We start from the raw sequence: 57671 nt of genomic DNA on the forward strand, positions 1-57671 counted from the left end.
GTTCAGGTGCCGATCGCGGTCATTTTACTGGTGGCGGTATTCTTTATTTCCTATTTTGTCATACGCCTGATTCTTCGGTCCCGGGTGTCCTATTTCAGCATCCTCAGAATGCTGGGACTGGCGAAAAAGAATATCCGCAGAATTCTGGATATCGAACTTTTTGCTATCGTCAACATTGCCTTCGTCCTGTTTTTGATCGTCGTGCTTTTGGTCAATTACAACGTTATTCAAGTTGAATATCTGAAAACCCTGATCGAATATTTGAAAGTCACTGACTACGTGATCCTTTACGCGGTCCTCTTTGTCATGTCCTACTTGATTTCCGGCAAATTTGCCCGAAGCTTATTCAAAAAGACGGCAATGGGTTCATTTAGAGAGGAGGCGTAGTCATGATAAAACTGGAACAGGTAAATAAATATTTTAATAAACGGAAAAAGAATGAAATCCACGTTATCAATAACACATCTCTGGAAATGGAGCAGACGGGTCTTGTGGCGCTGCTGGGTCCCAGCGGCTGCGGAAAAACCACGCTGCTCAACGCCATTGGCGGCCTTGATAAGGTAAACGGCGGACGGATCTTTATCAACGGTCAAAGAATCACCCGCAGACGGTCGGGGAAGGTGGATCAGATCCGAAACCTCAATGTGGGCTATATCTTCCAGAATTACAACCTGGTGGACAACATGACGGTTTTCGATAATGTAGCTATCGCCCTGAAGATGGTGGGCGTTAAGGATAAAAAGGAGATTGAAGAAAAAGTAAACTATGTTCTGGAAAAGGTGGATATGTACCGGTACCGTAACCGTTACGCGGATATGCTCTCCGGCGGTGAACGACAGAGAGTGGGCATTGCCAGAGCGATCGTCAAAAATCCGGCGATCATCATTGCTGACGAGCCTACCGGTAATCTGGACAGCAAGAACACCATCGAGGTTATGAACATCATCCGCTCCATTTCCCAGGACCGACTGGTTATTCTGGTGACCCACGAGGAAAAGCTGGCGGATTTCTACGCTTCGAGGATCATTCGTATCCGCGACGGTGAAGTGGTATCCGATGAAGAAAACCAGCACGCCAACAATTTGGATTACCGGCTGGAGCATAAAATCTATCTCAAAGATATCCCCGATCACAAGCGGCTGAACACCGATTTGTACAAGATTGATTTTTATAATGACAGCAAAAATCCGGTCAAACTGGATATTGTGGTGAGAAACGGAAATATCTATATTCGTACCGAAGAAGGAAAGGACCGGCTGGAGGTTATCGACGATAATTCCAGCATTGAACTGGTAGATGAACATTATAAGGAAATGACCAAGGAAGAGTCCCTGGAAAACAACTTCGATCTGGAGAAACTGGCGCCCAGGGGAAGACGCAGATACACGTCCATACTCAATCCATTCACCATGATTAAACGCGGTTTTCAAACGGTATTCAACTACCCGGTATTGAAAAAAATTCTGCTTTTGGGCTTTTTAATCGCAGCCATGTTCATTACCTATGGGGTCAGCCATATTTTCGGCGTGCTCCACGTCACTGATGATGAATTCGTTACTGCCGATAAATCTTACCTGACGATTGTGGGTAAGAACGTCAGTGTGAAAAGTTATCGAAGCTACGAAAAGGATGATCGATTCCAATATATCATGCCCGGGGATTCCAAAATATCCCTCACCATGCCCTACGATCAATACTTCCAGCTTCAGGACAACTCAGCTTTCATAAGCGGTTCTCTTTCCGATTCCGGGAAGCTGACAGAGAAAAATCTGGCTTACGGACGTTTGCCAGAAAACAAAAAAGAAATTGCAGTGGATAAAATGATCCTCAAGACCGTAATCGATGAGCAACAGACCCAAATGGCCGGTTTCGGCAAAGCAAAGGATTTTTTGAATCAGAAGGTGACCGTTCCTCAGATGGCCGACATGACCATCGTTGGCATCATCGATCTTAAGAGTCCGTGCGTTTATGCGGATCAGGCGATTTTTGTCAATCTGCTGGCCAATGCAGAATCAGAAGAAGGCATGGAAGGCGGCGATATGGGGATGGCAGATACAGAAGAGGGCGGCGACACCAGCCTGCTGGATTACAAGCTGAAGAATAAATCAGTGGAGCTGAAAAAAGGCAGCTGGCCGACGAAGGACTATGAGGTGGTCGTAAACGAAAACAATAAAGAAGAAATGCCCCTTAACAAAGAAATCGCGCAGAAAGTCAACGACCAGAAGCTGAAAGTGGTAGGCTATTATAAGGACAAAGAAAACAGCGACCTTCTGCTCGTCAATAACAATACCATCAAGTACAACTTGATTAAAACGAAATCCAATATTACGGTTTGCCCCAAGGATAAAAAAGAGGCCATGACCGCTCTCCAGGAAGAACAGGTCAATGTGAAAGATATCTACGCGGACAGCAAGAAGGCCTATGAGAAAGAAAACTGGTCGTCCGTTCGTTCTGCGCTGATTATGGCGGGCGTGGTGCTGGCGATTTCCTTTATTGAAATATTCCTCATTATCCGTGCGTCCTTCCTTTCCAGGGTCAAAGAGGTAGGCGTATATCGGGCAATCGGTGTGAAAAAAGGCGATATTTACAAGATGTTTTTGGGAGAAATATTGGCAATCACCACCATGGCCAGTGTACCTGGATTCCTGTTTATGGCGTATATATTGAAAAAGCTCACCGGTTTTGCCATATTTGCCAACCTGTTTCAGGTGACGCCGGCCGTTTTGGGACTGTGTTTGATTCTTCTGTACGGATTTAATCTCATTTTCGGATTGCTGCCGGTATTCCGAACCATGAGAAAGCGGCCTGCGGCAATTCTCAGCAGAACGGATATCAACTGATCTTAACAGAGATCGAAAAGATGCAAAAGCAAGCCTTGCGCTTGCTTTTGTTTTTTCAAAATGGTATACTATTCTGATCAGATTGGTGCGGCTTCGTCGAGAGGTACAGAATAAGTGAAAGATACTCGACGTGGTCAAAAATGTATTATTTTTGCTTGTTGTTGAGACTTTTCCAACGCCTACAGGCTGCAATACCTGACAAAGGCTTTGATATACAAGGGTATTTCCATTTTGGCAGCCTACAAGCCTGTGTTTTAGTTCAACAAATGAGTTGTTTTCCTCGATTGTTGAACCAGCCTCTTAAAAACTGCAGGGAGATCAGACCTATGGATCAGGAAAAAAAGAAATACCGGACCGGACTTGTATGTGCCTTGTCCTGCTCCGTTTTATGGGGCGTTTTGCCTGTTTACTGGCAGGCGCTGCGGCCCATCGAATCGTCTGTGATCATATTCTACCGGATTTTTCTGGTAGGGGTGGTCTGTTTTTTTGCTGCCTTAAAACTGTTCGGCATGGAAGCGATCAAAAAGCCGCTGAGAGTCAAGGGTGCAAAGCTGAAATATTTCATTGCCGGCGTTTTGATCACAGCCAACTGGAGCCTGTATATCTGGGCCGTAAACGCGGACCACGTGATCCAGACCTGCATCGGATATTACATAGAACCGCTGATGGTTTGCGTATTCGGCATCCTTTTTTTCAAGGAAAAGCTGACTAAACACAAGCTGGCCGCCTTTCTTCTGGCCTGCACCGGAGTGGTGATTGTACTTCTTCATTTTATGGAAGTTCCCTTCATTGCGCTGGGACTGGCAACAACCTTCGCGGTTTACGCGGCCATTAAAAAGAGCGTGGAAGTACCTGCGCTGCTGTCGCTGCTTTATGAAACCATGTTTTTATCGCCGGCAGCTCTGGCCGTTGTCATATATTTGGAAGTGACCGGACGGGGAGCCCTGGGAGTTGGACAGCCCTATCAATATGTCATGCTGCTTTTTGTGGGATGTGTTACGGCTGTTCCCTTGGGGTTGTTCGCTGCCGCAGCCAATAAGATTCCCCTTGTGACCTTGGGAATTTTAGAGTATATTTCTCCGTCCATTTCGCTTGTGATCGGTATTTTTCTGCTCAAAGAACCCTTTGATTTGATCCAGTTTTTGGCCTTTGCCGTGATCTGGGTCGGTCTGATTGTTTTTACACTGGGGGAATATCGGGAGAATAAAAACGCAGAGATCCAGCAATGATGAGAATAAATTTGTGAGGATGATAAATTGATGAAAAAACAAGAAGCAGAATTTGGAGATGTCTTTGGAAATGGTCATGACCGATTTGGATTTCCCGATGGAATCCACCGCGTGACAGCGGGGCATGGCGGAGAAGCGATCTTGATTTGCGGCAGTGAAAAAACAGTGCTGCTGGACTGCGGCATGGCTTATTGCGGCGATGCTCTGGTGGAAAATCTGCGGCAGACTCTGGATGGCCGGCCGCTGGATTTGATTTTGCTGAGCCACAGCCACTACGACCATATCGGCGCTCTGCCCTATGTGAAACAGGCTTACCCTGACGCTGTCGTATACGGAGCAGCGAAAGCCCAATCGATCCTGATCCGGCCGGGAGCCAGGCAGCTGATGAAAGATCTGGGGCAGACGGCCCGTGATCAATATAAACCGGGATCAACAAAAGAAATCATCACCGACGGCCTGACAGTCGATGTGGTGATCGGGGAGGGCGATGAGATTTCTTTGGGCGATGAGACCTTGATCGTGATGGAAACCAAAGGGCATACGGACTGCTCCCTGACCTTTGTGCTGGAGCCCCTGAGCATGATGTTTGCCAGTGAAAGCACCGGAATATTGGAAAAGATCGATTATGTACATACACCGATTCTGAAAAGCTATGAGGATGCGATGGAATCCTATGAAAAGTGCAAAGCTTATGGAGCCAGATTCCTCGTTCTGCCTCATTTTGGTCTGCTGCCGGAAGATTTTAACGAAACCTATTGGGACTTTTTTGAAAAGGAAGTGGAAAACAAGCGGACCTATTTGCGCGGTCTGGTTGGGGAAGGGCTAACAGAGACGGAAATCTTTGAGCTTTACGCAGCCAAATATTGGGACCCCATCAAAGAGCAGGAGCAGCCCTATGAGGCCTTCATGATTAATTCAAAAAGCATTGTTAAAACATTGCTCAAAAGTCTTTAAAAAAACCAACCTTCCGCCGGGCTGTCTCTGCCGGAACAAATCCGGGAATGGACAGGCGCAGGCGAAATGTTGGCTTTGATTACGAACGGAACGGCAGTTTCATATGATGGTATTTCCGATAGGGCGAAATCAGCTTGGAAAGGCCGCGGTTATAGATTTTGTAACCCCAGACTCCGGTCCAATGGTCCTTGTATTTGGCTTTGGCCGTATACTCGCGAATAATGCCGCCGGCATAAAAGGGATGGGCTGCTTTCACTGCATGGATCAGATCGTTGTTGCAGGTGATTTCATCATGGGTCACGGTCTCAGCCATTCCTACATAGCGTTCCTCATGGGCATCCGAACCTCCGAAAGTGGGCAGATCATATTTTTCCGCCAGTTGGAGGGCCAGTTCGTTGGACCTGGGAGATTCACATGTATTAAAGGTTTCAACGAAGTCAAAGCGCTCGAAGAGATCCATCTTCATGTTTTTAAAATACATAGCGCTGGAGCTTCTGACTCCAAAGGGGTGGGCGGGGCCCAATATTCCGCCGAAGCGATGGACGATTTTTAAGAGCCGCCGCAGTGTCATACCGCGGATATTTAAAATTGGCAAATAGAGGTTATCGGGCATGATAACCAGCACATGCCCGGCATCCTTGGTGTCGTATTCAACGCCCCGGAGAACCACGAAATCTGCGAATTCCGGCCGATGCTTTATTCTGTCCCAGGCTCTGCAGCCTTTGTAGGAATTGTGGTCTGTAATCATAAATCCGTCGAAATCCTGTTCTTTCAGCAATTCGACATAGCGCTCCAACGTAACCTTGGAATCGATGGAGCCTTCTTTTGTGTGGCAATGTAAATCGAATTTCAATGTGCAACACCAGCTTTCTTTTCTAACTAATTTAACTATAAACCTATTTTTTGCGAATTTCAATTAAGTTTGCATTATTTTTTTCTTGCGAAGCAAGAAATATTCGTGTATCATGGAATAAAATGGAAATTGACAAGGGGACTATATGGACATAAAAAACGAAGCAGTGATTTTGTTGAAAAAATATTTTGGCTACGACTCCTTCCGCGAGGGGCAGGAGACCTTGATCAGCAGCATTCTGGATGGAAAGGACACCTTTGGCATCATGCCCACCGGAGCGGGCAAATCGATTTGCTATCAGCTGCCGGGAATTATGATGGAGGGGATTACTCTGGTCATAACTCCGTTGATCTCGCTGATGAAGGATCAAGTGGCGGCTTTGAAAGAAGCAGGCATCAGGGGCGCCTATTTCAACAGCTCTCTGACACCGGGCCAATACCGCAAAGCGCTGGCTCTGGCGAAGCAGGGTACCTATAAAATCGTTTATGTTGCGCCGGAGCGGCTGATGAACCGGGAATTTTTGGATTTTGCCCAATCGGTGAAAATCGCCATGGTAACGGTGGATGAGGCCCACTGCGTTTCACAATGGGGCCAGGATTTCCGCCCCAGTTATCTGAAGATCCTGGAATTTGTGGAGCACCTTTCTCAGCGGCCCATTATCAGCGCTTTTACCGCGACTGCAACTAAGCAAGTGCGGGAAGATGTGGTTCGGATTCTAAGGCTGGAGGAGCCGACTGTGCTGACCACTGGTTTTGATCGGAAAAATCTCTTTTTCTCTGTGCAAAAACCTGGCAATAAGTACAGTGTTCTTAAAAACTATCTGGATACCCATCCTGGGAAAAGCGGCATTATCTACTGCCTGACCCGTAAATTGGTGGAAGAGGTTTGCCAGCGCCTTGCGGCCGAAGGCGCGGCGGTTACACGTTACCATGCGGGCCTGAGCGATGAGGAACGGCGTCAGAACCAGGATGATTTTATTTATGATGTAAAGCCGATCATGGTTGCCACCAATGCTTTCGGCATGGGCATCGATAAGTCCAATGTCAATTTCGTCATTCATTATAATATGCCGAAAAACATTGAAAGTTACTATCAGGAAGCGGGCCGGGCAGGCCGTGACGGTGAAAGGGCAGACTGCATCCTTCTTTACGGGGGAAAGGATGTCATAACCAATCAGTTTTTTATCGAAAAGGACAATGAAAATGAGGAGATCGATGAGGAGGAAAGGGCGCTGATCCGGGAAAGGGATCGGATGCGTTTGAAAAAGATGACCTTTTATTGTCATACCAACGATTGTCTCCGAGGCTACATTCTCAGCTATTTCGGAGAAAAGGCCCCCGGCTACTGCGGCAATTGCGGAAACTGTCTGACTCAGTTCGAAGAGCAGGATGTGACCAGGACCGCAAGGCGTTTGATTGGATGTGTGGATAGCTGCGGCCAAAGGTATGGCCTCAATGTGATTATCGATGCGGTTCATGGAAATAACACAGAGAAGATCCGCCGCTATTTTCTGGATGAAAACGATTACTACGGCTTGGAATCGGATAAATCCGTCCATTATCTGCGGCAAGTGGCGGATCACCTGCTGCTGAACGATTATTTGGTGCAGACGGACGACCGCTACAGCGTTTTGCGCCTGGGTCCGAAAGCCGGATCCATTTTGGCCCGGGAAGAAACGGTCACGATGAAAGTGGCCAAGGACAGAGAACCTGCGCAGAAGCAGGCCAAGTCCAAGAAAATCGATTATGATGTGAAAAATCCAGAGCTGTTTCAAGCCCTGCGGGAGCTGCGCATGAAATTCGCCAGAACCCAGAGCGTACCGCCATATGTGGTATTCACCGATAAATCGCTGAAGGAGATGTGCGCCGTAATGCCAGAGAACAAGGAGCAGATGCTCCAAGTCTCAGGTGTGGGCGAGTCCAAGTATAAGAAGTACGGCGAGGCGTTTTTGGAAGTGATCCGGGCATATCGATAAGAAACTTATCTTCGTTTCTTTTTGGCAAAATCGCGCGCCTTTTTCATGCCGCCGACTTCTTCGAACATTATATTGAGCTTTTTGGTTTCAATCTCTTTGCTGGAAAGTCCGTCATAAGCGGATTCCCGTTTCAGCTTGCAATAATTTTCAAAGTGACGTCTGTCCAGACTGCCTTCTGCCAGGGCCTGCCGGACCGCACAGCCCGGCTCCCTGGTATGGGAACAGTCCCGGAAACGGCAATGCCTGCTCAGAGCTTCAATATCAGCAAAGGGCAGGGAGAGGCTGGCCGTATCAATTCCCAGTTCACGCATGCCCGGGGTATCGATAACCATACCGCCCTGGGGCAATAACAGCAGCTCTCTGCGAGTACTGGTGTGGCGGCCTTTGCCGTCGCCGGAACGGATTTCTGAGGTTGTCAGAAGTTCTTGTCCGGCCAATCTGTTGATTAAGGTAGATTTACCCACACCGGATGAACCGATAAAGGCCGTGGTAATGCCCGGGCGCAGATAGGCGCTTAGCTGCTGCCAGGAATCCGGATCCTGACTGGAAACGGCCAGAATGTCAGCATCAAAGGCAGCCGCCTTTACTTCTCTGAGGATGGTTTTCTGATCCGCGCACAGGTCGGCTTTTGTCAGGAGAATGACCGATGAAGCCCCGCTGCCGGATGCAATGGATAAATATCGTTCCAGACGATTGAGGTTATAGTCTTGATTGAGGGACATGCAGATGAATACCGTATCAATGTTGGCGGCGATGATCTGGCTCTGTCCGCTGCTGCCGGCGGCGCTGCGGGTAAGGACGCTTTTTCGGCTCAGGATGTGATGAATGATTCCATAACCCTGATGATCGTCCCTGCGGTCAACCATGACAAAATCTCCTACAGCGGGAAAGTCTGCGGTACAGCTTCTATCATATCGAAATTTCCCGGAGGTTTGAGCCAGCATTTCACCACAGGGACCTATGAGCCCGTACAGCTCTCGATACTGGGAAATGACGCGGGCCAGAGTTAATTCCGGGTAGAGAGCCGCTTGATCCAGGAAGCGCGGAGCAGCTCCATATTCGGCCAGCGGGTTTTCCGGTTTGTGAGTATCTTCCTGTGTCTGGGGGAAGAACTCCGGCGCGTACTGGACCACAGCGTTGATGAAAGCGGGGACCTGTTTTTGTGTTTCGTCCAGAGGTACTGCCATAAAATTTTCCGGCGGAACCGCAATGGGAGAATGAATTCCCCATTGGGCCGCCGGCCTGTAGCCAAATTTGGGGTAATAGGTTTCATGGCCGACTAAAAGGCAGATTTGATACCCCATCTCTCTGGCAATCCGGTGACCTTCTTCAATAAGAGCCGTGCCGATCCCCTGGCGCTGACAGCCCGGCAGGACCGATAGAGGGGCAAGGACTAGGGCTGGTATGTCGCTGAGGCCCGCTTTTGTAAAGAGGATATGGCCTACGATCTGCTTGTTTTCTTCTGCTACCAGAGAAAGCTGGGGAATGAAAGCCTCACTTCGGCGCAGCCGTTCCACCAGGTTTTGCTCGTCGCCGCTGCTATGTGAGGCGGTTTTAAAGGCTTTTTTAATGAGCTTATATACATTCAGGTAATCTTTTGGTTCTTCTTTTCGAATTAGAAGCATGTTCGTTTCTCCTTTTCTTCATTTATAAAATAACTGCGGGAGTGAAAAGGCGGAACACGGATTTCGGAAAAAGAAAAAGACATAGCTCAAGACTATGTCCAAATCATTCAAAACCTTAATTTTCAAGGTGTGAATATGGTCATAGCTCTGTCCGAAACTCTGCACGACAACTAAACGGATCAAAAGACCGCTTCCCTAAAATCGTCTGCAATTCGTGTTCCTTACAGAACAATAGCCACAAAGACACCACCTTTCATTTGCATTACTTTTCTTTATCATAGCATCGCCAGGCAGCCGGGTCAACTGGAAAAAACTGATTTCCTTCGGCTCCGGCTTAGTCTAAAGTTCTTCGCACATCTCAGCGACCTTCAGCATAATGGCGCATTCGATGCGCTTTTTATGGAGCTGGCAGCCCATTTCATAGATGCCGGTGATTTTTCCCGTTGTATGATAGGCATTGGCCGCACAGCCTCCGCTGCAATATAACTTGGCGAAGCAATCGCTGCATTCTTCATGGGAATAAACATTGCAGCCCTGGAATTCATCACAAACGGTATGATTCGTGATCCCATCGTAAATGTTCCCCAACAGAAACTTCTCGTCGCCGACAAATTGATGACATGGATAGAAGTCGCCGGAAGGGGTTACCGCCATGTATTCGGTTCCTACGCCGCAGCCTGAGATTCGTTTTACGATGCATGGGCCGCCGGTCAGGTCGATCATATAGTGATAAAAGTTAAAATCCCGTCCTTTGCCTTCCCGCTTGCGCTCCAGCATTTCGCAGGCCAGCCGTTCATATTCGCTGAGCAGCTTCGGCAGGTCGGACTGGGTCAGCGCATAAGGCGCATCCGGCGGCGCCACCACCGGCTCGATGGATAGCTCCTTAAAACCCAAATCCGCCATATGCAGTACGTCGCTGGCAAAATCCGTGTTGTAATGGGTATAGGTGCCGCGCACATAATAGTCCTTTTGATTCCGGCTTTCCGCCAGCTTTTTGAAAGCGGGCAGAATGGCTTCATAAGTGCCGCCTTCGTCCAGAGTACGGCGCATGTTGTCGTTGACATCCTTCCTGCCGTCCAGGCTGATGACCACGTTGCTCATTTCTTTGGCCGCGAAATCGATGACGTCATCGTCCAGCAGGATCCCATTGGTGGTAAGGGTAAAGCGGAAGGTCTTTTCACATTCTTTTTCACGGGAGCGGCCGTAAGCCACCAGCTGTTTTACCACATCAAAATTGAGCAAAGGCTCGCCGCCGAAAAAGTCTACTTCCAGATTGCGGCGGGAACCGGAATGTTCGATCAGCCAGTCCAGAGCCCGTTTTCCCACCTCATAGCTCATCAGCGCCTTTTCTCCATGGTATTCGCCCTTTCCAGCAAAGCAGTAGCCGCAGGTCATATTGCAGCCATGGGCCACATGGAGGCAGAGAGCCTTGACCACGGATTGGCGTTTCTTGAATAAATCGGCTTCTCCTGCAAACAGGTCTTCTGTATAGAGCTTGTTTTCTTTTTTTAAGGTTTCCAAATCATCGATAACTTCCTGCACCTCGTTTTCCGTGATGCCGTGGCGCCGGGTGATGATGGATGTGAGCTCCTGGATGGGCGTTTTGCCGTAGAGCTGGATGATATCGTAGGCCACATCATCCACCGTGTGAATGCAGCCGCTGTTTGCGTCCAGCACGATGTTGTAGCCGTTCATTTTATATGGATGGATCATAAATTTGTCCTTTCGTAACAAGAAAATAGCTGCATCCGCCTCGAAAGGAAATGCAGCAATATCGCAACGTTCTACAGATTCGGCAGGGCCGAATGGCTATGTACTAGTTCTTGCACTGTTCGCACTGCTGGTTAGCAACGCTGCAGGATGTCTTGCTCGCTGACTGGCAGGAAGTCTGGCATTCGCCGCATCCTCCGGTCTTAGCAGACTTTGCAAGATCGCGAGAAACTAATGTCTTGATTCTTTTCACTTGGAATTCCACCTTTCTGTTCAAAATACTCGTAAAAATCGGTTCAACATGAGCAATGATAACATATTTTTTCCCGGTTGTAAAGGGATGGAAAACTACCAATCTGTCCAAAACAGCAAATGACGAATTGGAATTTTTGTGATAAAATAGGGGCGTGTATTTGTGTAAGCAATAAAAAGGGAAAGCATTATGGTTTATGATAACGTTAAGCGATTATACGGCAGCTGTCAGCGGGCCTCTTACGGCCTGTTTGCGTCTGCCGTTTTTGTGTGTATATGAGGAAGGTGAAGCGAGATGGAAACTATTTTGCGGACAGTAAACATCAGCAAGCGATACCAGGCGGGCGGCGTTACTACGGAGGCGCTTAAGGATGTTTCGCTCAATCTGAAAGAAGGGACCATTCTGGCGGTCATGGGTAGCAGCGGTTCGGGCAAGAGCACTCTGCTCCATATTCTGGGAGGGCTTGAGGCTCCCGACAGCGGGCAGGTTTTTCTTCAGGGGGAAAAGACGCCGATTACTTACAAAGAGCCAGAAGTCACCCTCTATCGAAAGCGATATATTGGATTTGTTTTCCAGCAATTTCATTTGATGCAGGATTTGACTGTGAAAGAAAACTTATCCATTCCCCTCTTGGTCGAGAAAGCGGATCCGCAAACGATCAGGCTCAGAGTAAGCAAAACGGCACAGCAGCTGGGCCTTACGGGAAAGCTTTTGAATAAACCGGCCCAGCTTTCCGGCGGGCAGCAGCAGCGAGCCGCCATTGGACGGGCTATCATCACCAATCCCAAGATTATACTGGCGGATGAACCGACAGGAGCGCTGGACTATCAGACTGCAAAGGATGTTCTGGATCTTCTGTGCAGGGTCTGTAAGGACAGCGAGGCGAGCATGATTCTGGTCACCCACGACCCGCTGGTCGCTGCCAGGGCGGATCAAGTCGTTTTTCTCCATAACGGCCAGCTCCGGGGTGAGCATGTGAATCAACCTGGACGGGATAACCTTTCGGAGATTTTGACAATGATTCGCAGTCTTTCTGTAGATGACGAAAAAGGAGTTGAGTGATTTGCGTGAGTTAAAGCATTTAGCGGAAACACTTTTGATCCGTTCCAAGAGTTTGACCCTTTCCTGCCTATTCAGCCTGACTTTTGCTCTTTTTTCCATCATGCTTATGGTCAATTTCGCTGTCAATTCGCTGATGATGGAAGGGGTGGGAACAAAGGAAGCCCAATCGCTGATTCTGATTGTCGCCATACTGGCGGCGATGGTGCTATGTGTCAGCAGTCTGTTTACAGCGGCTGTCTTTGGAAGCTATTTGAGAAAGTATCATACTGATATGGCAGTGCTCCGGGTCTTAGGCGGCGGGCAGCAGCAAGTGCGGGGTATTTTGGAGAGGCAGATCCATATTCTGCTGATTATCAGCTTTGCCATCAGTCTGCCGGGATGCTGGTGCTTTTATCAATGGGGACTGCCTCGTCTAACCAGCCTGGCACGCCTTTCTGATTATGGGGCGCTGCGGTTTCATGTTATCTGGTCTTTAGCCGCAGGCATATTCATTTGTCTGCTGATCAGAGCCGTTCTGTTATCCCTGGTTGTAAAGCAGGGGAAGATGCTGCCCGTGGATGTGATCCGCGGCCAAAAGATCGGGCAGAACGAGTCTGGCCGCAGGAAAGCGCATTCCTTTCGGTTTGACAATGACTTTACCTTTTCCATGCAGCTGCTGGCGCCCAAAATCAGAGAAACTCGCTTAATTATTGCTACAATTGCCATATTGACCGTGATGATCATTTTCGGATCTTCCATGTTTCAGATGCTGTCCGATAATGGAAGCGAATATTTGAAACGGGTATACATCTCCGATCTGGTGGCTATGGAAACGGAAGACAGTTCTGGGCTTAACGAGCAGTCCGTCGATCGTATCGAGCAGGAACTAAAAAGCTGCTCCCAGTTTGAAACTGCGGTGATGTTCATGGCAAATGAGATCACGATAAAAGATGGAGGGGAACGGGAGGAAGTGTTTTACCAACGGGGAGACCTGAACGCTCTTTTTGAGCAGGGATTGATTTCCCATGACATAACCGGCAGCGGAGTGCTGGTCAGCTCCAATTTTGCCAAAGAGCATAATTTGAAAACCGGCGATAATCTGACCGTCGAGGCTGGCGGCCATGAAAAAGAGCTGCTGATTCAAGAAATCTTTCCTGCTCAAAACCGGTATTGGGCGGATATCCTGGTTGATAAGGATAACCCGAATCTGGTTCCGCCAGGCCCTGATTTTCTGGACACGCTCTATATTTCAGGTGATACGGCGGCTGCGGAAGAGAAACTGTCAGAATTAAAAGAGCAGTTCCCGGAGCTGACCTGGTCGACTTTGAATCAGCGTCTTGATTATGAGAAGCAGCTGGGCCGGGAGCGGGGCGGATTGTTTTTTATGACAGTCTGGTGTCTGGTGGTGATTGCCGGGATTGGCTGGATCAATTCTTTAAGCAGCATGATCAAAAGCCGGGAAGCGGATTATAATATGCTTCATGTTTTGGGATTCGTGCCCCTGCGGGTGGTGAAGATCATGGTTTATCAGATTGCTGTCTATTTGCTTTCAGGCATCTTGATCGGCGCTGTCCTCGGGGCGGGATTTTTGGCGCTGATGCATATCGGGTTTGGGGCGATGGTCATGCTCCTGCCGGCCATTGGATTCATGGTCCTTTTGTGTCTGCTGCTCATACCGGAAATCCGCAGGATTGCCTGGGGGAAAAGATTGTTGTGTGTCATGAAGGAAAATGAGGGGTAAAAAATGGATTTGTTGACTGTAAAACATCTAAAAAAGGTTTACCGACAAAGCTCCAGGTCCGCAGGGACTGAGGCGCTGAAAGGCGTGTCTTTTAAAGTGGAAGCCGGGGAATTCGTCGCGATTATGGGTCCTTCTGGCTGCGGGAAAACCTGGATTCGGCCGCCGCAGCCAATATCATGGACTGCTTTCTCCAGCTAAACCAGGAGCAGAAGCGGACGATTCTTATGGTGACCCATGATGCGTCTGCTGCGAGTTTCTGCGGCAGAGTGGTGTTTTTGAAAGACGGAAAAGTGATAAAAGAAATCAAAAAAGAAGCGGAGAATGATGAGTTTTATCAGCAGATTTTAGGAGAGCTATCCGCCTTCAGGAGGTTGGGAGCATGACTTATGGAGAAATGCGCTGGAAGATCTTCCGCTATCATTATAAAAGCTATCTGCTGTATTTCATCTGCTGCGGCTGCATGATTGCGGGATTTCAAGTTTTCGCTGGCATTTTCATGAATTCGGAGTTCATGAACCCGGAAATTGTAACGTCCTACATATCCTCGGATATCTATGCTCCCAGCGCAATTGCGGCGCTGCTGTCCCTCTTTTTCATTCCTTATTCCCACGGATGCTTTAATCGACAGTTGAAGAAAGACTACGCTGTCTTTTTGTCCCTGGGGCTGGACGCCAGGACCTTGAACCGGAGCATGATCGGAGAAAATGCCCTCATCGCGGCGGCATCTCTTGCGGCAGGACTTGCTGCGGGCGGATTGCTGTCATATGGATTTTATTTTTATATCATTCACGTGCTCCATGTGGACGGCCTTCATATGGGTTTCAATCCGGCGAGTTATGCCGTAACGGCAGGCTGGTTCATCCTCCTATATGCAGGCTCCATTGCATGGGGCGCATATGCGGATTTTCGACAAACGATTGCGGCACTGCTGAAGGAATCCATAAGAGCAAGAAAAGGAATGAGCTCCAGTAAATTGATTTTTCTTTTGGGATGGGTTTTAGAGGCGGCCGTGATTGCATACCTGTTTTTCTGGTATGATGCTGATCACAATAACAATCTGGCCGTTTGTTTTGCCATTGGTACGATCGGTATGCTGCTGATTATCTTTCATTTTATGGCTGCAGTGGACTTTTTAAAAACACGGCTGCCCAGGTTTTATTATAAGAACCTGTTTTTCTTTACCGACCTTGCCCATCGTTTTGGCAGCACGAAAAAAATCATTCCGTTAACAGCGGTGCTTTTAGGTTTGGCCATCTTTTTTCAAGCCTGGCCCTTTGCGGCTGGCCAGATCACAAAGCGTGACGTGGAGATTATGCACCCTTATCAGATCGCGTACCCTGTCATCGACGGCATGAATCGTATTTCTGAACAGAACTTACATGAACTAGCAGAAGAGAACCATGCTAAAATCATTAAGGACCGGCAGATTGATTTTTTATCCTTTGAGGGCAATTCGATTTTTTCCGCAGAGAAAATCAATCAGCTGTTTCATAAGGATTATCAGGTTGAAGAAGGAACGGCAGTGACTGTCTTTCAGTACCCCAAAGAGGACGGAAGGGCCCACCGGCTGCTATGCCGGGTCAATCAGGCTGCTGGACTGCAGGTCGCAGAAGGAATCGCAAAGACTGGGCGATGCTTTAACGGTTTATTTTGCTGTTTCCAATGAGTCAGAAGAGGACGCTGACCATTACAGCTTGTATACGAAATCCGATACAATCACGGAGGACAATCAGACCAATTCTTTTATGCTGTTTGTGTTTTCTGTGATGGATTTCATGCTGTATTTGTCCGCGCTGGTCATGCTCCATTTCAGGATTGCCATTCATTTAGAAGGGGACCGGAAAAAATATGAGAGCCTGAAAAAAATAGGGGCAGCCAGCGGAGACCTTGATTGGTTTATGGGTAAGGAAATCAAACTGATGTTTTTAACCCCGGCGGTGATCGCCCTGCTTGGAGCGGCGCTGTACGGCAGTGCGCTCTTTCTTCTTTCGGGCGCAGCGCAGAGATATCTCTTTGGCGTTCTTGTGATAGGGAGCCTGGTTATCGGTGTCCAGATGCTTTTGTGCCGTTTCTATATGGGCTATTGCCGAAGGCGTTTTCTATAAAAAGATCTTGAGTGAAAGGCAGTGCGTGTATGGTATAATCAGGATGTCTGCTAAAGAGTGGAAATCTGGAAAGGATAGAATGGAAATCAAAAGGGAGGTCAAAACGACAACACCATTAGCGCTCTTGCAACTTTTTGATTTATTTGAATTTTTTGATAATTAAAAAAATAACGCTTGAGCCTGCTATTCTTTGGGTATATAATAAAAACATAAAAAGAAACATTGAGAAAGGAGATACGACATGGATATGAAAGAAAAGATGAATCTGCAAAACGAAGCGGATTTCCCAGAATATCTGGAAAATGTAAAAGATGAAGAAGAACCGGAAATGATCGATTACAAAGCGATGGATCTTACGGAAGATGAGAAGATGGAATATGAAATGGAAAAGGCTCGTAAAGAGGAGGACTACGGGGATCAATATATGGAGGCCGCAGAATAGAGCACAGAAAGGCATGAAAAATAATAGGTGAAAAAAATGGTAATACTTCCGGAAATCAGCAGGATATGCTCCTTGTGAACACAGAACACCGAAGCGGTGGAATCTGTATCATGAGGAGCATATTTTGTTGCAATCAAAGAGATCAGTCTTTGCATGCAGTCTGACTTCGGTTATCTTGCTGCTTGGTCTTTTCAAAAAAAGATTCTTTTTTTGAAACTTTTTTAGCCTTACTCCATCTAATATAGTGTAAGCAAGTATTATGCAGCTGGCCGGTTCAAAGCCAGATTTGATATTATGGAAAATAATTAAGAGGTGGATAAATTCATGTTAAAAAAAGTTGACCTGGATGAATGTATGAATGAAACTGGCATAGATACAGAATTTGTTATAACAAACAAAAACAACAAAAAGGTATCTCTCAAAAACGTGTATGAAGTAATCGATAACAATATAGGTGTTCAAATTGCAATGTCGGAGATATTGCTGATAACAAATGATGCGGAAAATATTAGCGATATGGTCGCATTTATATCTTTGGAAGAGGATAAATGCATTGATTCGCAGCTGGAAGAATTATGGATGATTTTTAAGTCGGTATATGTAATTGTGGACGAATTTAAAAATAAAATTGCATGTCAAGTATCCCAACCAACACCAAATGCGATTAGAATGTTTGTACAAGCCTATAATGAACAACGACTAAATAAATGGATCTATACGTTTTATTCAGGTGCAAAGGCTTGTGATTGTAATCAGATCGCATTATATGAATACATAAGTGATGGTTCAATTAAGAAAAATTATATATGTCTTTTTGACTATCTTTTTATATCTTCTTAAATGTCCGCAAAGCCTTATTTTATCGGCTCTACGGGCATTTTGCTTTTGTGGTAAACCTCACATATCTAGGTCTATCTTCTTATATTTTCGCTATCAAGCGTGGTTAAAATCGTGGTAAATACTTCTATGCAATTAGACGCTGAACCTCTGATTTTGCGGTATCTATGGACGCATGAGCGTACCAATTCATTGTGATACTAATGTTTGAATGCCCCATGATATACTGTAAATCTTTTGGGTTCATGTTCTTGCTTGCCAGCCTTGTGCAGAACGTATGGCGTAGCGTATGCGGTGTGATATGTGGCAAGGGATTGTCCTTGTGGTGCTTGTTGTATTTCTTTACCATACGGACAAATAAGGCGTTGTAATCAATCGCAACTTTTGGCTTGTCCTTATGATTGACAAATAGGAAATTGCCCCGTCCGTCTATCACAAATGGTTCTGCCTTTGGGCGTTTCTTCATAACCCGTTGAAATGCCTGTATCGTTTCTCTGCTTAATGGTACTTGCCTTATTCCGCTTTTCGTCTTAGGCGTTTCAATATAATAGCCTTGTTCCTTGCTCTTTAGTAACTGGTGGTCGATAATCACAACTTCATTCTTGAAATCAATATCGGCTACTGTCAGTCCGCACAGTTCCGAGATACGAAGTCCTGTTTTTAACAGTATCAGCACATCATCATAATACTTGTGATACACATTGTCCATCTTGATGAATGAGAGTAAGGCTTGTTCCTGTTCCTCTGTCAATGCAACTTTCTCTTTGGTATCATTTTCTAGGACTTCACTTAACTTGAAATCAAAGGGATTTTTCCTTACGCAATCGTCTTGTATGGCGATATAGAATGACGCTTTTAACGAGCGTTTATGGTTGTTAATGGTATTGTAGGAAAAGCCTTTGTCTTTCATGCGTAACGCCCATTCTTTAGCGTCAGAGGGTTTTATCGTATCAATGCTCCTAGCACCTAACTTATCCTCTTTCAATAACCGCATGAGTTGTTCCCGTTGTTTTATTGTGCTTTTCTTCACATTTGCCCTCTGTGCGTTCTGTTTGGCATAGAGTTGGCAAAGCGTCATTTTCTTGCCTGTGCTGTCGATACCGTCCTCAATATCCCGTCTTATCTGCTGTTCCAGTTCACGAAGTGAGGGTTTTTCCCGTTTTCCCTTTGGTGTCGGGTCTGTGGGTGTCAATCTCCAAGCATACACATATTTTGTGTTTCCAAATGCGTCTACATATTTATATAAGTATTTCCCGTCTGTTCGTTGGCTCTCTCCAGTATGCAGGATACGACCTTTGTTATCCCGTCTTTTTTCTTTCATGGTGTCTGCTCCTTTCCTTGTTGGAAAGAGCCTTGATATGACTTGTGTTCATCATAACACATACAAGGCTCATTTGCATTAGATTGCGTCCAATTTGTCAATAACCTGTTCAAACTGTCGGCGTTTAATCTGTATGCGGTTGCCATTCATAATGAGCCAGCCAGCGTCCTTGTTTTCCTCTGCTAAGCGTCTTAACTTGTTTTCTCCGATACGGAAATACTTTGACGCTTCTTCAATGGTAAGGGTGTATTTTTCCCATACGGGAATATCGTTGTTATTCATCAGATACCCCCTTTCCCATGTTTCGTGTCATACTGGATATAGGGGATAAGGTCGGTGCGGTTTATCCTCTGTAAATGGGCGGTTAATTTACTGGAAAGGGAATTGCTGTATCTTGCCTTATCAAGCATAGTTCCCACTTTTTCCAGTCCGCCTAATGCGTCATGTTCTTCCAAGAAGTAAAAACTTTTGACAGCGGAAATCACGCCACCCTCTGTGAGCCATTGCTGTGTTTCTTCAAGGGAATTTTGCTGTTTTGGTACTTGCAGTTTTAAGACTTCCACAGCCCCTAAAAAGCGTTCCCAAAACCGACAAGTTTTCCATCTGCTCTTATTACTTTCGTTTCTGTTTGGTACGACAAAGCGTAGGTTGTTTGCCAATAGACCGAAAGCCAGTTCTCCAAGTTCCAGCGGTCTTTCCTTGAATGTCATGGCAAAAGCATGAGCCTTATCATCACGCAGTTGCATTTCTGTCCGTTTCCAACTGCCGACTTCCTCAAGCGTCTTATTATGTTTTGAACAGACTTCCTTATCCTTATCATAAAAGCGGTAGGACAATCCCGATTTACCAGCACCGATATAAACAGTCTTTGCGGTGTCGAAATCATCAAACTTGCTTTCGTCAAAGTGGTAGCCCTCACTATTCGAGATAAATTCCTCTTTTTCGCATTTCTTCTTTATCTGCTCTATGGTAAAAAATGGCTTTTCGTTTTTATCATCAATGGCAATATCAAGCCTTGTGAAGTGGAAGTTATCCTGTCCGTATCTTCGCTCACAATGTTTGAACATATCCCCAAAAGTACAATTCCTACTGTCGAGAATACGGAAAATATCATCACACCCTCTGCCGGTCATAACAAGATAACAGCCTAACCCTTGTGGGTTATCCTCTGTTTTTCTTGCGTCGCCCGATACATAAATATCTCCAATCTGCCAGCGTGCTTGATAGGTTTTGTATTTAATGCTTGCCGGATAGACATTGAAAATGTCAGTCGGTAAACCTAAAATGTGCATGATGACATCTTCAGCAGTTGCCGTTTCAAATACAATGCTGATGTAATCAATCTTAACGGATAAATTTTTGTGTGTAGTTATAGTGCATTACTCCTTTCGTATGTCCCGTTTTTTGCGGGGTAAAAATTGTGTTTTTTCCTTTATTTATCACAGTTTCTAGGTACTGTGACATGTATGCGCAGGGCGGTGTTACATATACGCCCTTTATGAACGCCTAAAGGCGTTCCCTTTCTTCCTGTGTCTGATCCGTTCTTAACGCTCACGAGCCTTGTAAGGCTCGTGGCTAAACGGAACAGCCCCAGTCAGAAACCTTATTTTCGGTCTGATAGTCTATGCTTATTCATGCTATCAAAATGAAAATACATCTTTTCTATGCTTACTCAAGCGTGTGATTGACCCTAGCGTGCTTAATCACTCTATCTGATACGATAATAACGCCATTAGAATTACTTGTCAAGAAGTTTTTGTTGACTTTTAGATATATATTAAGTATGATATGCTTATAAATACCAAGAAAAGCAATGAAAGGAGTGTTTATACTAAGTCATGGAGCATTACGAAAAGAAAATCAGTTTCTTAGGAGAGAACATACAGACCATAAGAAAGCATAGAGGAATGAAACAACAGGAACTTGCGGACAAAATCGGTATCAATATGCAGAGCCTTTCCAAGATTGAACGTGGCGTGAATTATCCTACCTTTGATACGCTGGAAAAGATAATGGACGTGCTGGGAGTAACACCCAATGAATTATTGTCGGGAGAATGGAAGTATATTGACCACACCGAGCCCTATATCATGGATATTATCAAACGGGAACAAGACTTCAATGTTTCCTTAGATTACCTGTCTGAAAATGAATTTTTCGATGATGAAAAAGAATGCACATTTTACAAGGCATATAAACTCATACAGTATATCCATAACTACATTACCAATGAGGTTACGGAGTTGGAAGAACTTATGGAAATCAAGCAGTTGATACAGCGTCAAAAACTGGAACGCATGATAAAAGTACATAAGGAAATGCGAGGGTTAGACCGATACAGAGAACAGCCCAAAGAGTATAAATACCATGACCCTTATGATGATTGGATATTTCGTCAGCTTGCGGATATAGACAACAGAAACAACATTCCCGACACTTCTCCACAAGTAGACTTCAATGAAGCAGACTATGAAGATTATCTAAAGGCGAAATGGAACAGAGGTCTTTAATTTCCTCTTGCATGGAAGATACAGCAAACAAAAAGCCCAGTAAAGAGTGCAAAGCACCACCAATGGTGGCAAGGCTCTTGACAGGGCTTTTTCTTTTCTGTTGTGGGGTAATCAAGAGGAAGAAAGAAAAAGTGTGCATTTTTGTTCCATAAATGCTAAGGGTATGCTGATTTTTATTGTGGCGGATATATGGAACTGTTATAATATGGATATGAAGAAAGCGACAAATTTGAAAGTGTTAATAATTTTCAAACAGCCTCATTGCATGGAAATAAGAAACAGACTATCCTTAAAGTAGGAGGTGGCACAAATGGCAAATGAAGATAAAAAAGATTTTAATGCTATGTTGCATGATAGTAAGGATATGCCAAAATTTCAAATTATCATAGACCAGAAAAGTATTGAGAAATATGGTGGAAACAAAATGTATTTTGCTCCCCCGATTGACTATGACAAAGTAATGAAAAAAGTTCCGTATGGTAAAGTGATTACGGTTGGAAAAATACGAGAACACTTTGCAAAATTGAGTGGTGCAGATTTTACAGAGCCGATTACAGCGGGTATATTTGTTTCTATTGTAGCGTGGGCGAGTTATCAGCGTTCCGAAGATGAAACACCCTATTGGAGAACATTAAAAGCAAACGGAGAATTAAATGCTAAATATCCAAATGGTATTGAAGCACAGAAAGAAAAATTAGAAGCAGAGGGACATACCATTATTCAAAAGGGGCGTAAAAATATACGATACTATGTAAAGGACTATGAAAATTCTCTTTTTGATTTGAAATAGGCAAATTCTATTTCACAATTTCATATCTCTATACACAAAGCAGTTAGTCTTAGGATTGACTGCTTTTTTCATACCTAAATTTCAGATTGGAGTGATGAAATGGTGTTTGTTAGAGCTGTTCAGTAAGATTATCGGTGCATAAAATTTTATTGTGGTGCAGATATGAAAATGATATAATGTGGATATGAAGAAAGCGACAAACTTGAATTTGTCGAGCTGGTTAGTTCGAGATAATTTTGAGTTTGTTAAGATGTGGTGCACTTGATGGAATCACAGGTACGACATCATATTATGGAGGATGAAATAGATGATAGGTTTGATTGTTGCGAGGTCAAAGAATAATGTTATAGGCAAGAATGGTAATATACCATGGAAAATAAAGGGAGAACAAAAGCAATTTAGAGAGTTAACAACGGGTAATGTGGTTATTATGGGGCGAAAGTCTTATGAAGAAATCGGTCATCCGTTGCCTAATAGAATGAATATTGTTGTTTCCACCACAACAGAGTATCAAGGAGATAATTTAGTTTCAGTTAAATCATTAGAAGATGCATTATTATTGGCTAAAGGACGAGATGTATACATATCTGGTGGATATGGACTATTTAAGGAAGCTTTGCAAATAGTAGATAAAATGTATATCACAGAAGTAGATTTAAATATTGAAGATGGAGATACATTCTTTCCAGAATTTGATATCAATGATTTTGAAGTTTTGATAGGGGAAACACTTGGTGAGGAAGTGAAATATACGAGAACATTTTATGTAAGGAAAAATGAATTGAGTAGATTTTGGATTTAGGGTGTTTTCATAAATATATTGCTTTTTATGCATATATAAATTGTTGTAAGACAAATTCCAGTTTGAAAAGGGGAAATGAAAAAGTGGCAATTTCAAATATAAATACAATTATTAGTAATGATATTCAAAAAGTTTGGAACATTGTTTTAGCTGTTGATAAATATAACTCATGGCGAAGTGATTTGAGCAAAACAGAAATAATAAATGACAAACAATTTATTGAATACACAAAAAATGGATATGCTACTACATTTACCGTTACCGTTGCAGAACCATATAAACGCTGGGAATTTGATATGGAGAATAGCAACATGAAAGGTCATTGGATTGGTGTTTTTATAGACAAAGGGAATGAAACACAAATAGACTTTACAGAAAATGTGATACCTAAAAAGTGGTTTATGAAACCTTTTGTAAAAACCTATTTGAAAAAACAACAAAAGCAATTTGTTCTGGACTTAAAGAAAGCATTGGAATAATAAAATTCAAGATTGGAGGGTTGGAAATGGCTTCAAGTAAAGATTATTTACAATTTGTTTTAGAACAATTATCAGAATTACAAGAAATAACATATCGTGCAATGATGGGAGAATTTATTATTTATTATCGTGGAAAAATCGTTGGCGGTATATATGATGATAGGTTACTTGTAAAACCAACAAAGTCTGCAATTTCTTATATGCCGACAGTTACTTATGAAATTCCATACGAAAACGCCAAAGAAATGTTATTGGTGGAAGAAGTTGATAATAAAGATTTTCTGACGGGGTTATTTGATGTGATGTATGATGAACTACCAACGCCAAAACCTAAAAAGAAAAAATAAACAGCTTCTAGTTTACAATTTCATATCCATATACACAAAGCAGTTAGTTTTAGGATTGACTGCTTTTTAAAAAGACACCATTTAGGTGTAATGATGTCTTTTGGGTGTTATTTTATAGGTCATATCAAGGCTCATTCAATCGTGGTAAATTCGTGGTAAAATGAGTTTTTTCTATACTTCAAAATACTTGAAAGTATAGTGTTTATGCGGATAATCGAAAATTAGATATAAAATTTCATTTAAATCTTCAATCATTACAAGAAGATCCTTTCTTTCAATATGTTCTTTATAGCAAAAGAAATTGTATAATACAACCAGGTTTTTTTGTTTCTCAATATGAATTGAGCCAAGTCGATGAGATTCCTTATATAAGAGAGATTTGCTCGATTGTAAATCATTTGTATATTATGATACAAAGATCAAAAGACATAGACGGCAAAGAAATTTACGAAAAATATTTGACTTGGAAGTAAAAGGTTTGATAAATAAAACTATCGTTCACGGCCGGCCTTGGACTCTATCAGAATTGACTTCGGCAGCGGAGTGTCCAATTTTTGTTCTGCAATCTTGCTCGACACGGCTCGCAAGTTATAGGAAAAAATCCATTGAAAGTTATGAGAGCAGCTGAATTTATGTGTTATACTTAATTAACGTCGTTGCAATGGTTAAGGTGGTAATACATAATGGGCAGAACGCAGCAAAAGGACATGATCTCAAAAGCGATACAATTGTATGAAGAAGTTTTTAGATTTGCTTTTCGTAAGATAAAGGACAAGGATGCGGCGCAGGATATCGCACAAAATGTCATGGAAATTGTCATATCCAAGATGCACACGCTTAAAAACACAGAGGCGCTTAAATCCTGGGTCATGAAAATCACAGCAAATGAAATCAACGCTTACTTTAGGAAAATAGAGAAATATAGGAAGAACACCATCGACCTTCAACCGGATGATGGTTTGGACATCGTTGAACAACTGCAGGATTTAGAGGCCGATATTTTGGAAAAGCTCATCAGAGAAGAATCGCAGCATAATGTGATAAAAGCGCTCTTGAGACTGGAACCCATTTATCAGGATATCATCCGGGACCATTTAGTGTATGAAATCCCATTCACCTTGATCGCTGAGAAACGCAAGATCAAATATAATACAGTTAAAACCCGTTACAAAAGGGGAATTGAAAGTTTAAAGAAAGAATTCGAAAAGGTAGAGAAAGGGGGAGGCAAGGATGAGTAAAGATGTCCATGAAGAACTGCAAAAAAGCATGCAAAAAGCATGGCAAAGCTATGAACCAGATGCGGAAGATATCAACGTTCCTGCCCCTGATCTAGCTTTTTTGCAAGATGGAAGTTCCAAAGTCATAGACCCACAGGAAATGAACCTGGATTTCTTGTCAGGGGAAAAGAAACATAAGCGGCATATATCAAAAGTCGCAAAAGTGGCCGCGATATTGCTTGCAATTTTAGTAACAAGCAGCGGAATGGCTGTTTTTATGAATTCGGATGCATCCTATGGTGTAAAAGGCGTTTTCCAAAACATAAAACACTATATATCACCCCAGGAAGAACCATCTATGAATGAACAAGGGTCTCTCTCCCTGGAAGTTACGGACTGGGAGAAGTTGGACGAGGGAAAAAATGTCGTGCCAACTTTGTATATCCCTCAATATATCCCAAAGGATTATACGTTTTCAAAGTGTACTTTTTTTAAATCAGAAGGAATCGCTTCGAACTTCTATGAATTTACAAAAGGAGAAGAAACATTACTGGTTACTGTTGATACTTACAATGGCAGCACGGATATTTACCTTAGTGGTGAGGAATATAAATCGCCATACTCAGATAAAGAAATATACGTGGAAAAAACGGATGGTGAATATACCGCCACTTATGTTGATGAATCTATTTACATTCGGGTGGTAAGTACCATTTCCAATGAAGAAAATGTCAAGGTTATTGAGGGCGTAGAACCGTCAAAATAACCAGGCTTTGAGCAGGGCAGTGTTTCTTCTTTCCGATGCAAGAAAGCGGTGTGAGGCGGCTTACTGAACACCACCATGAGGAAAATCATCGCTATTCCGGTTTACAGAAAGGCATCACGATAATTTTTAATCGCTGAATGGAGAAAAACACCAACAAAGGGATAATTTACCCACGGATCATGCCTGATTTGCGGGTGAAAACGCCTAAAATCATCGCGGATGACCAAGATTAGCCGCATCAGCGATGATTTTGCCTAAAAGCTCTCAGTTGCCCGTCCGGCTGCACATCATCCCACCGAAAATCTGTCAGCTGCCCCTCCGGCCGTCAACCTGTCAATCAGCGCCCGGTCAGCGAACCGAGCCTTACAACCTTGAAATCCGGCAGCTGCGGCCGCGAACAAAACCAACAACAAGAGACCATCCCCCCAAGAAGGGAGAACGGTCTCTCTGTCTGTAAAAAACGATCTTTACAGTCTGCCTATCTTCTGTGGCGCGGCTGCGGTCTGCATGGATCGCAATCGCAAGGTTCATGTTTGGGCGGAGCACATTCATTACAGCCGCAGTCGTTGGCGATGGGCGTGCCGTTGCTGTCACATCCGCAGGCCGTATTGGCAGGCGGCGGAGCGCACGGATCACACGGGTCGCAGGGATCGCAGCATGGGTCGCCGCAGTTTTCCGCTGTATCCTGCGGGCTGATTCTGTTGGGGAACAGGGTCGGGAAGGTGGTGCAGATCGGATTGGTCTGTGCCGGAATTTCCGCGAACCCGGTGGAAAGAACGCACAGCTGAACCGGTACGGTTACTTTTTTCTCACAACTTACGCATAAAGCAATAATCAGGTTGCCGCATACTTCTCCTTCAGGACCTACAGTCAAATCTCTGCCGCAATTATTGGTGGCAAGACGGGTTTCGCACGCAACATTACTGAACTCAGTAAACCTGGGAAGGAATGCACTGTCCACCGTACTTGGCATACAGATTTCAAAGAAATTGGTCAGAATCAGCGGATGGGAAGCCGTCGCAACGTTTACTTCCGCACATACTGTAAAGACACTTTCATTATTGCATCTGTCGCATAACAGCAGGTCGATGTATACTAAAACGTTTCCTGTGATGCTTACGTTCTGAGTACCGAAGATCGGCGTTCCCATGCATTTATCATCACATTCTTTCGTATCGGCGTAAAGTACCTTTTCCGAAAGGGTTCCGTCAGGTCCTACGACCTCCAGCGGATTCCCCTGGCTATCCTGTAAAAACGTGGCGCCGGAGATGCTGGTGTCAACATCCAGATTCAGATTCCTGGGATCATCTACATTACATGGATTAAAAAACCTCTTACAGCGAATATCTACAACTCTGCTGATGGTGTGCCCGCAAGGAATGTTCGGAGTGAACATTTGTCCCTGTACAGTCTTCATCCCCTGAAGATTAAAGAGCACAGCATCGTAAACACTTTGGGCATAGATCGGAGTGCTGACTACATCGTCGAGCTTTCCGTTAAACTTGCAAAGATTGCCTGCATTGCAGCAATTCTCGTAGAGGTCCGGCGCTGGCCTGTTGCCGAAACAACTCATATGGTTACCTCCTTTATTTCACAATAACGTATTCTTGGATAGTATATGAATGTTTTCAAATTTGTGTTACAGGAGTAAATTTTATTGGCAAAGAGAAGAACTATGGTATAATACTCAAAAAGGAAAAGGGGTGTATAGGAATGTCACAAGGAAGTCTGGTGAATAAAAATCTTCGATTTACATTATCTCCTGGCGAGAAGGAAATAAGCGTTCGGACGTACAATCTGTTGATCGGCTTGACGCTTTTGTACGGCTTTGCTGTAAATGCGGCTATGGTGGTGCTGTTTCGAGGTGTGTTCGATGGAATCAACCAGTGGGTACTGCTGATCGGATATTTGGTGTGTGTGTTTGTGGGGGCAGCGCTGACGCGAAGCGACAGTGCAGGCGTCAGTTTTCTTGGGTACAACTTTATTGTTGTACCGCTGGGAGTGATGCTGACGATTCTGCTACCTTACTATGGATCACAGCTGGTCTTTGAGGCCATCGTCATTACGGGGGCTGTTACGCTGCTCATGCTGGCTGCCGGAACGCTATTTCCCGCTGTTTTCCTGGGAATGGGCAGGATGCTTTTTTTCACGCTGGTTGTGGTGTGCATTGCCGAGCTGTTTTGTATATTTGTCTTAAAAGCCGATTTTGCTATTTTTGACTATGCGGTGGTACTGCTCTTTTCTGCCTACATTGGATATGATTGGGCAAAAGCCAACCGGTATCAGAGGACAGTAAACAATGCCATCGACAGCGCAACCGATCTATATATGGATATTATCAATATCTTTATTCGCATTCTGGCGATATTGAACAGGAATCGGTGACAGAGCGGGATAATTGTGTTACAATATAATTTACTTGAAGAAAAGGTACGGATAGTTATGAAGCAAAAAGACCCGGTAAAATCACAACAGGAAAAAGATGCGGAAGAAAAACAAGGCGTGGCCAAACGAGCCAGCCTTGCTATTTTTATGCTGGTGCTGATTTTGTTCGCAGGAGTTCTAGGTATCACTTATTTTTTTGAATTGAAGTTCGGAAAGACTGCGGGCACGGCGGCATTGATTGTTCTTGCGCTGGTTATTGCCGGTTATCTGTACAGAAGAGAAATCATGGAGAAAATAAAGAGAAAGAAATAGGGTGTTATTAGAATGATTCAAACGAGGAAACTTGATTGTGGTACCACCGTTATTATGGAGCAGATCCCGCATCTGCAATCTGTAGCGCTGGGAGCCTGGGTACGGGCAGGTTCGGTGGATGAACCTGCCGAGATCGCAGGTGTTTCCCATTACATTGAGCATATGATGTTCAAGGGGACGGAGAAGAGGTCCGCAAAGGAAATCGCTGCTGACGTGGATCGGATCGGCGGACAGTTCAATGCCTTCACGGGCAAGGAGGCAACCTGCTACTATATAAAAACACTTTCCAGCAATTTGGATAAAGCTGCCGGGATTCTGCTGGATATGCTGCTCAATTCCAAGATGGATAAAGACGAGATGAAAAAGGAAAAACGTGTCATCTGTGAGGAGATCAAGATGATTCAGGATACGCCCGACGACGATGTTCATGATACGGTCTGCGAGCTGGTATTCAAAGGTAACCCTCTGGGAAATTCCATTATCGGCACACCGGCTTCTCTGGATAACATTGATCGGGATGTTTTAGTAGACTACATGTCCAGAGAATATACCAGAGATAGTATTGTGATCGCGATAGCGGGCAACTTTGATGAGGAGGCGATCTGTGAGCTGTTTCAGGACAAGCTGGGATCGCTGGGAGCTGCCAAAGAAGAAAAACGACATATGCTTCAGCCTTATTGCCCGGGGTATAAAGTGAAAACCAAGGATATTGAACAAAGTCATATCAGTTTGGCCACCCAAGGAGTAGCCTTGGAAGACGAAGCCTATTACGCAATGGGACTTCTGAGCAACATTATGGGCGGAAGCATGAGTTCGCGGCTATTTCAGAACATCAGAGAAGAAAAAGGACTGGCTTATTCGGTTTATTCCGTAGCGAGCTCCTTTAGCAGCAGCGGATATTTTAACATTTATGCGGGTGTTGCTCACAATAAGATTAAGGATGCCATCGCCGGCATTAAGGAAGAGCTGGAAATACTAAAGCGTGATGGTGTGACAAAAGAGGAACTGGCAACAGCAAAAGAACAGATGAAAAGCAGCTATATTTTCGGGCAGGAAAATGTGACAGGGAGGATGTTTTCCATAGGCAAGAATATGGTGATCTGTGGTAAAATCCATACACCGGAAGAAGTGATCGAGGGATTCAATCGGGTAACGATGGACGACATGCGAAAGGCTGCGAATAAAATCTGTGATATGAGCGCCTATTGCGGCGCTGCGGTTACAAACGAAGAGTTTGATTTGAAAGCAATTATGGAGGCGTAGATCGATGGAGATCAAAATTCGAAGCGAACGGGGTTACTTACCGGCTTATGAAACGGATGGCTCTGCAGGAATGGACTTGCGAGCTGCATTAAAAGAGCCGGTTTCTCTGGAGCCGGGTGAAAGAACGCTGGTGCCTACCGGGCTGTATCTGGAGCTGCCTTTTGGGTATGAAGCGCAGATACGTGCCAGAAGCGGCCTTGCAATCAAGCGTGGTATCGGTCTTGTCAACGGCGTCGGCACCATCGACAGCGATTACCGGGGAGAGATCAAAGTAGCTTTGATCAATCTGGGAAAGGATCCCTTTGTAATCAAGGACGGGGATCGGATTGCCCAAATGGTAGTCGCCAAATATGAGCGGATTGCCTGGAAAGTTTCTGATAACTTGGAGGACACGGAGCGGGGACAGGGAGGATTTGGACACACGGGTGTCTGAAAACACTGGAGAAACAAAAAAAGAATCTGTCGCATATATTACTTTGAGGTGGTATATGATGACAGATTTTTTATTAGGCCGGGAATATCCCTTAGATGTTCCCGAAATAACGGCAAAGCCCTCCGCAGGGATAGAGTCTGCGCAAGGGACCTTCTCGTTATTAGAAAAAATAAGTGAGCTCAATAGCAAGACTACAAGACCAAGATTGATTCATCAAAAGGGCGTGGCCGCCTGTGGCAGATTCAGCCCTTATATGTCTCTTGCCGATTATACGCAAGCCGCTTTTTTGCAGGATCCGGAAAAGGAAACGCCGGTAATTGTACGCTTTTCACGGGCTATGGGAGAACTGGGCGCCAGCGATTCGCTCAGAGACATGAGGGGAATGGCGGTCCGTTTTGATACGGATGATGGTGACTATGATCTGATCTGCGGCAGTACGCCGATTTATTATATCAATGATCCGTCTAAATTTCCTTCCATGATTCGAAAGCTTTCTCCTACTCAGATGGAATGCGGAGAAGAAGTGGATTTTTGGGGGTTCTTTGCGGAAAACCCGGAAGCAATTAACTTGATTATGTGGCTTTATTCCAATAGAGGAACCATAAAATCCTATCGATATATGGAAGGGTATAGCGTTAATACCTATCAGTGGATCAACGGTGATGGCGAGAAGCTGTACGTTCGCTATCGATGGAATCCGCTCTGTGAGGAGGAGGACAATGAGAAACGTATGGGAATTTCAGCTCAGGAGGCGGAGTTTCTGGCCGGATTTTCACCGGACTGCTGCCTTCGAGATCTGGCTCTTGCGATCGAGGAGAGGAATTTTCCGGTCTACGAGTTGGAAATTCAGATGATGAATGATTCTGAGGTTTGTAACTGTGATTTTGATTTTCTCTCTACAACACTTTTTTGGCCGGAAGACATTTATCCCTATACGAAGATCGGTAAGATGGTTCTGGATCGACTTTTGCCCAAAGAAAAATATGAGAACCTTTGCTTTGCGCCTTCAACATTGGTTTCTGGAATTGCTTTTGGCAATGAACGGTTTCTGGAGATTATGGATTATGCCCATAAAGATGGAGGGCGGCAGAGAGGAGGGGTGAAATGACGGAATTCGAGCAGGCTGCCCGCCAGTTTGAGGCAATGAGCGAAAAAGAGAGAGAAACGTTGGCAGATAATATCGCTGAAAGCCTTCTATTCACTGATGAATTGGTTCGTGAGGCCGTATTGGGACATTTCGGAAATGCCTCCCCGGAATTGGAAAAATTTTTAAGAAAAAGATTCACTTTTTAATTTACTTTAACACAGAAGCAGTGTTATTATAAATTCATAGACTTATTTACGAAAGAGAAAAGAGGAATGATAAATGATCGGTGTTAAGAAAAAAGAAGACGAATTTTTTCAGCTGCTAATCGACTTTGCAAGCAAGATTGTAAAAGTCGGAGAGTCATTTTTAGATCTAGTTTCCAATTACGAAGACGTGGCTGATAAAGTTGCCGGAATTAAAGTTCTGGAAACAGAATGCGATATGCAGGCCCACAAAATCCTGACGGCGCTCAACGCTTCCTTCATCACTCCCTTTGACAGAGAAGACATCTATGACATTACCAAAGAAATGGATGACATCGTAGATTCTTTGGAGGAAGTGGCAAACCGGTTTATCGTATTCGATGTAAAAAAGCTCAAACCGGAATGCCTGACAATGGCATCGTACATAATGCAGGCGATCCGGGAACTGGAAGTTCTCTTTAAACACCTGTCGGAAGTGAAGAAAAACAGCGTGGTTCACGAACAGATCATTGAAGTGAACCGAATCGAAAACGAGGGAGACCTCTTATATCGAAAAGCACTGACCGAGCTGTTTCGAAAAGAAGTGAATCCAATTGAACTAATCAAATGGAAGCATCTTTATGAGCAGCTGGAGACGAGCCTTGACTCATGTGAAAATGTAGCAAACATAGTTGAAGGAGTGGTAATGAAATATGCTTAGCGGAATCTTAGCCTGCGTTGTTTTGTGTGCATTAGTCTTTGAATTTATTAATGGATTCCACGATACGGCAAATGCCATTGCGACTTCCGTATATACCCGGGCTCTTACGCCTAAGAAAGCGATCATGCTGGCGGCTGTCATGAATTTGGTGGGAGCTATGGTCAGCGAAAAGGTTGCGATGACCATATCCAGCGGCCTTGTGGATGTGGCGCTGGAACAATACGTGATCTTCGGCGCGCTGATCGGCGCGATTATATGGAACCTATTTACCTGGTGGAAAGGAATTCCCAGCAGTTCATCCCATGCGCTGATCGGCTCTCTGATTGGCGCTACAATTGTGTTCACTATGGGCACGGATCATGTTCTATGGGGAGGAGTCATGCAAAAAGTCATTATTCCATTGTTTACATCGCCGTTTATCGGCCTCCTCATCGGATTTGGATTCATGAAATTGATTTTTCGATTATTTGCTAGCTGGTCTCAGGCTAAAGCCAACCGTGTATTTTCCAAACTGCAAATCTTTTCGGCAGCACTGGTTTCCTTTTCCCATGGCAACAACGATGCTCAGAAAACTATGGGAATCATCACTTTGGCGCTGATCACAGGAGGTGTTCTTGATCCGGGCAGCGGTGTGCCTTTGTGGGTGAAGTGTGCCTGTGCCTTCATGATGGCTCTGGGAACTTCTTTAGGCGGCTGGAAAATTATGAAAACCATGGGCGGCGGTGTGACCAAACTTCAGCCTGCCAGCGGTTTTGCGGCTCAGACAGCATCCGCTCTTGTTATTGAAAGCATGTCCTTCATGGGAGCGCCCATCAGTACGACCCAGGTCATCACTACGGCCGTCATGGGTGTGGGCAGCGCTAAACGAATTTCTGCCGTCAAATGGGGGATCGCGCAGAACATTTTCATCGCCTGGGTGGTGACGCTGCCGATTACCATGATTTTAGGAGGTCTTTCCGTTTGGATCATTCAGTTCTTTATATAGGAGATCAGATGATTACGAGAGAAGCAATTGAAAAACGTGAATATGAGATAATGTCCCCTTTTGCCGCCAAAGTGGCGGAAACAAGGGGACGCAGGACTCCTGAGGAAAAATGCGCAATCAGAACGGATTATCAGAGAGACAAGGATCGAATTATCCATTCCAAGTCCTTTCGCAGATTGATGCACAAAACTCAGGTTTTTTTAGCCCCGGAAGGAGATCATTTCCGTACCAGGCTGACTCACACCATTGAAGTTTCGCAGATTGCCAGAACCATTGCCAGAAGCCTGGGACTCAATGAAGATTTAACCGAGGCTATAGCCATGGGACACGATTTAGGACATACGCCCTTTGGACATAATGGGGAAAAGGTTTTAAATGAGTTGTACGAAGGCGGTTTTCGTCATAATGTGCAGAGCCTGAGGGTGGTGGATGTCTTGGAAAGCAACGGCGTCCGACGGGGCATGAACCTTACGCAGGAGGTTCGGGACGGTATTCTTAATCATACCGGCCCAGGCATACCATATACGCTGGAAGGGCAGGTCGTCAAAATCAGCGACCGGGTGGCCTATATTAATCATGACATCGATGACGCGCTTCGCAGCGGAGTCATCACAGCCGAGGATTTGCCGAAGAATTGCATTCAAGTGCTGGGGGAGACCCATCGAGCTCGAATAAACACCTTGGTTACAGATTTAATCAACAGCAGTTTTGATCAGGACCATATTTCCATGAGCGAGTCTTGTTTCAAACATATGAATCTGCTGCGCGATTTCATGTTTGAAAATGTGTATCACAACAATCGAGTTAAAAAAGATGAGGATCTTGAAAAAGTAAAGAACATTTTGGAGTCGCTTTATCGATACTATCTGGAGAATCCGGGCCAGCTGCCCAAGGATCTGCAGGAATTGATTCCCGAATTCGGACTAGCTGAAATTACCAAGGATCATATTGCGGGAATGACAGACCGTTATGCAATGAACCTCTATACAGATTTGTTTGTACCCAAAGGGTGGAAATAAATAAAAAAATTTTAATGGAAAAAAAGGAAGCTGCATACTTTTGTCGAAAAAGATTATGTTAATTAAAGTTTTTTATGAGGAGCAAAAGTGGGTGCAGGAAATAATACAGTTGACGAAATAAAAAGCAGGTGTAATATTGTCGATGTTATCGGGCGCGTAGTCCCCTTGAAAAAGGCGGGCAGCAACTATAAAGGTGTTTGTCCGTTCCACAATGAAAAGACACCTTCTTTTGTTGTATCTGAAACAAAGCAAATTTATACCTGCTTTGGCTGCGGAGCTACTGGCGATGTGATCAGTTTTGTACAGCAGTATTATCAGCTGGAATTCATACCGGCCATCGAAAAGCTGGCCGATGAATACGGCATTACCATACAGAGAGGCTTTCACAAGAATGAAAACAAGGAAGAATCCTATCAAATCAACAGGGAAGCGGCCAAATTCTTTTTCAAAGCCCTCAGGCAGAGCGCCAATCCAGGCTACGCGTATATGAAGAACCGGGGGATCACACCGGAAATTCTCAACAAATTCGGCATTGGCTACGCGGATGATAAGTGGGACAGTCTGTATCGGTACTTGACCGGGCTGGGATTTAAAAAAGAAAAACTCCTGGAATTGGGATTGATTTCCCAGTCTAAGGGTAAATATTATGATAAGTTTAGAGACCGTGTGATGTTCCCGATCATGAACACCAGCGGCAAAGTGATCGGATTCGGGGGCCGGATCGTGGGTGATGGAAGTCCCAAATATCTCAACTCCCAGGAATCTTCGGTTTTTCTGAAGAAAAACAATCTCTACGGCCTGAATATAACCAGGCAGGAAATCAGCAAGGAAGACTGTGCCATTCTGGTGGAAGGCTATATGGATGTGATTTCTCTGTACCAAAGCGGCGTGCGGAACGTATCCGCCTCGCTGGGAACGGCATTGACTGAAAATCAAGCCAAGATGCTCAAACGCTATACGGACAATGTGGTTCTTTCCTACGATGCCGACCAGGCTGGAATAAAGGCGGCTCTGCGGGGATTGGACATCCTGTATGGGGAAAACTGCAGGGTGAAGGTCCTCCACGTCTCTGACGGAAAGGATCCCGATGAATTCGTAAAGAAGAATGGGAAAGCGGCCTTTCTGGATTTGGTGGCGCAGGCGCTGCCTTATGCGGACTATAAACTGAGCCTTCTGCGGCAGGAATACGATTTAGATTCCACAGAAGGCCGAGTAGATTTTTTAAAAAAAGCAGCGGAGATTCTTAGGATGCTCAGTCCTGTGGAAGCGGATATCTACATAAAAAAACTGGCAGCGGAAACAAAAATATCAGAAGGTGCTATAAGACTTGAAATAACTGGCAATACTAGTGAAAAGCAGGCACCAGAGCGAACAGCCGCCAACAGAAAAGGTGCCGATGCAGCGCCGGAAGATATCACCATGCTGGAAAAAAATATGATTAAGCTGATTTTGAGAAACAGCAGTTATTATCCAAAACTGCTGCCTTATGAAAACATCGCATTCACGACTGTCTGCGGACAGAGCATATATAAGGGGATCAAAGAGCTTTATGCAGAACATGAAGAAATTGATGTACGAAAGCTGGCAGACGGGTTGGAAACAAACAATGCGGAGATCTTAAAAAACATTTTGGAAAATGTGCGTCTGGCACATAAGGAAGAGAAGATTTTTGCCGATTGTTTAGAGACGATTCGGATGAAAGAACTGACTCAGAAGGAGCAGGAGCTCATCATGCGGCTTTCCATGGCAGACGAAGAAGAAAATAAAGAAATGATCAGAGAGTTGACACAAGAACTTATGAATATCCAGAAGATGATGAAAAACGGTAGGGGGTAAGATAGGCATATGGCAAAAAAAGAAGCGCAGCAGGAAGTGCAGCAGGAACAAGTGAAAAGCAAACAGCAGCTGATCGATGAGCTAGTTGCCAAGGCAAAGGGAAAGGGTTCATTAACATACACGGAGATTTCCGACCATTTGGGTAATATTGAGCTGGACAAAGAGGATATGGATGACATGTACGAACAGCTCATTCTGAAGGGAATCGCAGTCGTTTCCGAGGTGGAACCGGATGATATCGAGTTAAGCGAACTGGAAGGTGAGGAAGTCGAAGATCCGGATGTAGAAGCGGTCATTGCTGAGAGCGGCAATACAAAAGAGATCGATCTGGAAGCGACGATACCAAAAGGAATCGCAGTGGATGATCCGGTAAGGATGTATTTAAAAGAAATCGGCAAGGTACCCCTCCTTACTGCCCAGGAAGAGATTGAGCTGGCTAAGCGGATGGAGGATGGTGATGAAGAAGCGAAGCAGAAACTGTGTGAGGCCAATTTGCGTCTTGTTGTCAGCATTGCGAAAAAATATGTAGGACGAGGTATGCTGTTTCTGGATTTGATTCAGGAAGGAAACCTTGGACTTATTAAAGCCGTGGATAAATTTGACTGGAAAAAAGGCTACAAATTCAGTACCTATGCTACTTGGTGGATACGGCAGGCAATCACCAGATCAATTGCGGATCAGGCGAGGACGATCCGTATACCAGTGCATATGGTTGAGACGATCAATAAACTGATCCGCGTTTCACGCCAACTGATCCAGGAAAAGGGCAGAGAGGCGACACCTGAGGAAATCGCTGAAGAAATGGGTATTTCAGAAGAAAAGGTTCGGGAAATCCTCAAAATCGCACAGGAACCGGTTTCTCTGGAAACGCCGATCGGCGAGGAAGAGGACAGCCATTTAGGTGATTTTATCCCCGATGAGGACGTGCCCGCTCCGGCCGAAGCCGCAGCCTTTTCCATGCTGAAGGAACAGCTGGTGGAAGTATTGGATACGTTGACCGAACGGGAGCAGAAGGTGCTCAAGCTTCGTTTCGGTCTGGAAGACGGTCGTGCGCGCACGTTGGAAGAGGTCGGCAAGCGGTTCGATGTTACCAGGGAACGAATCAGGCAGATTGAAGCAAAGGCGCTGCGCAAGCTGCGTCATCCAAGCAGGAGTAAAAAGTTAAAGGATTATCTGGAATAAATATGATCAGACTGACAGATAGACTGCAAATCCTTGCAGACCAAATTGAGAAAAACGAAACCATGGCCGATATTGGTACCGACCATGGTTTTTTGCCGATTTATTTATGGGAAAACGGGATCAGCCCCAACGTGATTATGGCGGACGTGAGCGCAGGATCGCTGGACAAGGCCAGATGCAATGCCGCAGCTCTTTACCCGGACATGACTTTCGACCTGCGTCTGGGAGACGGTATTCAGGTTCTGGAAAAAGGCGAGGTGGATGCGGTGGTCCTGGCTGGTATGGGCGGAATTCTGATGACTGAAATCTTGTCCAAGGATCTGGACAAGTCCAAAAGCTTTGGTAAACTTGTTTTTCAGCCGCGCAGCGGACAGGGCAGGCTGCGATGGTGGCTGGTGAACAACGGTTTTTTTATCATTCGGGAAAACCTGGTTCGGGAAGGAAAATATATATGTGAAATCATCACCGCAGTTCCGGAAGCGGGCAGTTTGGGAAATCATTCCCCCATTTCCCGGGCAATGGAAGGCTGCGGTCCCGAGGCTATAGAATACGAGGTTCCCCCTTGGATCAGTTCTGCAGGAGAGCTGGCTGAGGCTTTCATTAAAAACAAGCGGTCCATTGAACGGAATATTTTAAAAGGCCTGAAGAAAAGCATATCGATTGACGAAGAGAAGGTGTTGTTTACAGAAAACAGGATTTTGTATTTAGAATCCCTTTTAGGAGGTGTTTAGATGGCAATGAAATTGGAAGACGTGGTTGCAAAAATTGAAGAAATCGCATCGCCCGATACTCAGGAAAGCTGGGATAACAGCGGCATTCAGCTTGCTGCCGGTCCTGTGGAAATTCACAGTGTATTGACCACATTGGAGATCACGGATGCGGTGATCGAGGAAGCGGATGAAGAAGGCGTGGATTTAATCGTCACCCACCATCCTTTGATCTTTGGCAGCCTGAAATCCATCGACTATCGGGATATGGTAGGCGCTTATATTGTCCGGCTGCTGAATATGGGGGTTTCCGTCTACTCCTGCCATACACCTTTTGATAAGCTGGATGGAGGAAACAATGATTTTCTGGCGGAGCTGATCGGCCTGAAAGATACCAGCGGGTTCAGCAGCGGAGCTGATTTGGATATGATCGGCCGGGTGGGGCAGCTGGAACAGGAAATGACGCTGGTTGAGGCGCTGGATCTTTTATCTGTTAAGCTGGAGATGGATCCGGAGCAATTCCGTGCAGTGGGCAAACCGGATTCGGTAATTAAAACAGTGGGCATCTGTACCGGAGCCGGTGCGGATTTGATGGAGCTGGCCGCGGCCAATGGATGTCAGCTTTTTGTCACAGGCGATTTGAAATACCACGATGCCCAGAAGGCGAAAGCCCTTGGCCTGGCAGTGATCGATGCCGGCCATTATGGAACGGAAAAATCCTTTGCCGGTAATTTTGCGGATAAATTAATCGAAAAGACCGGCGGGCAGATACAGGTCCTGGCATCCGATGTGGATATCGATCCCTTTGAGATGCTGTAAAATGAAAATCTGGTAGACATAAGCTCCTTGAAAATGATATAATAAACAAAGTTTTGGGTAGTCCAGGCAGTTGCGTGCACCACCTGGGTGTATGAGGAAAGTCCGGGCTCCATAGGGCGAGGATGCCAGATAACGTCTGGCGTAGGTAACTATAGGGAAAGTGCAACAGAAACACACCGCCGAAACGGGTAATGCCGTGGTAAGGTTGAAATGGTGAGGTAAGAGCTCACCGGGAGGTATGGTAACATATTTCCCGTGTAAACCCCATCCGGAGCAAGACCAAATAGGGCAAAGAAGGCGGCTGCCCGTCGCCGCCCGAGAGGTAGGTCGCTGGAGCGTGCTGGTGACAGTACGTCGAGATAGATGATTGCCAAATACAGAACCCGGCTTACGGGCTGCCCGAAACTTATAAAAGATTGAAAATAAAGGCCTAGTATGGTAAACTTCTAGAGAAGAATCATGATTCTAGAAGTTTTTTTGTTGGTGCAGTTGCTCCGTAAATCCATATCAAAAGAGGTAAAAGAGGTGCCCAATGCATTGGAATATTGCAGCAGAATGTATTTCACTCGTATACTTGCTTATCATTTGGTTCTATTCCCGAAAAAGCAGCTTGGTCCCATCGCTGAAAAACCGCTTGTTCTACTTTTGTTTCGCAGCGACTTTTTGCGCGATCGGCTTTAACATTTTATCGACCGCAATGCTTTCATACCCGGAGCACTCCATCAATCTTTTGACCTGGCTTGTGACGACCATCTATTTCATCGCCACTCCTCTGATGGGAATGGCTTACTTTTTCTATACCATCGCAACAGTCTTCGAAGGCCAGGGAAACGCCCTTAAAATCATGAAATGGACATCTATTCCAGGAATTTTCTACTTGGTGCTGGTGTTGATCAACCCCTTCTGCAAAGAGCTGTTTCACATCGACGCATCCGGCGCATATTTCCAGGGACCCCTGATCATAACCACTTACCTGATCTTCTACATTTACTGCCTGGCAGCGATCACCGTCGCTTTTGTCAGAAGAAAACAGGTGGACCCCATTATTAGAAAAATTCTGGCCACCTTTCCCATTATCGCAGTGCTGGTCATCATTGTTCAGCAGCTTTATCCCACCGTCATTTTGTCCGGATCCGCCGCCACCTGCGCGCTGCTGATCATCTATTTGTATTTGCAGAACAAACAGAATTCCACCGATTATTTAACCGGATTGCCCAACAGGCAGGAATTCCTCAAAATGCTGGAATTGCAGACGAGAAAATCGCGAAATTTTACCCTCATTGTACTCTCGCTGAGGGACTTTCGCCGCGTCAACGATACATACGGCCAGCATACAGGGGATCGATTTCTACGTGAAATTGGAAACTTTTTAATTAAAAGAGCGCAACCGCATTGTTTATATCGTTACGGAGGAGATGAATTTGCTCTGCTCTGTCAAGGGACAAGCGATCAAGACATAAAAAAGATTGTAGAGAGCCTGACCGCCCGTATGCAGGAACCCTGGTCAGTAGACGAAAACAGCTGTGTCATTCCGGCAGCCATCGGTATCGTACGCTATCCTCAAAGCGCAAAGGTTGTCGAAGATTTAATCAATGGCATTGAATATGCAGTAGCCAAGGCAAAAGACAGCAAGCGGGCAGGCGCGTATTACTGCGGTCAGGAGATGCTGAAAGCAGTGCGCAGGCGATCACAGATTATCACTATTTTAGAGAAAAACCTGGAAGCAAACACCTTTTCTGTTTTTTATCAGCCGATCATATCGAATCATACCGGACAATATGTGGTTGCCGAATCCCTCTTGCGAATTCCCAATTCGCCTCTTGGTCCTTTGTATCCCAACGAATTTATTCCCATTGCAGAGGATACGGGGATCATTGTCGATATCACCTATCAGGTTTTACAAAAGACATGCCGGTTCATCAATCGAATATCAGAAGTAAACCCTAATTTTGAAGGGGTCCATGTGAATTTTTCCGGGCATATGTTCTCACAGATAGATTTGGCGGACCGGGTGGAGGGAATTATAACCAGCAGCGGTACTCCTTTTAACAAGATCAAAATAGAGATAACCGAAAGCATTTTGCTGGAAAACACTAAATGCGTCAGTGAGTTCGCAGAGCGTATGCAGAAAAAAGGTGTACGCATGGAGCTGGATGATTTCGGGACAGGCTATTCCAATATTGTATCTGTTATGACCATGCCTCTGGATACGGTAAAATTGGATAAAAGCCTGATTTGGGCTGCCATGAATAGTAAAAAGTCCGCGATGATGGTCAGAAGTATTACAAGAATTTTCCACGAAATGGGGATGCAGGTATTAGCGGAAGGCGTAGAGACAGAGGAACAAGAACGCTTTGTCAGCCAATGCGGAATTGATTTGATCCAAGGATTCCTGTTTGCCAAACCAATGGCCGAAGATGAAGCGTTTGCTTGGCTCAGAAAACTTTGAGCAGCCGCAGCCGTAGGAAATTTTGAACAATATTCACATAAAATTTCTTGACAATAACCCCCAAGATATAGTATATTCAAAAAGTCATATGACTGACGGAAGTGGAAAAAACCACATGGAGTATGATCGTGAACTAAAGCCGACCGTCTGGGCTAAGAAAAAGCCCGGATGGTGCGGCTTTTTCTATTTTGATCGATTATATGGAGGGAAAGATAACATGCGCAAAGAATGGGAAGGATTTAATAGCGGAAACTGGAGACACGTGATCGATGTAAGGAATTTTATTCAAAAAAACGTAACGCCCTACAGCGGCGACGACTCTTTTTTGGAAGGACCCACCGCACGAACGGAAAAAGTCTGGAACAGATGCAAAGAGCTGTTGCTGGAAGAGATCGAACATGGTATTTATGATGTAGAAACTGACGTAGTTTCCGGTATCGATAACTTTAAGCCGGGATACATTGATCAGGAAAACGAAGTGATCGTAGGACTTCAGACAGATGCTCCTCTCAAACGCATGATCAACCTCTACGGCGGTATCCGTATGGCTGAATCCGCCCTGGAGCAGTACGGATATGAAATGAATCCGGAAATCAAACGGCGTTTTCATGAATTCCGTAAAACCCACAATGAAGGTGTGTTCGATGCTTATCCCAATCGAACCAAGGTTGCAAGACATAACGGCCTTTTGACCGGCCTTCCCGATGCCTATGGAAGAGGCCGGATCATCGGCGATTACAGGAGAATTGCGCTCTACGGCATCGATTATCTGATCGAGCAGAAACAGCAGGATATTGAGATGGCCGACGGTCCGATGACCGATGAGCTGATCCGTATCCGGGAAGAGCTCCGCGAGCAGGTGCGCGCACTGAAAGAAGTTAAGGCCATGGCTGCAAAGTATGGAATCGACCTGAGCCAGCCTGCGGCCGACGCTCGTGAGGCCGTACAGTTTGTGTACCTGGGATACCTGGCCGGTGTTAAGGAGAACAACGGAGCGGCCACTTCTTTGGGAAGAACGTCCACCTTCCTGGATATCTATATCCAGCGCGATCTGGAGCGGGGGACGCTGACGGAAAAAGAAGCCCAGGAATTGATCGATCAGTTTGTCATTAAGCTGCGCTTGGTGCGCCATCTGAGAACCCCCGAATACAACGAACTCTTTGGAGGCGATCCTACCTGGGTAACGGAAGCCATCGGAGGTATGAGCGTAAAGGGAACAACGCTGGTTACGAAAAACTCCTTCCGTTATCTCCATACCCTGAAAAACCTCGGTACAGCGCCGGAGCCCAATCTGACCGTGCTCTGGAGCCAGAATCTTCCGGAAAATTTCAAGCGCTACTGTACCAAGATGAGTATTGAGACCGATTCCATCCAGTATGAAAACGATGACGTGATGCGCCCTGTTTACGGCGACGATTATGCCATTTCCTGCTGCGTTTCCGCCATGAGCGTGGGCAAGCAGATGCAGTTTTTCGGCGCCCGGGCCAATGTGATCAAATCCCTGCTCTATGCCATCAACGGCGGCGTGGACGAGCTGACGGGCGATCTGGTCATCCCCAAAATCAAGCCTCTTGAATACGACGATGTTTTGGATTTCAACGAAGTTATGCTCAGCTATAAGAAAGTACTTGCTTATGTTGCCGAGCTCTATGTGGATACTATGAATGTGATCCATTATATGCATGATAAATACGCCTATGAAGCAAGCCAGATGGCCCTGCATGATACCCACGTTGAAAGGCTGACGGCTTTCGGCATCGCAGGACTTTCCTGTGCAGCGGATTCGCTTTCTGCGATTAAATTTGCAAAAGTCCGCCCGGTTCGCAATGAACAGGGCGTTGCCGTTGATTTTGAAGTAGAAGGGGATTTCCCCAAATACGGAAATGACGACGATGCAGTCGACGATATTGCCATTGAAATTGTTAAGCATTTTTCCGCAGAGCTGAAAAAGCATCCGATGTACAGAGATGCCAGACATACGCTGTCAGCATTGACCATCACTTCCAATGTCATGTATGGGAAAAAGACCGGGAACACACCGGACGGCAGAAAATATGGAGAACCGCTGGCGCCGGGAGCAAACCCGATGCACGGAAGAGATGTGAACGGTGCAGTGGCTTCGCTCAATACCGTTGCAAAGATTCCATATCGCACCGTATGCCAGGACGGCGTTTCCAATACCTTCTCCATTGTCCCGGAAGCACTGGGCAAGGATGCGCCACAGCAGGAATACAATTTAGTGTCGCTGCTGGACGGTTACTTCTGCCAGGGAGCTCATCATCTCAACGTGAATGTGATGCGAAAAGAGCTTTTGAAAAAAGCAATGGAGCATCCGGAACAGTATCCGTCTCTAACGATCCGTGTATCCGGCTACGCCGTCAACTTTGTGCGCCTCAGCAGAGAGCAGCAGGAAGAAGTGATCAAGCGGACTTTCCACGGAGCAATGTAAAAATTATGACATTATTATTAATAATTCCTGATTTTTCTTGCATAAGAACTGGCATCAATCTATAATTGGAACGTATCATAGGATTAGTAAGTAAAAGAAGGGATAGAAACAGAAATGAACAGAAACATAGCTTTATCGATTGTATTATCGATTGTAACCTGCGGCATTTATTCGATCTATTGGTTTGTTGTGCTGACTGACGAGGTGAATCGGGAAAAGCCGGAATACGCTGCGGATATGTCCGGTATCGCCTGTTTTTTGCTCAGCCTGATCACCTGCAACATCTATGGTATCTATTGGGCGTTTAAAATGGGGGAAAAACTGGATACGATCAAATCGGAAAGGGGCATCGTTACCGGCCATGACAGCAATGTGCTGTACTTGATCCTGGAATTGTTCGGATTTAACATCATTGTGCTGGCCTTATCCCAAAACGAGATGAATAAAATTCACCCGATTTATTAGCATGATGGAGTCTGGCAGAAAACGCTGCAGAAAAGTTGCTTTGATCTGGGGAAGCCTCCTTTCGGCAGGCCTAATCTTTGCATACGGAGCTGTTCACTGGGGGTGGTGGCTGCCTTGTATTTTTAATCAGGCCACGGGCCTTAAATGCCCAGGCTGCGGAGTATCACGGATGTGTCTTGCCCTTTTGCGCTTTGATTTTGCCGCCGCATTTTCCTGGAATCCAGCAGTTTTTCTTTGCCTCCCCTTTCTTGCGTATCTGTTGATCTCGCTCAGTCTGCGGTACATACGTCTGGGCGGTTTGCAGCTGAGCAAGTGGCAGCAGCGGGGATGCTGGATAATGGTCGCATTTCTGCTGGCCTTTGGAATTTTTAGAAATCTGTAAAGTTTTTTTTATACAAATAAACAGGAAACTTTGTTGAATTTTGTTTCAAATCGTAATATAATATCTCCTTGTGATAAGGAGGTATTTTTTATGAGTGAACAGATTCAGGGAAACAAGATGGGCACTATGCCGATCGGAAAATTGATTGCGACTATGCCCTGGCCAGCTATTTTATCCATGTTGATTCAGGCGCTTTATAACATTGTCGACAGTATCTTTGTGTCGATGATCAGTGAGCAGGCTTTGTCTGCGGTTACCTACATCTTTCCTGTGCAGATGCTGCTTATCGCAGTTGGCGTCGGTACCGGCGTCGGCATCAATTCTCTCATCTCCAGAAGATTGGGAGCCAAACGCTTTGAAGAAGCCAATATGGCGGCAAGCTGCGGTTACCGGCTGTCCTTTTTCAATTGGATTGGATTTGCCTTAATCGGAATCATTTTTTCCAACATTTACATGAATTTTCTTTCCGATACGCCCTATATTGTGGAGAACGGGATTGACTACATGCGTATCATTACAATTGGTTCGATTTTTGTATTGGTACAAGTTACAACCGAGAAGATTCTTCAGGCAACTGGAAATATGCTCTTTCCAATGCTTTGCAGCATAGTAGGAGCCGCAACGAACATTGTTCTGGATCCGATTTTGATCTTTGGAATCGGCCCATTCCCCCAAATGGGTGTTACCGGCGCAGCGGTAGCTACGATCATCGGACAACTGTTTTCCATGATCTTGGGACAAATTCTTCTGTTTAGAAAGGACCATCAAGTGGTTGTAAAAGTTCGCGGCTTTAAGATGGAAAAAAACGTAATACGGGATATTTATTCGGTAGGTCTTCCGGCTATTTTAATGCAGGCGATGCTTTCCATTCTCCAATTTGGGCTCAACGCTATTTTGGCAGGTCTTTCTGAAACGGCAGTTGCTGTAAATGGTGTCTATGGAAGATTGCAATCCTTTATCTTCATGCCGGTGTTCGGCCTCAACCAAGGTGCTTTGCCGGTAATGGGGTACAACTACGGAGCCAGGGACAAAGAACGTCTGACAAAGGCATTTAAAGTGGCCTTTTTGATAGCATTTGTGATTATGACTGTGGGCTTGATTCTATTTCAGCTGTTCCCGCGTCAGTTTTTAAGTCTTTTCAATGCCTCCGAAGGTATGTATCAAATCGGGATTCCGGCGCTGCGGACCATCAGTCTCTGTTTTATTCCCGCCTCCTTTGGTATCCTGGCATCGTCCTTTTTCCAGGCCACGGGGCACGGCGTCATGAGCCTTTGGGCATCGCTGATCCGCCAGATGATTGGAATTCTGCCCCTGGCGTGGCTGCTGGCCAGATTAGGAGGATTGGAAATGGTATGGTACGCTTTCCCCATCGCAGAAGTAATGGGAATTGTCTTCAGTATTATCGCCATGCGCCATATTTTCAAAAAAGATATTGCCAGACTGGATGCGAACGAATCGCCCGCATCCTCAACGTAGAATTTTAATGGGGACGCCGTCAGCTTCCCGGTCCTCGGAATCCATACGTACCAGATCATATATGAGAGGATCCTCAATCAAATGCGTCCAGACTGTATAAGTAGCCTGGATAAAAGAATGGCTGAGGACGATCTCCTGCTCAATCAAAGGGCAGGAATAGGGAAGGGGCACTGTAGATAAAATCAAGTGCAGCCTTCCTTTTTTTAAGTGGGGTGCCAGGGGGAAAAAACGGCATTGGAGCGGTCTATGTTTCCTGGGGCATAGTGGCGGCGTTTTACAACGTATAAAATAGATTTTGCCAAACCAGGAGTCGGGGAAATCAAAGTCTTCAGCCAGTTCTTCCGACCATTTAAGCCAGTTTTCCTGCTGTGTGAATAACTTTTCTTCCCCGGGAAGCAAATAAATTCCCAGCTTAAAATCATCATCATCGCTGTCTCCGCCGCAGGTGCAGCAGGCAGCGCCGCATAGCTTCCCGCAGTCCGATTCAATGGGAGAAACCCGGTCCAGCAGCCGGTAAATAGCCTGATAGGTACTTTTTCGTATTGTGCTTTTCATACAAAACTCCTTCGTTATTCTCAAAAATTAGTATAACATAAATGAAAAAGCCTGTGCTATAATAGACCTCAATCTTGATTAATTTGTTTTATAGCTGAAAGAACGGGTATATATATAAGTAGTTTTTGACGAAATTGTAGGGACTTCCGTAGGTTTTTATGCTATAATAGACGCATTGTTTTATGCTGCAGCAAATATAAAAAATTTGTGAGAAACCTGCTGCGGCAATGCATACAGGCTATGATACCCTAAAATAGTTTCATGTGTAATGAGGTAATTATGAGATTAGGTATAGATGTAGGATCAACAACAGTAAAGTTAGTTCTGCTGGATGAAAGCGGAACAATTATATACAGCCGCTATGAGCGGCATATGTCCAATGTATTCGAAACGGTTGTCCAGCTGCTGCAGGACCTCCACGACCAGTATCCTCAGGCAGTGGTAAGTTCTGTCATAACTGGCTCGGGCGGCCTTTCTCTATCCCAGCTGCTGCAGATTCCGTTTGAGCAGGAAGTTGTAACTTGCAGCAGGGCAGTGGAGACCCTGATTCCCCAGACAGACGTAGCAATTGAGCTGGGCGGGGAAGATGCAAAAATTACATTTTATGGTCAGACGATTGAGCAGCGTATGAATGGAACTTGCGCCGGCGGCACGGGAGCCTTTATCGATCAGATGGCCGTGCTTCTCAATACAGATGCTTCTGGACTTAACGAAGCTGCAAAGAGCCAGAAGATGATCTATCCCATCGCCGCCCGCTGCGGCGTATTTGCGAAAACAGATATTCAGCCGCTAATTAATGAAGGGGCTGGTATTGAGGACTTGTCTGCTTCGATTTTTCAGGCAGTGGTCAATCAAACGATCAGTGGATTGGCCTGTGGGCGGACGATCAAAGGCAAGGTAGCATTCCTAGGCGGACCGCTTTCTTTCTTGTCTGAGTTGAGACGCCGTTTCATCGAAACGCTGGATCTTTCGGAAGAAGATGTGATTTTTCCTGAAAACTCCAAATATTTTGTAGCCATTGGTGCTGCTATGACGGCAGACAAATATGAGGAAGCCCCCCTGACTGGGATCGTAGAACGGATTGAGAAAGCTGATCAGTCAGAACTGTCCGATACCCGTCATATTGAACCCTTGTTTCAGAATCACGGCGAGTATGAAGAGTTTGTAAACCGTCATCGCAAGGATACCATCAAACGAAAAGACATCAAAAAGGCCAGGGGCAAACTGTTCCTTGGAATTGACGCCGGCTCTACGACTACCAAGGCGGCGCTCATTGACAACGAAAAGCACCTGCTCTATTCCTTCTACAAAAATAATGAAGGAAAGCCCATTGAAGCCGTTATGATGATGCTCAAGGAGTTGTACGCCATGATACCCAAGGATGCGTTCATTGCCAACTCCACGGTTACCGGATACGGGGAAGGCCTGATCAAGGCGGCCTTTAAGGTTGACTTGGGTGAAATTGAGACCATGGCCCATTATAAGGGTGCGGAGGAATTTCTTCCGGGCGTTGAGTTTATTCTCGATATCGGCGGCCAGGATATGAAATGCATGAAGATCAAAGATAATGCCATTTACAATATCATGCTCAATGAAGCCTGTTCATCAGGGTGCGGCTCCTTCATCGAAACGTATGCTAAATCAGTAAATATGGATGTACAGACCTTTGCCAGAGAAGCTCTGTTTGCCAAGGCTCCGGTTGATCTGGGGACTCGCTGCACGGTCTTTATGAATTCGAAAGTAAAACAGGCACAAAAGGAAGGTGCTACCATTGGAGATATATCCGCCGGCCTTTCCTACAGTGTGATTAAAAATGCTTTATATAAAGTGATAAAACTGCGAAATCCGGAAGATGCAGGGCAGAAAATTGTCGTTCAAGGAGGCACCTTCTTAAACGATGCAGTACTTCGCAGTATCGAAAAGATTATCGGTAAAGATGTGGTGCGTCCAGATATTTCGGGGATCATGGGCGCATACGGTGCAGCGGTCATCGCTAGGGAAAATTATGTTAAGGATACGGAATCGTCTATTCTCAAAATGGATGAAATGGATTCGTTTACCGTAGAAAATACCCACACCCGATGCAAAGGCTGCGAGAACAATTGTCTGCTGACAATCAATAAATTCAACGACGGAAGCCGTTTTATCACCGGAAACCGCTGTGAAAAAGGCGAGGGCAAGACCAACGAGGAAAACAAACTGCCCAATTTGTATGAATATAAGTTTAAACGGCTGTTCAGCTATACGCCGCTGACAGAAGAAGATTCTACCAGAGGCACCATCGGCATTCCGAGGGTTTTGAATATGTATGAGAACTATCCCTTCTGGTTTGTATTTTTTACGGAACTGGGATTTCGGGTGCAGCTGTCTCCTCCGTCCAGCAAAGAATTGTATGAAAGCGGTATGGAAACCATTTCTTCCGATACGGCTTGCTATCCGGCAAAACTGGTTCACGGGCATATCAAATGGCTGGTGGATCAAGGGGTGAAATGGATTTTTTACCCCAGTATCAACTATGAGCGCATAGAAGACCCAACAGCGCCCAACCACTATAATTGCCCAATTGTAGCGACTTACCCGGAAGTAATAGCCGGGAACATGGACGATGTGTTCGAGGAAAACGGCGTTACTTTCTCCCATCCGTTCATTCCCTATGATAACGATGAATTTCTGGCAAGAGAAATGTATAAAGTCCTAAAACGGAGCGGCGTTACTAGAACCCATGTGGAATACGCTGTGAAGCGGGGCCGCCAGGAGGATAAGCGATTCCGCGACGACCTGAAGAAAAAAGGCGAATATTCTTTGAAATACGCCAGAGACCATAAGAAGAAAGCCATTGTTCTGGCCGGACGTCCATATCACTTGGACCCTGAAATCAATCATGGAATTGATCAGATTATCAGCTCCTTTGATATGGTTGTCGTAACAGAGGACTCCATTGCCCATCTGGGCAAACTGGCCCGGCCGCTGCGAGTACTGGACCAGTGGATGTATCATTCCCGTCTGTATAAAGCGGCAACTTTTGTCGGAACCACCGATGATGTGGAGCTGGTGCAGCTGAACTCTTTCGGATGCGGTCTGGATGCCGTAACCACCGATCAAGTGGAAGAAATTACAAAGAAAAACAACAAACTTTACACGGTACTGAAGATTGATGAGGGTTCTAACCTGGGGGCTGCCAGAATTCGAATCCGTTCGTTGAAAGCGGCTATGGATGAGCGGGAAAAGAATAACATTCAGCATATTGAAAACAGAGAGCCGTATAAACGTAAATATTTTACAAAGGAAATGCGAAAGGATTACACGCTGCTCATACCGGAGATGTCACCGATGCATTTTCAATTTATGGAAACTGCGCTTAAGAAGGCAGGATATAATGCGGTTCTGCTTCCCACCGTTGATAAAAACGCAGTGGATGAAGGTCTGAAATACATAAATAACGATGCCTGCTATCCAACGATCGTGACCTTGGGGCAGATTATCTCTTATCTCAAATCGGGAGCGGTGGATCTGGATCGGACCGCGGTCTTCATGAGCCAGACCGGAGGAGGCTGCAGAGCCAGCAATTATGTGTCCTTGCTGCGAAAGGCTTTGAAGGATATGGATATGGAACAAATTCCGGTGGTTTCAGTTAATATGGCCGGGCTGGAATCCAATCCCGGCTTTAAGCTGAGCGCCGGACTGATTAAACGTATGTTGATGGCCATGGTTTACGGGGATGTGTTCATGCGGGTGCTGTATGCCACCAGGCCTTATGAAGAAGAGCTCGGTTCGGCTAACGCTCTCTTTGAAAAGTGGTCCAGATTGGTCAGACGAACCATCTATACCGGAAGCGTGCATAAATTCAAAAAATTTGTAAAAGAAATTGTTAAGGACTTTGACGCACTGCCGCTCCGTGATGTTAAAAAACCCAAGGTTGGAGTAGTGGGGGAGATTTTGGTGAAATACCACCCCAACGCAAATAACGACATTGTGGGTACGATTGAGCGGGAAGGCGGCGAAGCAGTTGTTCTCGATTTGGTTGACTTTTTCCTCTATGGAATGTATAGTAAGAAATTTAATTTTGAACATTTGTCGGGAACCTATAAGTCCATGCTCTTTAATGCTGGTGCCATAAAAGCAATCGAGTACTTCCGTAAGCCGGCTCGGGAGGCCCTGCGCGCCAGCGTGCGTTTTGAGGAGCCGATGCATATTGAAGATATAGCAGCAAAAGCCAGCGAAATCATTTCTCTGGGCAATCAATGCGGAGAAGGCTGGCTGCTGACCGGCGAAATGGTCGATTTGATCGACAGCGGCGTGGAAAACATCGTTTGTATGCAGCCCTTTGCCTGCCTGCCCAACCATGTAACAGGAAAAGGTATGATGAAGGCCATGCGCAAGCGCAATCCATTGGCAAACATTGCTGCCATTGACTATGATCCGGGTGCCAGCGATGTTAACCAGTTGAATCGTATTAAGTTGATGATGGCTACCGCATATAAAAATATGGAAAAAACGGGAAATGGTGGCTTTGAGGAGCTGGAAGAAACTGCAAAATAATAAAGCGGATCAAGAGGCTGTATATGGGCGCCTGCATGCTCTTATGCAGCCTCTTTTTAAAATGATCATGCGCGGCGACTGAGCCGGAATTGAAAAGACTATTGAAAAATAGGCCATTCTACGTTATACTATATAAGTTAATAATATACGAAGGAGGTGTCTTGATGGGAAGACACGGTACAATTGCAGGAAGAAAAGAAAAACAGGATTCGAAACGAGCTGCAGTTTTTACAAAATATGCAAGAGCGATCACAGTGGCGGCAAAGAACGGAGGCGATCCGGACTATAACGTCGCTTTAAAGCATGCGATTGATAAGGCAAAAAGTATTAATATGCCTAACGATAATATTAAAAGAGCCATTAAGAAAGGAACCGGCGAACTGGCTGGAGAGACTTATGAAAACGGCAGATTTGAAGGATACGGGGCCGCTGGCGTAGCGGTGATCGTGGATGTTTTGACTGACAACAAGAATCGGACAACCGCAGCCATGAAGCATGCCTTTGATAAATTCGGCGGCAACTTGGGCGCTCCGGGATGTGTGTCCTATATGTTTGACCAAAAAGGCGTAATCGTAATCGAAAAAACCGATGAAATTGATGAAGATGTTCTGATGGAGGCTGCTCTTGAAGCTGGTATGGACGATATGGTTACATACGACGACTGCTATGAAATTCTGACAGCTCCTAATGATTTTAACGATGTCAGCGACGCGTTGAAAGCCGCCGGATACGAGTTCGTAGACGCGGATATTGAGTATCTGCCGTCTGTAGAGGCCACGCCGACAGAAGAGCACGACATCAAGAACCTGAAAAAGATGATCGAGATGCTGGAAGATAACGACGATGTGCAGAAGGTTTATCACAACTGCACGGTTGAGCTGGAAGATTAATTACGCCGCATATGCGGGCGTTTTGAAGAATACCGCTTAGTTCGCCTCTTTGCTTGATAGGAATTGTATCGGGCAAGGAGGTTTTTTGTAGAAAAGAAAATGCACAGGAGGCTTGGATATGATTATAAAACCATCAACTGCTTTGCGGAATGAGTACAGTAAAATTTCTCTTTTAGCACATGAAAGCAAAGAGCCGATTTATATTACAAAAATGGGGAAGGCGATATGGTTCTGATGAGCATAGATGCTTTTGAAAAAAGAGAGCAGTTGTTAAAGCTGCGGGAAAAAGTGTGACAGGCAGAGCAGGAAAGAATGAACGGCTCAGCTGGTATCAGCATTGCAGATGCAAGAAAAAAGCTGCGGAGAAGGGCCGATGAAGGATAAGATCCTTATTTATCACATTGCCAATGCAAAATCGGAATATGCAAAATTGTTTGGATGATAAAATTCGAAAACCCCTTGCAATCCATCGAACATACTCGTATAATTAATTACGTTGAACCGATTCCCGTTAAATGCCGAGTTGACCTTGAAGAACTAAGTGCCATTTGTTATAATAGAGGCAGCTACAGCAGGGATCAAAACAGAGTAATTGCATCTTAGGACGCATACCTGGATTTGGCAAGACCATTGATGTTTATTTGAACAGAAAAAGCATACAATAGTATTAAATCCTGAAGTGTTCGTTGAGATATTATAATTCAACCTACGTATTGACATTGGGAGCCCGGTGTTTTTGTCAGCGGATGTCAAGCCGCCTTCGAGCGGAAGGCAGAGGCGGAAACAGGGCACCCCCCTATCGCAGATAGGGTGTGAATTATAGTCTCGACGGCATGTCGGGATTCTTTTGTTTTTGAAACACAATCTACATTTACATATAAGAAGGAGAATAACCATGAAAAACCAGCTGACAGCGCGGGGCATTGCTATCGGAGCCGCGGGCGCAATCATCATCACCACAAGCTCCATGTTCGTCGCCCTCAAACTCAGCTCCCTTCCATGGCCCATTATCTTTGTGGCTCTGGTTTCCATGTTCGGATTAAAAGCCATAGGCAATACCAATCTGAGGGAAATCAATGTAACCCATACCATCATGTCAGCGGGTGCGATGGTAGCAGGAGGCCTGGCGTTCACTCTTCCAGGAATTTTCATCTTAAACCCGCAGGCGCAGGTCAGCATGTGGAAGCTACTGCTCCTCACCTTTGGCGGCGTCTGCCTGGGATTGATCTTTACAGCACTCATTCGCAAATATTTCATAGAAACTAAAAAACTGCCGTATCCCATGGGAGAAGCGGCTGCAGAAACCCTGAAAATCGGTGACCGGGGCGGAAAGAAAGCCATTACCTTATTCGTTTCCATGGGAGTGGCGGCGGCATTCACCTTCGTAAGAGATTGGATGCAGAAAATACCAGCTGTTTTGCTCAATGGCAGAATGGCTCTGTACGGATCCGCCTGCGGCATTTGGATTTCGCCTATGCTTATATCGGTGGGATATCTGCTGGGACCGGTCTTTATTGGTGTGTGGTTTTTGGGCGCTCTCATCGGCGACTTCGGCGTGCTTTTCGGTGGAACTGAACTGGGATTTTGGGATCAGGCGCAGGCCCTGACCATCAAATCTTCGCTGGGGATCGGCATGATGGTGGGAACCGGAATCGGCATCATTGTCAAAGGCATTCTACCAAAGGCGAAAGAGATCTTCGGCGGAATGTTCAAAAAAGACAGTGCCGGTGATGCGATCGTTCCCATGAGATGGGCGCCTGTTTTGATGATTCTTCTCGCATTTTTGTTTACAGTCGTTTTGGATATGGGCGTGCTTGCGTCTGTAGTAACGATCCTTGGCGTCTGGGTTGCTACGGCCATGTCGGCCCAGTGCGTGGGCCAGTCGGGGATCAATCCTATGGAAATTTTCGGCATCATTGTTTTACTGGCAGCCAAAGCGGTTTCCTCCATTGAAGGAACAGAAGCTTTTTTCGTAGCGGCGATTGTAGCCGTAGCCTGCGGTCTTGTGGGCGATGTGATGAACGACTTTAAGGCCGGATCTATTCTTGGCACCAACCCCAAAGCACAGTGGATCGGCGAATGTATCGGAGGCATGATCGGTGCCGCGGTTTCGGTCGGGGTACTGATGGTGATCGTCAAAGCTTACGGCCCGGAAGTGTTCGGAAGTCAGGAATTTCCCGCGGCTCAGGCAGGCGCGGTAGCGGCCATGGTGGGAGGGATTTCCCATGTACCGGCTTTTGCGGCCGGCCTTGTGATCGCGGTGATTCTTTCTTTTCTCAATTTCCCGGTCATGACCCTTGGACTGGGGGTGTATCTTCCGTTTTACATGTCCGCCACAGCCTTGATCGGCGGCGTAATCAGATTGATTGTGACCAAAGGACTGCCAAAGATCGAGAAAGAAGGGACGGGCCTTGTTGTCGCGTCCGGGCTTTTGGGCGGCGAAGCGATTATGGGCGTAATTATCGCACTTATTATTGCGGTTCAGGCCATTACCTGATAAAATGCATGTAGACAAAAAATAGAAGGAGTCATGACTACATGCAGCATTTGAAACCGAACGAAATTTTAGATGTAGCCATTGAGACAGGCGCTGCAAAATCGAAGGCAAGTTTTGGCAAGCTGACGATATTGGGTATTCTGGCCGGAGCCTTTATTGCTCTGGCAGCTTCAGGTTCCAATATGGCAGCCTTCAACCTATTGATGGATCCCGATACGTTGGGGCTAGGTAAAGCTCTTTCCGGTGCCGTGTTTACCGCAGGACTAATCATGGTGGTTTTGGCAGGCGGAGAGCTTTTTACCGGCAACGTCCTCATCCTTGCCGCGGCAGCGGATGGCAGAGTGAGGATCGGGCAGATGCTGCGAAACTGGTGCATTGTTTACATAGCCAATCTGCTGGGTTCGCTGATGATCGCAGGAATGATCTATTACAGCGGACAGCTGGAAAGCGGAGCCGGTCTTTTGGGAGCGCTGACGGTAAAGACCGCAGCGACGAAAACGGGACTGGATTTTGGACCGGCTTTTGTGCTGGGAATTCTGTGCAACTGGCTGGTGTGCCTGGCTGTTTGGATTTCTTTCGGAGCATCCGGCACAGGCGGGAAGATCGCAGGAATGTTTTTCCCCATCTGGCTCTTTGTTACTTCCGGCTTTGAACACAGCATCGCCAATATGTATTTTATTCCCGCAGGGATCCTGGCCAAAGGAAGCGACCATTTCGCCGCTTTGTCGGGAGTCTCGCAGGAGGCCCTTTCCGGCCTTACCTGGAGCGGATTTCTCATAGACAACTTAATACCCGTCACCCTGGGAAATTTGGCAGGGGGTGGAGTATTTGTTGCGCTGGCCTATTGGCTGGCATATAGAAAAGCGTGATGCAGAAAACCGCATCACGGCACAACTTCATATTTTAATCGAAGCCTATATCCATTGCGCGAATGGGACTTGAAAGATGATATCACATCCAATTACAGGAGGTGGTAGCATGAAAACAGGATTTATCGGAGCCGGGAAGGCCGGATGCAGTCTTTCCCGGTACCTTGCGGGTTCGCAGACGACGATCTGCGGTTTTTACAGCAAAACTCCGGAACATTCAAGACAGGCGGCAGATTATACCAGATCAGCCGTTTTTTTTAACTTAGAAGAGGTTGTACAAGAAAGTGATATGATCTTTGTAACAACTCCTGATAGCGTGATTGAACAGGTATGGGAAGGGATTAAACATTTGGAGGACAAAGGCTCGGTTGGGCTGAAAGGGAAAATTTTCTGCCATGTGAGCGGTTCCCTTTCATCACAGATTTTCTGCGGAGCCAAAGAGCGGGGCGTTTTCGTCTGCGCAGCCCATCCCATGCAGGCCATCAGCAGCAAAGACACCGATCTCACCGGCGCTTTTTTTACCCTGGACGGCGACGATCAGGCGGTGGGGCTCGTAAAAGGCATGCTGGAGAAAAAGGGAAACCCAACGGCAGTAATCGCTCCGGCCAGTAAGAAGAAATACCATATGGCGGCGTCCTGTGCCAGCAACCTGGTGGCGGGGCTGGCTCAAATTGCTGTGGACGCTCTCACAGACTGCGGATTTTCCCAGGAGGGAGCATTATCCATGCTGACACCCCTTATGCTGGGAAATATGAAAAACATCTGTGAAAAAGGGCCGATGGAGGCTCTGACCGGCCCGGTGGAACGCTGTGACTGCAATACCGTGAAAGCCCATATCGACCAGCTTAACGGGGAGGAACAAACGATTTATCGGCTTTTATCCCTGCGATTGATCCAGATCGCACAGAAAAAAAATCCAACAAGAGATTATTCCAAATTAAAATTGATACTGGAGGAAAAAGACCAATGAAAAACACAACCGTTACCTTTAAGAAAGCAAAAGAAGAAAAAACAAAACTGACCATGTTAACCGCCTATGATTACTCCTTCGCCAAACTGATGGATGAAGCAGGCGTGAATTCCATCCTGGTGGGGGACTCAGTGGGCATGGTTTGTCTGGGATATGAAGATACGCTGCCTGTAACCATGGAGGATATGATTCACCATACTGCGGCTGTTTCCAGGGGCGCTGCCAATGCGCTGGTGGTAGCTGACATGCCTTTCATGTCCTATCAGACTTCCGTTTATGATGCGGTTGTTAATGCCGGCCGTCTAATTAAAGAAGGCCATGCCCAGGCGGTAAAACTGGAAGGCGGTTTTGAAGTGACCGAACAGATCAAAGCCATTGTCAGCGCATCAATTCCGGTTGTGGCGCATATCGGCCTGACCCCGCAGTCAGTCAATGCCTTTGGCGGATTTAAAGTACAGGGGAAAAACCAAGAAGCAGCACAAAAGCTGCTGGATGAGGCAAGAGCCGTAGAAAAAGCCGGCGCCTTTGCGGTTGTTCTGGAATGTGTTCCGGAAAAGCTAGCATCCAAAATTTCCCAAGAGCTGTCCATACCCACCATCGGCATCGGCGCCGGAGCAGGATGCGATGGACAAGTTTTGGTATATCAGGATATGCTGGGCCTCTTCAGTGATTTCACGCCCAAATTCGTTAAGAAATTCGCCAATGTAGGTGAAATCGTAGGAGGCGCATTCCAGGATTATATCAAAGAGGTTCAGGAAGGCAGCTTCCCTGCAAAAGAACATACTTTTAAGATGGACGATGAAGTCATCGATCATTTGTATTAGGAGCACAAGATGAAGATTGCAGAGACAAAACAAGAAACTCGTAAGATTGTAAAAGAATGGAAAAAACAAGGGCTTTCGGTAGGCCTTGTTCCGACCATGGGCTTCCTCCATGAAGGCCATGAAAGCCTAATATTAAAATCTGCCGCTGAAAACGACAAAACTGTGGTCAGTGTGTTTGTCAATCCCATGCAGTTTGGAAAGAATGAGGATTTGGAAGATTATCCACGCGATTTTGAGCGGGATTGCTCCATCTGCCGAAAAGCAGGGGCAGATCTTATTTTTCACCCCTGCCCCCAAGAGATGTATCCGGCGGACTTCTTTTCCTATGTAAATGTGGATCGGATTACGGAGGGACTCTGCGGCAGCGATCGCCCGGGACATTTTCGAGGCGTCTGCACCGTGGTCAGCAAGTTGTTCCATATCACGACGCCGGACAGAGCATACTTTGGACAAAAGGATGCCCAGCAGCTGGCGGTAATAAAGAAAATGGTGCAGGATCTGGATTTTGACCTGCAAGTGATAGGCTGCCCCACTGTGA

Annotated in this window: 54 protein-coding genes, 2 other RNA genes and 1 riboswitch (2 of these 57 cut by a window edge); of the genes, 47 read left to right on the forward strand and 9 right to left on the reverse strand. The window is 45.7% G+C overall.

Annotated features, from left to right (window positions below; translation table 11 throughout):
• From NIA71_RS02810 to NIA71_RS02825, 4 genes are all read left to right on the forward strand, one after another.
• Positions 1-387, forward strand: the 3' portion of a protein-coding gene (locus NIA71_RS02810; RefSeq protein WP_253019641.1) for an ATP-binding cassette domain-containing protein. Its footprint begins 1836 nt before the window's first position; only the last 387 of its 2223 coding nucleotides appear in the window; its start codon lies off the left edge, out of view; its stop codon occupies positions 385-387.
• 2 nt (positions 388-389) lie between these two features.
• A complete protein-coding gene (locus NIA71_RS02815) occupies positions 390-2840 on the forward strand; it encodes an ABC transporter ATP-binding protein/permease (protein ID WP_253019642.1) in 2451 nt (816 codons plus the stop codon).
• Positions 2841-3166: 326 nt separating this feature from the next.
• Entirely contained in the window at positions 3167-4069 is a 903-nt protein-coding gene (rarD, locus tag NIA71_RS02820) for an EamA family transporter RarD (RefSeq protein WP_253019643.1), read from the forward strand.
• Between the two features lie 30 nt (positions 4070-4099).
• Positions 4100-5023 (forward strand): MBL fold metallo-hydrolase, encoded by a 924-nt coding sequence (locus NIA71_RS02825; protein WP_253019644.1) that lies wholly within the window; start codon positions 4100-4102, stop codon positions 5021-5023.
• A 79-nt stretch (positions 5024-5102) separates the two neighbouring features.
• On the opposite strand, the gene NIA71_RS02830 is transcribed toward NIA71_RS02825, so the two are convergent.
• Entirely contained in the window at positions 5103-5876 is a 774-nt protein-coding gene (locus NIA71_RS02830) for a CehA/McbA family metallohydrolase (RefSeq protein WP_253019645.1), read from the reverse strand.
• Between the two features lie 145 nt (positions 5877-6021).
• On the opposite strand from NIA71_RS02830, the gene recQ reads away from it, so the two are divergent.
• A complete protein-coding gene (gene recQ / locus NIA71_RS02835) occupies positions 6022-7851 on the forward strand; it encodes a DNA helicase RecQ (protein WP_148395030.1) in 1830 nt (609 codons plus the stop codon).
• 5 nt (positions 7852-7856) lie between these two features.
• On the opposite strand, the gene rsgA is transcribed toward recQ, so the two are convergent.
• The 3 genes from rsgA to scfA form a co-directional block, all read right to left on the reverse strand.
• Positions 7857-9476, reverse strand: coding sequence for a ribosome small subunit-dependent GTPase A (gene rsgA, locus NIA71_RS02840; RefSeq protein WP_148395031.1), 1620 nt, complete (start codon positions 9474-9476; stop codon positions 7857-7859).
• A 339-nt stretch (positions 9477-9815) separates the two neighbouring features.
• The gene (gene scfB, locus NIA71_RS02850; RefSeq protein WP_253019646.1) at positions 9816-11189 is read right to left on the reverse strand and encodes a thioether cross-link-forming SCIFF peptide maturase; all 1374 of its coding nucleotides are present in this window, start codon (positions 11187-11189) and stop codon (positions 9816-9818) included.
• Positions 11190-11292: 103 nt separating this feature from the next.
• A complete protein-coding gene (gene scfA / locus NIA71_RS02855; protein ID WP_148395035.1) occupies positions 11293-11439 on the reverse strand; it encodes a six-cysteine ranthipeptide SCIFF in 147 nt (48 codons plus the stop codon).
• A 294-nt stretch (positions 11440-11733) separates the two neighbouring features.
• Here scfA and NIA71_RS02860 point away from each other — a divergent pair, with 294 nt between their 5' ends.
• The 8 genes from NIA71_RS02860 to NIA71_RS02895 all read left to right on the forward strand — a co-directional run bounded on the left by NIA71_RS02860 (position 11734) and on the right by NIA71_RS02895 (position 17608).
• Positions 11734-12501 (forward strand): ABC transporter ATP-binding protein, encoded by a 768-nt coding sequence (locus NIA71_RS02860; RefSeq protein ID WP_253019647.1) that lies wholly within the window; start codon positions 11734-11736, stop codon positions 12499-12501.
• A gap of 1 nt (position 12502) precedes the next feature.
• Positions 12503-14221 carry an ABC transporter permease gene (locus NIA71_RS02865; protein ID WP_253019648.1) on the forward strand — a complete coding sequence of 573 codons (1719 nt, stop codon included), beginning with the start codon at positions 12503-12505 and terminating at the stop codon, positions 14219-14221.
• 3 nt (positions 14222-14224) lie between these two features.
• A complete protein-coding gene (locus NIA71_RS19860) occupies positions 14225-14419 on the forward strand; it encodes an ATP-binding cassette domain-containing protein (RefSeq protein WP_269477387.1) in 195 nt (64 codons plus the stop codon).
• Positions 14398-14604 (forward strand): hypothetical protein, encoded by a 207-nt coding sequence (locus tag NIA71_RS19865; RefSeq protein WP_269477386.1) that lies wholly within the window; start codon positions 14398-14400, stop codon positions 14602-14604. The genes NIA71_RS19860 and NIA71_RS19865 overlap by 22 nt, the downstream gene beginning before the upstream one ends.
• Positions 14601-15887 carry an FtsX-like permease family protein gene (locus NIA71_RS02880; protein ID WP_253019649.1) on the forward strand — a complete coding sequence of 429 codons (1287 nt, stop codon included), beginning with the start codon at positions 14601-14603 and terminating at the stop codon, positions 15885-15887. The genes NIA71_RS19865 and NIA71_RS02880 overlap by 4 nt, the downstream gene beginning before the upstream one ends.
• A gap of 28 nt (positions 15888-15915) precedes the next feature.
• Positions 15916-16326, forward strand: a complete 411-nt coding sequence (locus NIA71_RS02885) for a hypothetical protein (RefSeq protein WP_253019650.1) — start codon at positions 15916-15918, stop codon at positions 16324-16326.
• A gap of 241 nt (positions 16327-16567) precedes the next feature.
• Positions 16568-16768 (forward strand): hypothetical protein, encoded by a 201-nt coding sequence (locus tag NIA71_RS02890; RefSeq protein WP_148395042.1) that lies wholly within the window; start codon positions 16568-16570, stop codon positions 16766-16768.
• Between the two features lie 324 nt (positions 16769-17092).
• Positions 17093-17608, forward strand: coding sequence for a hypothetical protein (locus NIA71_RS02895; RefSeq protein WP_253019651.1), 516 nt, complete (start codon positions 17093-17095; stop codon positions 17606-17608).
• A 124-nt stretch (positions 17609-17732) separates the two neighbouring features.
• Here NIA71_RS02895 and NIA71_RS02900 read toward each other — a convergent pair whose 3' ends face one another.
• The 3 genes from NIA71_RS02900 to NIA71_RS02910 form a co-directional block, all read right to left on the reverse strand.
• Entirely contained in the window at positions 17733-18926 is a 1194-nt protein-coding gene (locus tag NIA71_RS02900) for a site-specific integrase (RefSeq protein ID WP_253019652.1), read from the reverse strand.
• Between the two features lie 78 nt (positions 18927-19004).
• The gene (locus NIA71_RS02905; protein WP_002607397.1) at positions 19005-19208 is read right to left on the reverse strand and encodes an excisionase; all 204 of its coding nucleotides are present in this window, start codon (positions 19206-19208) and stop codon (positions 19005-19007) included.
• The gene (locus NIA71_RS02910; protein ID WP_004847057.1) at positions 19208-20218 is read right to left on the reverse strand and encodes a replication initiation factor domain-containing protein; all 1011 of its coding nucleotides are present in this window, start codon (positions 20216-20218) and stop codon (positions 19208-19210) included. The genes NIA71_RS02905 and NIA71_RS02910 overlap by 1 nt, the downstream gene beginning before the upstream one ends.
• 546 nt (positions 20219-20764) lie before the next feature.
• Here NIA71_RS02910 and NIA71_RS02915 point away from each other — a divergent pair.
• The 7 genes from NIA71_RS02915 to NIA71_RS02945 all read left to right on the forward strand — a co-directional run bounded on the left by NIA71_RS02915 (position 20765) and on the right by NIA71_RS02945 (position 25837).
• Positions 20765-21436 carry a helix-turn-helix domain-containing protein gene (locus tag NIA71_RS02915; RefSeq protein ID WP_002322214.1) on the forward strand — a complete coding sequence of 224 codons (672 nt, stop codon included), beginning with the start codon at positions 20765-20767 and terminating at the stop codon, positions 21434-21436.
• 310 nt (positions 21437-21746) lie between these two features.
• Positions 21747-22226 carry an MGMT family protein gene (locus NIA71_RS02920; protein WP_002322212.1) on the forward strand — a complete coding sequence of 160 codons (480 nt, stop codon included), beginning with the start codon at positions 21747-21749 and terminating at the stop codon, positions 22224-22226.
• A gap of 307 nt (positions 22227-22533) precedes the next feature.
• On the forward strand, positions 22534-23028 hold the full coding sequence (dfrF, locus tag NIA71_RS02925; protein ID WP_002322211.1) for a trimethoprim-resistant dihydrofolate reductase DfrF: 495 nt from the start codon (positions 22534-22536) through the stop codon (positions 23026-23028).
• An 83-nt stretch (positions 23029-23111) separates the two neighbouring features.
• Positions 23112-23507 (forward strand): SRPBCC family protein, encoded by a 396-nt coding sequence (locus NIA71_RS02930; RefSeq protein ID WP_010775277.1) that lies wholly within the window; start codon positions 23112-23114, stop codon positions 23505-23507.
• A gap of 26 nt (positions 23508-23533) precedes the next feature.
• Positions 23534-23854, forward strand: a complete 321-nt coding sequence (locus NIA71_RS02935) for a TfoX/Sxy family protein (protein WP_004612621.1) — start codon at positions 23534-23536, stop codon at positions 23852-23854.
• 683 nt (positions 23855-24537) lie between these two features.
• On the forward strand, positions 24538-25092 hold the full coding sequence (locus NIA71_RS02940) for an RNA polymerase sigma factor (protein WP_253019653.1): 555 nt from the start codon (positions 24538-24540) through the stop codon (positions 25090-25092).
• Entirely contained in the window at positions 25085-25837 is a 753-nt protein-coding gene (locus NIA71_RS02945; protein ID WP_253019654.1) for a DUF4367 domain-containing protein, read from the forward strand. Before NIA71_RS02940 ends, NIA71_RS02945 begins: the two co-directional genes overlap by 8 nt.
• A gap of 478 nt (positions 25838-26315) precedes the next feature.
• Here the strand turns inward: NIA71_RS02945 and NIA71_RS02950 are convergent, their stop codons facing one another.
• Positions 26316-27410 (reverse strand): hypothetical protein, encoded by a 1095-nt coding sequence (locus NIA71_RS02950; protein ID WP_253019655.1) that lies wholly within the window; start codon positions 27408-27410, stop codon positions 26316-26318.
• 140 nt (positions 27411-27550) lie between these two features.
• Here NIA71_RS02950 and NIA71_RS02955 point away from each other — a divergent pair, with 140 nt between their 5' ends.
• The 19 genes from NIA71_RS02955 to NIA71_RS03040 all read left to right on the forward strand — a co-directional run bounded on the left by NIA71_RS02955 (position 27551) and on the right by NIA71_RS03040 (position 45989).
• Entirely contained in the window at positions 27551-28222 is a 672-nt protein-coding gene (locus NIA71_RS02955) for a Bax inhibitor-1 family protein (RefSeq protein ID WP_227755205.1), read from the forward strand.
• 57 nt (positions 28223-28279) lie between these two features.
• Positions 28280-28534 carry a hypothetical protein gene (locus NIA71_RS02960; RefSeq protein WP_148395052.1) on the forward strand — a complete coding sequence of 85 codons (255 nt, stop codon included), beginning with the start codon at positions 28280-28282 and terminating at the stop codon, positions 28532-28534.
• Between the two features lie 12 nt (positions 28535-28546).
• The gene (locus tag NIA71_RS02965; RefSeq protein WP_253019656.1) at positions 28547-29797 is read left to right on the forward strand and encodes a M16 family metallopeptidase; all 1251 of its coding nucleotides are present in this window, start codon (positions 28547-28549) and stop codon (positions 29795-29797) included.
• Positions 29798-29801: 4 nt separating this feature from the next.
• Positions 29802-30230: a dUTP diphosphatase gene (dut, locus tag NIA71_RS02970; RefSeq protein WP_253019657.1), complete on the forward strand. Its 429-nt coding sequence runs from the start codon at positions 29802-29804 to the stop codon at positions 30228-30230.
• Between the two features lie 58 nt (positions 30231-30288).
• Positions 30289-31338 (forward strand): catalase, encoded by a 1050-nt coding sequence (locus NIA71_RS02975; protein ID WP_227755203.1) that lies wholly within the window; start codon positions 30289-30291, stop codon positions 31336-31338.
• Positions 31335-31523 carry a catalase-related domain-containing protein gene (locus tag NIA71_RS02980; protein ID WP_148395060.1) on the forward strand — a complete coding sequence of 63 codons (189 nt, stop codon included), beginning with the start codon at positions 31335-31337 and terminating at the stop codon, positions 31521-31523. Before NIA71_RS02975 ends, NIA71_RS02980 begins: the two co-directional genes overlap by 4 nt.
• A gap of 73 nt (positions 31524-31596) precedes the next feature.
• Positions 31597-32220, forward strand: coding sequence for a DUF47 domain-containing protein (locus NIA71_RS02985; RefSeq protein WP_148395061.1), 624 nt, complete (start codon positions 31597-31599; stop codon positions 32218-32220).
• Entirely contained in the window at positions 32213-33205 is a 993-nt protein-coding gene (locus NIA71_RS02990; protein ID WP_148395063.1) for an inorganic phosphate transporter, read from the forward strand. Before NIA71_RS02985 ends, NIA71_RS02990 begins: the two co-directional genes overlap by 8 nt.
• Positions 33206-33213: 8 nt before the next feature.
• Positions 33214-34224 carry a deoxyguanosinetriphosphate triphosphohydrolase gene (locus NIA71_RS02995; RefSeq protein WP_148395065.1) on the forward strand — a complete coding sequence of 337 codons (1011 nt, stop codon included), beginning with the start codon at positions 33214-33216 and terminating at the stop codon, positions 34222-34224.
• A gap of 87 nt (positions 34225-34311) precedes the next feature.
• On the forward strand, positions 34312-36060 hold the full coding sequence (gene dnaG / locus NIA71_RS03000) for a DNA primase (protein WP_148395066.1): 1749 nt from the start codon (positions 34312-34314) through the stop codon (positions 36058-36060).
• A 9-nt stretch (positions 36061-36069) separates the two neighbouring features.
• Entirely contained in the window at positions 36070-37242 is a 1173-nt protein-coding gene (gene rpoD / locus NIA71_RS03005) for an RNA polymerase sigma factor RpoD (RefSeq protein WP_148395069.1), read from the forward strand.
• Positions 37243-37244: 2 nt separating this feature from the next.
• Positions 37245-37973, forward strand: a complete 729-nt coding sequence (locus NIA71_RS03010; RefSeq protein WP_148395071.1) for a tRNA (adenine(22)-N(1))-methyltransferase — start codon at positions 37245-37247, stop codon at positions 37971-37973.
• Positions 37974-38768: a Nif3-like dinuclear metal center hexameric protein gene (locus tag NIA71_RS03015; protein ID WP_253019658.1), complete on the forward strand. Its 795-nt coding sequence runs from the start codon at positions 37974-37976 to the stop codon at positions 38766-38768.
• A 54-nt stretch (positions 38769-38822) separates the two neighbouring features.
• Positions 38823-39174, forward strand: an RNA gene (gene rnpB, locus NIA71_RS03020) — RNase P RNA component class A.
• A 126-nt stretch (positions 39175-39300) separates the two neighbouring features.
• Positions 39301-41217, forward strand: coding sequence for a GGDEF and EAL domain-containing protein (locus NIA71_RS03025; protein WP_227755199.1), 1917 nt, complete (start codon positions 39301-39303; stop codon positions 41215-41217).
• 78 nt (positions 41218-41295) lie between these two features.
• Positions 41296-41377, forward strand: a riboswitch (ZMP/ZTP riboswitch).
• Positions 41378-41434: 57 nt separating this feature from the next.
• The gene (gene pflB / locus NIA71_RS03030) at positions 41435-43666 is read left to right on the forward strand and encodes a formate C-acetyltransferase (RefSeq protein WP_227755283.1); all 2232 of its coding nucleotides are present in this window, start codon (positions 41435-41437) and stop codon (positions 43664-43666) included.
• Positions 43667-43780: 114 nt separating this feature from the next.
• The gene (locus tag NIA71_RS03035) at positions 43781-44131 is read left to right on the forward strand and encodes a DUF4234 domain-containing protein (protein WP_148395089.1); all 351 of its coding nucleotides are present in this window, start codon (positions 43781-43783) and stop codon (positions 44129-44131) included.
• A 4-nt stretch (positions 44132-44135) separates the two neighbouring features.
• Positions 44136-44513 carry a DUF2752 domain-containing protein gene (locus tag NIA71_RS20035; protein WP_227755282.1) on the forward strand — a complete coding sequence of 126 codons (378 nt, stop codon included), beginning with the start codon at positions 44136-44138 and terminating at the stop codon, positions 44511-44513.
• 90 nt (positions 44514-44603) lie between these two features.
• The gene (locus NIA71_RS03040) at positions 44604-45989 is read left to right on the forward strand and encodes an MATE family efflux transporter (protein WP_253019659.1); all 1386 of its coding nucleotides are present in this window, start codon (positions 44604-44606) and stop codon (positions 45987-45989) included.
• On the opposite strand, the gene NIA71_RS03045 is transcribed toward NIA71_RS03040, so the two are convergent.
• A complete protein-coding gene (locus tag NIA71_RS03045) occupies positions 45981-46544 on the reverse strand; it encodes a hypothetical protein (protein ID WP_148395095.1) in 564 nt (187 codons plus the stop codon). The genes NIA71_RS03040 and NIA71_RS03045 overlap by 9 nt on opposite strands.
• Before the next feature lie 279 nt (positions 46545-46823).
• On the opposite strand from NIA71_RS03045, the gene NIA71_RS03050 reads away from it, so the two are divergent.
• The 8 genes from NIA71_RS03050 to panC all read left to right on the forward strand — a co-directional run.
• Entirely contained in the window at positions 46824-51083 is a 4260-nt protein-coding gene (locus NIA71_RS03050) for a 2-hydroxyacyl-CoA dehydratase (RefSeq protein ID WP_253019660.1), read from the forward strand.
• Between the two features lie 164 nt (positions 51084-51247).
• The gene (locus NIA71_RS03055) at positions 51248-51973 is read left to right on the forward strand and encodes a YebC/PmpR family DNA-binding transcriptional regulator (RefSeq protein WP_148395098.1); all 726 of its coding nucleotides are present in this window, start codon (positions 51248-51250) and stop codon (positions 51971-51973) included.
• Between the two features lie 668 nt (positions 51974-52641).
• Positions 52642-52820: non-coding RNA, 6S RNA (gene ssrS / locus NIA71_RS03065), on the forward strand.
• Positions 52821-52868: 48 nt separating this feature from the next.
• On the forward strand, positions 52869-54470 hold the full coding sequence (locus NIA71_RS03070) for an OPT/YSL family transporter (protein ID WP_253019661.1): 1602 nt from the start codon (positions 52869-52871) through the stop codon (positions 54468-54470).
• 41 nt (positions 54471-54511) lie between these two features.
• Entirely contained in the window at positions 54512-55339 is an 828-nt protein-coding gene (locus NIA71_RS03075) for a formate/nitrite transporter family protein (RefSeq protein ID WP_148395102.1), read from the forward strand.
• A gap of 109 nt (positions 55340-55448) precedes the next feature.
• Positions 55449-56309 carry a Rossmann-like and DUF2520 domain-containing protein gene (locus NIA71_RS03080; protein ID WP_253019662.1) on the forward strand — a complete coding sequence of 287 codons (861 nt, stop codon included), beginning with the start codon at positions 55449-55451 and terminating at the stop codon, positions 56307-56309.
• Positions 56306-57133 carry a 3-methyl-2-oxobutanoate hydroxymethyltransferase gene (panB, locus tag NIA71_RS03085; protein ID WP_148395106.1) on the forward strand — a complete coding sequence of 276 codons (828 nt, stop codon included), beginning with the start codon at positions 56306-56308 and terminating at the stop codon, positions 57131-57133. Before NIA71_RS03080 ends, panB begins: the two co-directional genes overlap by 4 nt.
• Before the next feature lie 9 nt (positions 57134-57142).
• Positions 57143-57671, forward strand: partial view of a pantoate--beta-alanine ligase gene (panC, locus tag NIA71_RS03090; RefSeq protein ID WP_253019663.1) — the 5' portion only. The gene runs 314 nt beyond the window's last position; only the first 529 of its 843 coding nucleotides appear in the window; the start codon lies at positions 57143-57145; its stop codon lies off the right edge, out of view.

This window comes from Ihubacter massiliensis (assembly GCF_024125305.1).
GTDB lineage: Bacteria > Bacillota > Clostridia > Peptostreptococcales > Anaerovoracaceae > Hominibacterium > Hominibacterium faecale.

Bases quoted from the DNA above. Each gene is read 5' to 3' on its own strand.
- NIA71_RS02825 (WP_253019644.1), top strand. From the start codon at position 4,100: ATGAAAAAACAAGAAGCAGAATTTGGAGATGTCTTTGGAAATGGTCAT.
- NIA71_RS19860 (WP_269477387.1), top strand. From the start codon at position 14,225: ATGGATTTGTTGACTGTAAAACATCTAAAAAAGGTTTACCGACAAAGC.
- scfB (WP_253019646.1), bottom strand. From the start codon at position 11,189: ATGATCCATCCATATAAAATGAACGGCTACAACATCGTGCTGGACGCA.
- NIA71_RS02985 (WP_148395061.1), top strand. From the start codon at position 31,597: ATGATCGGTGTTAAGAAAAAAGAAGACGAATTTTTTCAGCTGCTAATC.
- NIA71_RS02940 (WP_253019653.1), top strand. From the start codon at position 24,538: ATGGGCAGAACGCAGCAAAAGGACATGATCTCAAAAGCGATACAATTG.
- NIA71_RS02990 (WP_148395063.1), top strand. From the start codon at position 32,213: ATGCTTAGCGGAATCTTAGCCTGCGTTGTTTTGTGTGCATTAGTCTTT.
- NIA71_RS03080 (WP_253019662.1), top strand. From the start codon at position 55,449: ATGAAAACAGGATTTATCGGAGCCGGGAAGGCCGGATGCAGTCTTTCC.
- NIA71_RS02860 (WP_253019647.1), top strand. From the start codon at position 11,734: ATGGAAACTATTTTGCGGACAGTAAACATCAGCAAGCGATACCAGGCG.
- NIA71_RS02980 (WP_148395060.1), top strand. From the start codon at position 31,335: ATGACGGAATTCGAGCAGGCTGCCCGCCAGTTTGAGGCAATGAGCGAA.
- NIA71_RS02950 (WP_253019655.1), bottom strand. From the start codon at position 27,410: ATGAGTTGTTTCGGCAACAGGCCAGCGCCGGACCTCTACGAGAATTGC.
- NIA71_RS02995 (WP_148395065.1), top strand. From the start codon at position 33,214: ATGATTACGAGAGAAGCAATTGAAAAACGTGAATATGAGATAATGTCC.
- NIA71_RS03070 (WP_253019661.1), top strand. From the start codon at position 52,869: ATGAAAAACCAGCTGACAGCGCGGGGCATTGCTATCGGAGCCGCGGGC.
- NIA71_RS03075 (WP_148395102.1), top strand. From the start codon at position 54,512: ATGCAGCATTTGAAACCGAACGAAATTTTAGATGTAGCCATTGAGACA.
- NIA71_RS02910 (WP_004847057.1), bottom strand. From the start codon at position 20,218: ATGCACATTTTAGGTTTACCGACTGACATTTTCAATGTCTATCCGGCA.
- NIA71_RS03025 (WP_227755199.1), top strand. From the start codon at position 39,301: ATGCATTGGAATATTGCAGCAGAATGTATTTCACTCGTATACTTGCTT.
- panB (WP_148395106.1), top strand. From the start codon at position 56,306: ATGAAAAACACAACCGTTACCTTTAAGAAAGCAAAAGAAGAAAAAACA.
- rpoD (WP_148395069.1), top strand. From the start codon at position 36,070: ATGGCAAAAAAAGAAGCGCAGCAGGAAGTGCAGCAGGAACAAGTGAAA.
- rsgA (WP_148395031.1), bottom strand. From the start codon at position 9,476: ATGCTTCTAATTCGAAAAGAAGAACCAAAAGATTACCTGAATGTATAT.
- NIA71_RS19865 (WP_269477386.1), top strand. From the start codon at position 14,398: ATGGACTGCTTTCTCCAGCTAAACCAGGAGCAGAAGCGGACGATTCTT.
- NIA71_RS02890 (WP_148395042.1), top strand. From the start codon at position 16,568: ATGGATATGAAAGAAAAGATGAATCTGCAAAACGAAGCGGATTTCCCA.
- recQ (WP_148395030.1), top strand. From the start codon at position 6,022: ATGGACATAAAAAACGAAGCAGTGATTTTGTTGAAAAAATATTTTGGC.
- pflB (WP_227755283.1), top strand. From the start codon at position 41,435: ATGCGCAAAGAATGGGAAGGATTTAATAGCGGAAACTGGAGACACGTG.
- rarD (WP_253019643.1), top strand. From the start codon at position 3,167: ATGGATCAGGAAAAAAAGAAATACCGGACCGGACTTGTATGTGCCTTG.
- dfrF (WP_002322211.1), top strand. From the start codon at position 22,534: ATGATAGGTTTGATTGTTGCGAGGTCAAAGAATAATGTTATAGGCAAG.
- NIA71_RS02895 (WP_253019651.1), top strand. From the start codon at position 17,093: ATGTTAAAAAAAGTTGACCTGGATGAATGTATGAATGAAACTGGCATA.
- NIA71_RS02975 (WP_227755203.1), top strand. From the start codon at position 30,289: ATGACAGATTTTTTATTAGGCCGGGAATATCCCTTAGATGTTCCCGAA.
- NIA71_RS03040 (WP_253019659.1), top strand. From the start codon at position 44,604: ATGAGTGAACAGATTCAGGGAAACAAGATGGGCACTATGCCGATCGGA.
- NIA71_RS03055 (WP_148395098.1), top strand. From the start codon at position 51,248: ATGGGAAGACACGGTACAATTGCAGGAAGAAAAGAAAAACAGGATTCG.
- NIA71_RS03010 (WP_148395071.1), top strand. From the start codon at position 37,245: ATGATCAGACTGACAGATAGACTGCAAATCCTTGCAGACCAAATTGAG.
- NIA71_RS02955 (WP_227755205.1), top strand. From the start codon at position 27,551: ATGTCACAAGGAAGTCTGGTGAATAAAAATCTTCGATTTACATTATCT.
- NIA71_RS02945 (WP_253019654.1), top strand. From the start codon at position 25,085: ATGAGTAAAGATGTCCATGAAGAACTGCAAAAAAGCATGCAAAAAGCA.
- NIA71_RS20035 (WP_227755282.1), top strand. From the start codon at position 44,136: ATGGAGTCTGGCAGAAAACGCTGCAGAAAAGTTGCTTTGATCTGGGGA.
- NIA71_RS03035 (WP_148395089.1), top strand. From the start codon at position 43,781: ATGAACAGAAACATAGCTTTATCGATTGTATTATCGATTGTAACCTGC.
- NIA71_RS02815 (WP_253019642.1), top strand. From the start codon at position 390: ATGATAAAACTGGAACAGGTAAATAAATATTTTAATAAACGGAAAAAG.
- NIA71_RS02920 (WP_002322212.1), top strand. From the start codon at position 21,747: ATGGCAAATGAAGATAAAAAAGATTTTAATGCTATGTTGCATGATAGT.
- NIA71_RS02965 (WP_253019656.1), top strand. From the start codon at position 28,547: ATGATTCAAACGAGGAAACTTGATTGTGGTACCACCGTTATTATGGAG.
- NIA71_RS02915 (WP_002322214.1), top strand. From the start codon at position 20,765: ATGGAGCATTACGAAAAGAAAATCAGTTTCTTAGGAGAGAACATACAG.
- NIA71_RS02880 (WP_253019649.1), top strand. From the start codon at position 14,601: ATGACTTATGGAGAAATGCGCTGGAAGATCTTCCGCTATCATTATAAA.
- NIA71_RS02900 (WP_253019652.1), bottom strand. From the start codon at position 18,926: ATGAAAGAAAAAAGACGGGATAACAAAGGTCGTATCCTGCATACTGGA.
- NIA71_RS02905 (WP_002607397.1), bottom strand. From the start codon at position 19,208: ATGAATAACAACGATATTCCCGTATGGGAAAAATACACCCTTACCATT.
- NIA71_RS03045 (WP_148395095.1), bottom strand. From the start codon at position 46,544: ATGAAAAGCACAATACGAAAAAGTACCTATCAGGCTATTTACCGGCTG.
- NIA71_RS02960 (WP_148395052.1), top strand. From the start codon at position 28,280: ATGAAGCAAAAAGACCCGGTAAAATCACAACAGGAAAAAGATGCGGAA.
- dut (WP_253019657.1), top strand. From the start codon at position 29,802: ATGGAGATCAAAATTCGAAGCGAACGGGGTTACTTACCGGCTTATGAA.
- NIA71_RS03015 (WP_253019658.1), top strand. From the start codon at position 37,974: ATGGCAATGAAATTGGAAGACGTGGTTGCAAAAATTGAAGAAATCGCA.
- NIA71_RS02935 (WP_004612621.1), top strand. From the start codon at position 23,534: ATGGCTTCAAGTAAAGATTATTTACAATTTGTTTTAGAACAATTATCA.
- NIA71_RS03050 (WP_253019660.1), top strand. From the start codon at position 46,824: ATGAGATTAGGTATAGATGTAGGATCAACAACAGTAAAGTTAGTTCTG.